At 72.3% G+C, this 49,112-nt stretch carries 44 protein-coding genes and 1 pseudogene; 28 read left to right on the plus strand and 17 right to left on the minus strand.

Annotated elements, in window-relative coordinates; genetic code table 11:
- From DKL51_RS21970 to DKL51_RS21985, 4 genes are all read left to right on the plus strand, one after another.
- The coding region (locus DKL51_RS21970) for a phosphoribosylglycinamide synthetase C domain-containing protein (protein WP_311768074.1) at window positions 1–203 on the plus strand (203 nt) is incomplete at its 5' end.
- Between the two features lie 193 nt (window positions 204–396).
- A complete protein-coding gene (locus tag DKL51_RS21975) occupies window positions 397–1,071 on the plus strand; it encodes a hypothetical protein (RefSeq protein ID WP_260428618.1) in 675 nt (224 codons plus the stop codon).
- 162 nt (window positions 1,072–1,233) lie between these two features.
- A complete protein-coding gene (locus tag DKL51_RS21980) occupies window positions 1,234–3,255 on the plus strand; it encodes a flotillin family protein (protein WP_109946391.1) in 2,022 nt (673 codons plus the stop codon).
- Window positions 3,248–8,407, plus strand: a complete 5,160-nt coding sequence (locus DKL51_RS21985; protein WP_185734879.1) for a DNA repair ATPase — start codon at window positions 3,248–3,250, stop codon at window positions 8,405–8,407. Before DKL51_RS21980 ends, DKL51_RS21985 begins: the two co-directional genes overlap by 8 nt.
- Before the next feature lie 7 nt (window positions 8,408–8,414).
- Here DKL51_RS21985 and DKL51_RS21990 read toward each other — a convergent pair whose 3' ends face one another.
- From DKL51_RS21990 to DKL51_RS22005, 4 genes are all read right to left on the minus strand, one after another.
- A complete protein-coding gene (locus DKL51_RS21990; protein ID WP_109964983.1) occupies window positions 8,415–9,938 on the minus strand; it encodes a N,N-dimethylformamidase beta subunit family domain-containing protein in 1,524 nt (507 codons plus the stop codon).
- Between the two features lie 98 nt (window positions 9,939–10,036).
- Window positions 10,037–11,602 (minus strand): AMP-binding protein, encoded by a 1,566-nt coding sequence (locus DKL51_RS21995; RefSeq protein WP_109964982.1) that lies wholly within the window; start codon window positions 11,600–11,602, stop codon window positions 10,037–10,039.
- A 230-nt stretch (window positions 11,603–11,832) separates the two neighbouring features.
- Window positions 11,833–13,047 carry an acyl-CoA dehydrogenase family protein gene (locus DKL51_RS22000; protein ID WP_109946388.1) on the minus strand — a complete coding sequence of 405 codons (1,215 nt, stop codon included), beginning with the start codon at window positions 13,045–13,047 and terminating at the stop codon, window positions 11,833–11,835.
- A gap of 1 nt (window position 13,048) precedes the next feature.
- Window positions 13,049–13,501, minus strand: coding sequence for an SCP2 sterol-binding domain-containing protein (locus DKL51_RS22005; protein WP_109946387.1), 453 nt, complete (start codon window positions 13,499–13,501; stop codon window positions 13,049–13,051).
- A gap of 79 nt (window positions 13,502–13,580) precedes the next feature.
- Between DKL51_RS22005 and DKL51_RS22010 the strand changes: the two genes are divergently transcribed.
- A complete protein-coding gene (locus DKL51_RS22010; RefSeq protein WP_185734880.1) occupies window positions 13,581–14,219 on the plus strand; it encodes a TetR/AcrR family transcriptional regulator in 639 nt (212 codons plus the stop codon).
- A 6-nt stretch (window positions 14,220–14,225) separates the two neighbouring features.
- Here DKL51_RS22010 and DKL51_RS22015 read toward each other — a convergent pair.
- From DKL51_RS22015 to DKL51_RS22025, 3 genes and pseudogenes are all read right to left on the minus strand, one after another.
- A pseudogene (locus DKL51_RS22015) lies at window positions 14,226–14,471 on the minus strand (DedA family protein); the annotation flags it as partial.
- Window positions 14,472–14,530: 59 nt separating this feature from the next.
- Window positions 14,531–15,352: a MaoC/PaaZ C-terminal domain-containing protein gene (locus DKL51_RS22020; RefSeq protein WP_243422563.1), complete on the minus strand. Its 822-nt coding sequence runs from the start codon at window positions 15,350–15,352 to the stop codon at window positions 14,531–14,533.
- A gap of 164 nt (window positions 15,353–15,516) precedes the next feature.
- Complete coding sequence (locus DKL51_RS22025) at window positions 15,517–16,875, minus strand: 3-oxoacyl-ACP reductase (protein WP_109946384.1); 1,359 nt, start codon at window positions 16,873–16,875, stop codon at window positions 15,517–15,519.
- A gap of 54 nt (window positions 16,876–16,929) precedes the next feature.
- Between DKL51_RS22025 and DKL51_RS22030 the strand changes: the two genes are divergently transcribed.
- Window positions 16,930–18,222, plus strand: a complete 1,293-nt coding sequence (locus tag DKL51_RS22030) for an acetyl-CoA C-acetyltransferase (protein WP_109946383.1) — start codon at window positions 16,930–16,932, stop codon at window positions 18,220–18,222.
- A 128-nt stretch (window positions 18,223–18,350) separates the two neighbouring features.
- On the opposite strand, the gene DKL51_RS22035 is transcribed toward DKL51_RS22030, so the two are convergent.
- A complete protein-coding gene (locus tag DKL51_RS22035; RefSeq protein WP_165823202.1) occupies window positions 18,351–20,660 on the minus strand; it encodes a PKD domain-containing protein in 2,310 nt (769 codons plus the stop codon).
- Window positions 20,661–20,986: 326 nt separating this feature from the next.
- On the opposite strand from DKL51_RS22035, the gene DKL51_RS22040 reads away from it, so the two are divergent.
- From DKL51_RS22040 to purB, 4 genes are all read left to right on the plus strand, one after another.
- On the plus strand, window positions 20,987–21,382 hold the full coding sequence (locus tag DKL51_RS22040; RefSeq protein ID WP_311768075.1) for a sigma factor: 396 nt from the start codon (window positions 20,987–20,989) through the stop codon (window positions 21,380–21,382).
- A complete protein-coding gene (locus DKL51_RS36960) occupies window positions 21,351–21,503 on the plus strand; it encodes a sigma factor-like helix-turn-helix DNA-binding protein (RefSeq protein ID WP_311768076.1) in 153 nt (50 codons plus the stop codon). Before DKL51_RS22040 ends, DKL51_RS36960 begins: the two co-directional genes overlap by 32 nt.
- A complete protein-coding gene (locus DKL51_RS22045; protein ID WP_124812437.1) occupies window positions 21,500–23,410 on the plus strand; it encodes a hypothetical protein in 1,911 nt (636 codons plus the stop codon). Before DKL51_RS36960 ends, DKL51_RS22045 begins: the two co-directional genes overlap by 4 nt.
- Window positions 23,411–23,505: 95 nt before the next feature.
- Window positions 23,506–24,930, plus strand: coding sequence for an adenylosuccinate lyase (gene purB, locus DKL51_RS22050; protein ID WP_124812438.1), 1,425 nt, complete (start codon window positions 23,506–23,508; stop codon window positions 24,928–24,930).
- Between the two features lie 142 nt (window positions 24,931–25,072).
- On the opposite strand, the gene DKL51_RS22055 is transcribed toward purB, so the two are convergent.
- A complete protein-coding gene (locus tag DKL51_RS22055; protein ID WP_185734881.1) occupies window positions 25,073–25,534 on the minus strand; it encodes a YbjQ family protein in 462 nt (153 codons plus the stop codon).
- A 502-nt stretch (window positions 25,535–26,036) separates the two neighbouring features.
- Between DKL51_RS22055 and purS the strand changes: the two genes are divergently transcribed.
- From purS to DKL51_RS22075, 4 genes are all read left to right on the plus strand, one after another.
- Window positions 26,037–26,300, plus strand: a complete 264-nt coding sequence (purS, locus tag DKL51_RS22060; protein ID WP_109947032.1) for a phosphoribosylformylglycinamidine synthase subunit PurS — start codon at window positions 26,037–26,039, stop codon at window positions 26,298–26,300.
- Window positions 26,297–26,980: a phosphoribosylformylglycinamidine synthase subunit PurQ gene (gene purQ / locus DKL51_RS22065; RefSeq protein WP_109947031.1), complete on the plus strand. Its 684-nt coding sequence runs from the start codon at window positions 26,297–26,299 to the stop codon at window positions 26,978–26,980. The genes purS and purQ overlap by 4 nt, the downstream gene beginning before the upstream one ends.
- Before the next feature lie 67 nt (window positions 26,981–27,047).
- Window positions 27,048–29,807: a phosphoribosylformylglycinamidine synthase subunit PurL gene (gene purL / locus DKL51_RS22070; RefSeq protein WP_109947030.1), complete on the plus strand. Its 2,760-nt coding sequence runs from the start codon at window positions 27,048–27,050 to the stop codon at window positions 29,805–29,807.
- A 4-nt stretch (window positions 29,808–29,811) separates the two neighbouring features.
- On the plus strand, window positions 29,812–30,564 hold the full coding sequence (locus tag DKL51_RS22075) for a 2-phosphosulfolactate phosphatase (protein WP_109947036.1): 753 nt from the start codon (window positions 29,812–29,814) through the stop codon (window positions 30,562–30,564).
- Window positions 30,565–30,786: 222 nt separating this feature from the next.
- On the opposite strand, the gene DKL51_RS22080 is transcribed toward DKL51_RS22075, so the two are convergent.
- Window positions 30,787–32,643, minus strand: a complete 1,857-nt coding sequence (locus DKL51_RS22080; protein ID WP_243420712.1) for a carboxypeptidase regulatory-like domain-containing protein — start codon at window positions 32,641–32,643, stop codon at window positions 30,787–30,789.
- A gap of 207 nt (window positions 32,644–32,850) precedes the next feature.
- Here DKL51_RS22080 and DKL51_RS22085 point away from each other — a divergent pair, with 207 nt between their 5' ends.
- From DKL51_RS22085 to amcA, 5 genes are all read left to right on the plus strand, one after another.
- Window positions 32,851–33,204 carry a sterol carrier family protein gene (locus DKL51_RS22085; protein ID WP_109947029.1) on the plus strand — a complete coding sequence of 118 codons (354 nt, stop codon included), beginning with the start codon at window positions 32,851–32,853 and terminating at the stop codon, window positions 33,202–33,204.
- A 165-nt stretch (window positions 33,205–33,369) separates the two neighbouring features.
- Window positions 33,370–34,911, plus strand: coding sequence for an amidophosphoribosyltransferase (gene purF / locus DKL51_RS22090; protein WP_109947028.1), 1,542 nt, complete (start codon window positions 33,370–33,372; stop codon window positions 34,909–34,911).
- A gap of 63 nt (window positions 34,912–34,974) precedes the next feature.
- The gene (gene purM, locus DKL51_RS22095) at window positions 34,975–36,129 is read left to right on the plus strand and encodes a phosphoribosylformylglycinamidine cyclo-ligase (protein WP_109947027.1); all 1,155 of its coding nucleotides are present in this window, start codon (window positions 34,975–34,977) and stop codon (window positions 36,127–36,129) included.
- A 130-nt stretch (window positions 36,130–36,259) separates the two neighbouring features.
- A complete protein-coding gene (gene amcB, locus DKL51_RS22100) occupies window positions 36,260–37,363 on the plus strand; it encodes a cyclophane-forming radical SAM peptide maturase AmcB (RefSeq protein ID WP_311768077.1) in 1,104 nt (367 codons plus the stop codon).
- Window positions 37,332–37,568 carry a multiple cyclophane-containing RiPP AmcA gene (gene amcA, locus DKL51_RS22105; protein WP_109947025.1) on the plus strand — a complete coding sequence of 79 codons (237 nt, stop codon included), beginning with the start codon at window positions 37,332–37,334 and terminating at the stop codon, window positions 37,566–37,568. Before amcB ends, amcA begins: the two co-directional genes overlap by 32 nt.
- Window positions 37,569–37,713: 145 nt before the next feature.
- Here amcA and DKL51_RS22110 read toward each other — a convergent pair whose 3' ends face one another.
- Complete coding sequence (locus tag DKL51_RS22110; protein ID WP_109947024.1) at window positions 37,714–37,929, minus strand: DUF3073 domain-containing protein; 216 nt, start codon at window positions 37,927–37,929, stop codon at window positions 37,714–37,716.
- Window positions 37,930–38,227: 298 nt separating this feature from the next.
- Window positions 38,228–39,310, minus strand: a complete 1,083-nt coding sequence (locus tag DKL51_RS22115; protein WP_109947023.1) for a Glu/Leu/Phe/Val family dehydrogenase — start codon at window positions 39,308–39,310, stop codon at window positions 38,228–38,230.
- A 175-nt stretch (window positions 39,311–39,485) separates the two neighbouring features.
- Between DKL51_RS22115 and DKL51_RS22120 the strand changes: the two genes are divergently transcribed.
- Window positions 39,486–40,325: a DUF8083 family protein gene (locus tag DKL51_RS22120; protein WP_109947022.1), complete on the plus strand. Its 840-nt coding sequence runs from the start codon at window positions 39,486–39,488 to the stop codon at window positions 40,323–40,325.
- 252 nt (window positions 40,326–40,577) lie between these two features.
- Entirely contained in the window at window positions 40,578–40,787 is a 210-nt protein-coding gene (locus DKL51_RS22125; RefSeq protein WP_007073996.1) for a BldC family transcriptional regulator, read from the plus strand.
- Between the two features lie 90 nt (window positions 40,788–40,877).
- Here the strand turns inward: DKL51_RS22125 and DKL51_RS22130 are convergent, their stop codons facing one another.
- Window positions 40,878–41,258 carry a PPOX class F420-dependent oxidoreductase gene (locus tag DKL51_RS22130; RefSeq protein ID WP_109947021.1) on the minus strand — a complete coding sequence of 127 codons (381 nt, stop codon included), beginning with the start codon at window positions 41,256–41,258 and terminating at the stop codon, window positions 40,878–40,880.
- Between the two features lie 54 nt (window positions 41,259–41,312).
- Here DKL51_RS22130 and DKL51_RS22135 point away from each other — a divergent pair, with 54 nt between their 5' ends.
- Entirely contained in the window at window positions 41,313–42,095 is a 783-nt protein-coding gene (locus DKL51_RS22135; RefSeq protein WP_109947034.1) for a class I SAM-dependent methyltransferase, read from the plus strand.
- A 41-nt stretch (window positions 42,096–42,136) separates the two neighbouring features.
- Here the strand turns inward: DKL51_RS22135 and DKL51_RS22140 are convergent, their stop codons facing one another.
- The gene (locus tag DKL51_RS22140) at window positions 42,137–42,424 is read right to left on the minus strand and encodes a hypothetical protein (protein WP_109947020.1); all 288 of its coding nucleotides are present in this window, start codon (window positions 42,422–42,424) and stop codon (window positions 42,137–42,139) included.
- 165 nt (window positions 42,425–42,589) lie between these two features.
- Between DKL51_RS22140 and DKL51_RS22145 the strand changes: the two genes are divergently transcribed.
- Together DKL51_RS22145 and DKL51_RS22150 are read left to right on the plus strand one after the other, a co-directional pair.
- Window positions 42,590–43,447, plus strand: a complete 858-nt coding sequence (locus tag DKL51_RS22145; RefSeq protein ID WP_109947018.1) for a 3-hydroxyacyl-CoA dehydrogenase family protein — start codon at window positions 42,590–42,592, stop codon at window positions 43,445–43,447.
- Window positions 43,444–44,187, plus strand: a complete 744-nt coding sequence (locus tag DKL51_RS22150) for an enoyl-CoA hydratase/isomerase family protein (RefSeq protein WP_109947017.1) — start codon at window positions 43,444–43,446, stop codon at window positions 44,185–44,187. Before DKL51_RS22145 ends, DKL51_RS22150 begins: the two co-directional genes overlap by 4 nt.
- 58 nt (window positions 44,188–44,245) lie before the next feature.
- On the opposite strand, the gene DKL51_RS22155 is transcribed toward DKL51_RS22150, so the two are convergent.
- Window positions 44,246–45,580 carry an ABC transporter substrate-binding protein gene (locus DKL51_RS22155; RefSeq protein ID WP_109947016.1) on the minus strand — a complete coding sequence of 445 codons (1,335 nt, stop codon included), beginning with the start codon at window positions 45,578–45,580 and terminating at the stop codon, window positions 44,246–44,248.
- 166 nt (window positions 45,581–45,746) lie between these two features.
- On the opposite strand from DKL51_RS22155, the gene DKL51_RS22160 reads away from it, so the two are divergent.
- Window positions 45,747–46,136, plus strand: coding sequence for a hypothetical protein (locus DKL51_RS22160; RefSeq protein WP_109947015.1), 390 nt, complete (start codon window positions 45,747–45,749; stop codon window positions 46,134–46,136).
- A 45-nt stretch (window positions 46,137–46,181) separates the two neighbouring features.
- Here DKL51_RS22160 and DKL51_RS22165 read toward each other — a convergent pair whose 3' ends face one another.
- Window positions 46,182–46,604 (minus strand): hypothetical protein, encoded by a 423-nt coding sequence (locus DKL51_RS22165; RefSeq protein ID WP_109947014.1) that lies wholly within the window; start codon window positions 46,602–46,604, stop codon window positions 46,182–46,184.
- 126 nt (window positions 46,605–46,730) lie between these two features.
- Between DKL51_RS22165 and DKL51_RS22170 the strand changes: the two genes are divergently transcribed.
- Window positions 46,731–47,432: a DUF2786 domain-containing protein gene (locus DKL51_RS22170; protein ID WP_109947013.1), complete on the plus strand. Its 702-nt coding sequence runs from the start codon at window positions 46,731–46,733 to the stop codon at window positions 47,430–47,432.
- Window positions 47,426–47,764: an MmcQ/YjbR family DNA-binding protein gene (locus tag DKL51_RS22175; RefSeq protein WP_109947012.1), complete on the plus strand. Its 339-nt coding sequence runs from the start codon at window positions 47,426–47,428 to the stop codon at window positions 47,762–47,764. The genes DKL51_RS22170 and DKL51_RS22175 overlap by 7 nt, the downstream gene beginning before the upstream one ends.
- A 25-nt stretch (window positions 47,765–47,789) precedes the next feature.
- Here DKL51_RS22175 and DKL51_RS22180 read toward each other — a convergent pair whose 3' ends face one another.
- Window positions 47,790–48,305: an SRPBCC family protein gene (locus tag DKL51_RS22180; protein ID WP_165823229.1), complete on the minus strand. Its 516-nt coding sequence runs from the start codon at window positions 48,303–48,305 to the stop codon at window positions 47,790–47,792.
- A 224-nt stretch (window positions 48,306–48,529) separates the two neighbouring features.
- Here DKL51_RS22180 and DKL51_RS22185 point away from each other — a divergent pair.
- A partial coding sequence (locus DKL51_RS22185; protein ID WP_260428620.1) for a hypothetical protein occupies window positions 48,530–49,112 on the plus strand: 583 nt, incomplete at its 3' end.

Raw genomic sequence — 49,112 nt, forward strand, 5'->3', positions numbered from 1 at the left:
GTACCGCAGAGGACGCGACCGCCGACGGCGCGCTGGTCTCCGCCGGCGGTCGCGTCCTCTGCGGTACGGCCACCGGCCCCGACCTGGCCGCCGCGCGGGACGCCGCGTACGCGCTGGTCGACGGGATCGAGCTGGCCGGCTCGCACCACCGCACCGACATCGCCGCCGCGGCGGTCGACGGCCGAATCACCCTGCCGGGCTGACCGGACCAGCACCCGCAACCGGCCCCACATCCGGTAGGCCCGTTCCCGAGGCCGCCCCACCGACCACCGCCGCGTCCGCGACGACCGCTGACGCCGGTTTCGCCGGATCGGACGGCTCGGCGGTCGGGCCGCCGCGAATCAGCCGTTCGGCGGCCACCAAGCATTGACAACCCGTGTCACGATCACCCTGCCGGTGGGTGTGAAGTCCCTGCCGGGAACGGGGGAGGGGGATGCGGTGACCGGGTTCGTCGGTACGGCGCTCAGCTTCCCCACCGTGCTGTTCAGCTTCCTGCTGCTGGTCGTCGTCGGCTACTGGCTTCTGGTGCTGACCGGGGTGCTGGATCTCGGGGACGACCTCGACGTCGACGGCGTACCGGGTCTCGCCGGCCTCGGGCTCGGCGGCGTGCCCGCCACCGTCGCCTTTTCCCTGCTCGTCGCGGTGGCGTGGTTCGTCAGCCTGGCCGGCACCGCGCTGCTCGACGGGCTCGGCCTGGGCGCGGCGGCGCTGATCGCCGTGTCGGTCGGGGTGCTGGTGGTGGCCCTGGTCTGCTCCTGGCTGGTGACCCGGCTGGTGGTCGTGCCGTTGGGCCGCTTCTTCCCGACGGGTACGGAGTCCAGTCGGCACGCCTTCGTCGGCCGCCTCTGCACCATCCGCACCGGCCGGGTGACGGCCGACTTCGGTCAGGCGGAGGTGACCGCAGCCGACGGCTCCTCCGCGGTCGTGCAGGTACGGCAGCCCGGCGCCGAGCCGTTGCGGGCCGGCAGCTCCGCGCTGATCTACGACTACGACGTCGAGGGCGAGTTCTTCTGGGTCATGCCCGCCGACATCGCCTTCGATTCCGACCCTTCGCGCCAACTACCGATGTAACCGTCGCCGGTGGCCCTGCCACGAGGGCGGGGTCACCTCTCGAACCTGACCGGACGGTCACCACCGCCACCGGTCCCTGCCACGCTGCCCCAGCTCTGAAAGGAGGATGCGCGGCACCCACCGGTCCGGCCACACCACCGGCCCGGCCCCGCGCGCCCAGCCATGGATGTCATCAGCACCGGAATCGGCGTACTGCTCGCCGTTTTCCTCCTCGTCGCCCTCGGCGTGGTGTTCCTCGTCAGCCGCCTGTTCCGCAAGGTGGAACAGGGCAAGGCGTTGATCGTGTCCAAGGTTCGCCGGGTCGACGTGACGTTCACCGGGGCGGTCGTGCTGCCGGTGCTGCACAAGGCCGAGGTCATGGACATCTCGGTCAAGACCATTGAGATCGAGCGGACCGGCAATGAGGGTCTGATCTGCCGGGACAACATCCGGGCGGACATCCGCATCACCTTCTTCGTCCGGGTCAACAAGACCACCGAGGACGTCATCAAGGTGGCCCAGGCCATCGGCACCGCCCGCGCGAGCGACCGGGAAACCCTCCAGGAACTGTTCAACGCCAAGTTCTCCGAGGCGCTGAAGACGGTCGGCAAGCAGCTCGACTTCGTCGACCTGTACACGAAGCGCGACGAGTTCCGCGACCAGATCATCCGGGTGATCGGCACCGACCTCAACGGCTACAGCCTGGAGGACGCGGCGATCGACTTCCTCGAGCAGACGCCGATGTCCCAGCTGGACGCCAAGAACATCCTCGACGCCCAGGGCATCCGGAAGATCACCGAGCTGACCGCGATCGAGCACGTGCGGACCAACGAGTTCCAGCGCACCGAGGAGAAGGAGATCACCCGCCAGAACGTCGAGGCGCGGGAGGCCATCCTGGAGCTGGAGCGGCGGCAGGCGGACGCGGAGGCCAAGCAGCGGCGCGAGGTCGAGACGGTGCGGGCCCGCGAGGAGGCCGAGATCACCCGGGTCCGGGCCGAGGAGCGGCTGCGGGCTGAGACGGCGAACATCCGTACCGACGAGCAGTTGGGCGTCCAGCACGAGAACCGAGCCCGGGAGATTGCGGTCGCGGAGAAGAACCGGGAGCGGGTGATCGCGATCGAGACCGAGCGGATCGAGAAGGACCGCATGCTGGAGGTCATCGGCCGGCAGCGGGAGACCGAACTCAGCACGATCTCCAAGGACAAGGAGGTCGAGGCGGAGAAGCGGGCCATCGCCGAGGTCGTCCGGGAGCGGATCGCGGTGGAGAAGACCGTGGCCGAGCAGGAGGAGAACATCAAGCGCCTGCGCGTGGTCGAGGAGGCCGAGCGGACCCGCCAGGCGGTGGTCATCCAGGCCGAGGCCGAGGCGCAGGAGAACCTGGTCAAGGACATCAAGGCGGCGGAGGCGGCCGAGGCGGCGGCCAAGTTCAAGGCCCGTGAGGAGCTGGTCCTCGCCGAGGCCCGGCAGCAGGCTGCCGAGCTGGACACCCGGGCGAAGATCCGGCTGGCCGAGGGCCTCCAGGCCGAGGCGGCGGCCGCCGGGCTGGCCGAGGTCCAGGTCCGCGAGCGCGGCGCTGAGGCGATCGAGAAGGTGGGTCGCGCGGAGGCCGCCGTCGAGCGCGACAAGGCCCTGGTGGCCGCGGAGGCGGTACGCGAGAAGCTGAAGGGCGAGGCCGAGGGTCTCACCGACAAGGCCGCCGCGATGGCCGCGCTGGACGACGCCACCCGCCAGCACGAGGAGTACCGGCTGCGGCTGGAGCTGGAGAAGGAGGTCCGGCTGGCCGGGCTGGACGCCCAGCGGCAGGTCGCCGAGGCGCAGGCGAAGCTGGTCTCCACCGGCCTGGAGAAGGCGAACATCGACATCGTCGGTGGGGACAGCGTCTTCTTCGACCGGCTGCTCAGCTCGATCTCGTTCGGCAAGAGCGTGGACGGCTTCGTGGCGCACTCCGACGTGGCCCGTGGCCTCACCCAGCCGTGGCTGGACGGCACCGCGAGCTTCACCGACGATCTGACCCGGATGCTCGGCTCGGTGAACAGCGGTGATGTGCAGAATCTGACTCTCTCGGCGTTCCTTCTTCAGCAGATGCGGGCCGGTGGCGCCGACAAGGGCAAGCTCCAGGAGCTGTTGCAGGCCGCGCAGCGTCTCGGCGTGGCCGAGACCCCGGTGAGCGCCCTGGCCGGCCCGCGGCAGCGTGCCGGTGAGTGAGCCGGTGACCCGGCAGGGAACGGCGTCCGGGTCGACCGGCGGGGAGCTGCCGGGTGACGGCTCCGCCGACCGTGCCGCGGAGAACGCCGCCGGTTCGACCCCGCTGGACGCGGGCAGCTACGAGGTGCTGCGGAATCGCCTCGCCGGGCAGGCCACCGAGCTGGCCCGGCGGGCGGAGCGGCTCAACGCCCGACGGCTGGAGGTGTTCGGCAGCACCGAGCTGCGGCTGCTGAGTACCGAGCGGATCCGTACCGAGCACAACTGCGTGCCCCGGGACATCGTCTCGGTCGGGGGGTTGATGCTCTTCGGCTACAACGTCTTCATCGGCCTGAAGCCGGAGACGACGGTCGACGACGTCTTCTCGCTGCACCGCTTCGCGCGGGACCGCGCCACCGATGCCTCCATCGCTGGTGACGAGTCCAGCGGCAGCGACGGCGCGGGCGCCACCGGGGGCGAGACCGACGCGTTCCGGTTCGACCGGGTCGCCCCGGACGAACTGCCCGGTCTGCTGCGCGATCCCGGGTTCCAGCGCGACTTCGGCGAGCTGTACCGCTACTACCGGCAGACCCGGCTGCTTCAGCTGCGCAAGCTCGACGGGCGGCTGCTGGCGGTGTTCCAGACCGGCCCGCGTACCGACGACATCCGGGTGCTGCGCTGGCGGATCGACACCGACGGCGGGGTCGCGTACCTCGACAACCGGGGCGAGCGGGACCACGTCTTCCCACCGTCGCACGACTTCGAGTGGATCGAGACCACCCGGGAGGACCATGTCCTCGGCCGGCACCCGCACATCTCCATCCAGAACGAGGTCTTCGTCGAGACCGTCGGCGGCACCCTGACCGTCAAGCTGGAGAACAACACCGAGACCGGTGAGGGCATCTACAGCGAACCGGTCGACGAGCCGCTGCAGAGCCTGGCCGACGCCGACGTCAGCTGGGCCCGGGTCGGTCCGCTCATCCTGTTGCGGATGCGGCCGTACAAGGAGATCGAGTGGCGGCACCTGGTCTTCAACACGCTGACCCGGGAGGTGGTGCGGCTCGACGGTATCGGGCCGGCCTGCCAGCGGCTGCCGGAGGACCACGGGATCATCTTCCCGGGCGGCTACCACCTGGCCACCGGAGAGACCCGCACCTTCGACACGGACGTGTCCGATCTGGAGTTCGAGCGGGTCGTCCGCTCCCCGAACGGGGAGGACGTCCTCTACGTCTTCCACGCCCGCGCGGACGGACGCTCCCTGCTGCTGCCGTACAACGCCATCCGCAAGGAGGTGGCCACCCCGATCCCGTGCCACGGCTTCTCCCTCTTCGACGACGGCACGCTGGTGGTGTTCCGCGCGATCTCCGAGGAGCCGACCCGGGTCCACCCGATGCAGATCTGGCAGACGCCGTACGTGTCCGACGCGTACGCCGCGGCGCAGCCGGCGGGGACCGGCCCCCTGGAACGAGTCGGCAACGCCGACCTGGTCCGGGGTATCTCCGACTGCCTGTCGGTGGCCCGGACGGTGGACGGCACGGCTCCGACCACCGGCGTCTACGAGGCGCTCATCGCCGCCTGCGCCCGCATCGCCGACCACTACCACTGGCTCGGCGACGCCGACCTGGGTGACCCGCTCGCACCGTTGACCGAGCTGCGTCGCACCGCCGTCGCCGTCCTCGACGAGTACGAGAAGGTCCGCGCCCTCACCGAGCAGGCGCGCGGCGCGCTGGACGAGACCGCCGAGCGGATCGCCTCGCTGGTCCGCCGGGCCCGCGGCGAGGCGCCGCTGACCGCCGACGACTGGGTGAAGCAGCTCGCCGGGCTGCGCCAGGCGCGCGGCCACCTGGAGACGCTGCGGGAGCTCCGGTACGTCGACCGGGACCGGATCGACGAGCTGGCGGCGCGGCTCGACGAGGAACTCACCGCGGCCGGCCGACGGGCGGTGGACTTCCTGGGCCGGGACGACGCGTTCACCGGCTATCAGCAGGACGTGGAGCGGCTCGCCGGGCAGGCGGCCGGGATCCGCACCGTGGCGGAGGCCACCGGAATCCGGGATGAGCTGGCCGGCCGCGCCGAGGGCCTGCAGACGATCACCGACGTGGTCGGCGGGCTGGACCTCGCCGACGCCACCGTACGCACGGGGATCCTCACCCGGGTCGGCGAGGTGCTCGGGACGGTGAACCGGGCCCGGGCGGTGCTGGACAACCGCCGCCGGGAGCTGCGGGAGGTGGAGGGACGGGCCGGCTTCGCGGCCGAGTTCGCGCTGCTCGGTCAGGCGGTGACCGGGGCGCTGGCGGCGGCGGACATCGCCGAGCGCTGCGACGAGCAGCTCGGCCGGCTGCTGCTGCGGGTGGAGGACCTGGAATCCCGGTTCGGGGAGTTCGAGGACTTCCTCACCGAGCTGGTGACCCGGCGGACCGAGATCTACGAGGCCTTCTCCTCCCGCAAGCAGGCACTGCTGGACGAGCGGGCGCGGCGGGCCGATCGGCTGGTCTCGTCGGCGGACCGCATCCTGGTCAGCGTGCAGCGCCGGGTCGGCACCCTGAGCTCACTGGACGAGATCAACACGTACTTCGCGGCCGACCCGATGGTCGGCAAGCTGCGAGCGGTCGTCGACGAGCTGCGTACCCTCGGTGACCCGGTACGGGCCGAGGAGCTGGACGGCCGGATCCGGGCCGCCCGCCAGGAGGCCGGCCGCGGCCTGCGCGACCGGCTCGACCTGTACGTCGACGGCGGCGAGCTGATCCGGCTGGGCCGGCACCGGTTCGCGGTGAACAGCCAGCCGATCGATGTGACGGTGGTGCCGCACGATGGCGGAATGGCGGTCGCGGTGACCGGCACCGATTACCGTGCTCCGGTCCGGGACGAGGAGTTCGCGCGGACCCGCCGGTTCTGGGACCAGCTGCTGGTCTCCGAGTCGCCGCAGGTGTACCGGGCGGAGTACCTGGCCACGTCGATCCTTGCGGCCGCCGAGGCGGGCCGGGACGGGCTGACCGTGGACGGGCTCCGTGCGGCGGCGGCCGACCCCGCCGACCTGCGGGACCTGGTCCGCCGGTTCGCCGAGGCCCGTTACGACGAGGGCTACGAACGCGGGGTGCACGACCACGACGCCACCGAGATCCTGCGGGCGTTGCTGCGCCTGCACGCCGGTGCGGGCCTGCTCCGGTACCCGCCGGCGGCCCGGGCCGCCGCGCAGCTCTTCTGGCGGTTCGGTGCCGACGAGCCGGCCCGGACCGGCTGGACCGCCCGGGCCGCCTCGCTGGCGCGGGCGCGGGAGCGGTTCGGTCGCCCCGACCGTCGCCCGGTGCCCCCGGGGGAAACCGCCGACCAGCCGAGGGCCGACTCCGGTGACGCCATCGACCGGCTGCACGCCGAGCTCGCCGCCGCGGTGGGCCGTTTCCTTCGGGACACCGGGTTGGCCGGGCCGGCCGCGGAGGCCGATCTGGCCGGGGAGTACCTGTTCGAGGAGCTGGCCGGAAAACCCGACGGGTTCGTCACCGGTGCCGGGGCCCGGGTGCTGCTCGACCGGTTCCGCCGCGCCCTCGGCGGCCCGCAGTCCCGTTCCGCGCGGGAGTTCGACGCCGACCTGCGGGCGCTCGACGGCGACCTCGCCAGCCGGTACCAGCTGGTCGAGGCGTGGCTGACGGCGTTCCTCGCCACGGACGACGGCACGCTGTCCGGGTACGACCTGCCCGAGGCGGTCGCGGTGGAGCTGTGCGGCGCCGACCTGCCCCGGCACGAGGCGGCGGCGACGATGTCGGAGACCGTTGGCGGGCTGCTCGGCGCGCACCCGCGGATCGTCGGCGCGGCCATCGAGCTGCGCCTGGACGAGACGCTGGCCCGTACCCGCCGGTTCCGCACCGACGTGGTGCCGGCGTACCGGGACTACCAGCGTCGCCGCAACGCCCTGGTGGCCGCTGAACGGGACCGGCTGCGCCTGGAGGAGTACCGGCCGAAGGTGATGAGCGCCTTCGTCCGCAACCGGTTGCTGGACGAGGTCTACCTGCCGCTGATCGGCGACAACCTGGCCCGCCAGCTCGGTGCCACCGGCGACGCCAAGCGGGTCGACCAGATGGGCCTGCTGCTGTTGATCTCCCCGCCCGGCTACGGCAAGACCACCCTGATGGAGTACGTGGCCAGTCGGCTCGGCCTGGTCTTCGTCAAGGTCAACGGGCCCGCCCTCGGCTCGGCGGTCACCTCCCTCGATCCGGCGGACGCCCCCGACGCGACCGCCCGCCAGGAGGTGGAGAAGATCTCCTTCGCGTTGGAGCTGGGCAACAACGTCCTGCTCTACCTCGACGACATCCAGCACACCTCCCCCGAGCTGCTGCAGAAGTTCATCTCGCTCTGCGACGCGCAGCGCCGGATGGAGGGCGTGTGGCAGGGCCGGACCCGGACGTACGACCTGCGCGGCAAACGGTTCGCGGTGTGCATGGCGGGCAACCCGTACACCGAGTCGGGGCAGCGGTTCCGGGTGCCGGACATGCTCGCCAACCGGGCCGACGTGTGGAACCTCGGCGATGTGCTCTCCGGCCGCGAGGAGGTGTTCGCGCTCAGCTACATCGAGAATGCCCTCACCTCCAACCCGGTGCTGGCGCCGCTCTCCGGGAGGGACCGGGGCGACCTCGAACTGCTGGTCCGGATGGCCCGGGGCGACGATTCGGTCCGGGCCGACCAGCTCTCCCACCCGTACTCGCCGGTGGAGCTGGAGCAAATCGTCTCGGTGCTGCGCAAACTGCTGCGGGTGCAGCAGGTCGTGCTGACCAACAACCAGGCGTACATCGCCTCGGCGGCGCAGTCGGATGCCAGCCGCACCGAGCCGCCCTTCCAGCTCCAGGGCTCCTACCGGAACATGAACAAGCTGGCCGAGCGGATCGTCCCGGTGCTCACCGACGAGGAGCTGGAGGCGGTCATCGACGACCACTACCTCGGTGAGGCGCAGACCCTCGCCGCGGGCGCCGAGGCGAACCTGTTGAAGCTGGCCGAGCTGCGCGGTCGGCTCACCCCCGAGCCGGCGCGCCGGTGGGCCGAGGTCAAGGCCGGGTACCTGCGGGCCCGGGCGCTCGGCGGCGCCTCCGACGACCCGGTGGACCGGGCGGTGGGCGCGCTGGGCCTGCTGGCCGACCGGATCGGCGGGGTGGAGGCGGCGATCGGACGCGCTGCCGACCGGGAATGACCTGCTATCACTGAGCGTCCGTCGGTCCCGGCCGGACCGGCGGCCGGCGCCGGCCGACTATCCGGTTCACCACGTTGGCGGTGGCCCGTTGGATCCGCTCGTCCCGGTGACCGGGGCGGTTGAGCGCCATCGTCCAGCAGAGGGTGCCGGTGGCGAAGACCAGGCCACCCTGCGGCGTCTCGTACAGGTGGGTGTTCTGCACCTGCTGGCCGCCCTCCCGGGTGCGGTACGGCGACACGCTGAGCGTGGTGGCCGCCCCGGCCGGCCGGGGGGCGTCCGGGTTGAGGCCGTCGGCCTCGCCGCCGACCACGCCGGGGATCCGGTCGCCGTCGGCCACCCCGGTGCCCGCCCAGAACCAGTGGTCCGCCGCCCGCACCACCAGGGGCTGCGGGCCGTCGACGATGCCGTTGTACTGCACGCCGACGAGCGCCTGCTCGGGCTGGCCGAGGCTGCGCCACTTGACCGTGGCCCCGACGGCGTCCTGCCCGGGATCCGGGATGGCCTTGGCGCAGGCGATCACCCGCTCGGGCCGGCCGTCGGCGGCCGGGCGGACCCGGATGTGCCAGTAGACGCTGTTCGCGCCGAGGAAGGCGAGGCTGCGCCCGGCGACCACGGCCCGTTCCGCGGCCCGGCGCATCTCCGCCGACCAGTACTCGTCGTGCCCGGCGAAGACGATCCCCCGGTGCCGGGTCGGGTCGAGCCGCCCCGAGTGCAGGTCGAAGCTGGTCGCGTAGCTGACGTCGTACCCGTTGCGTTCCAGCCACTGGATGGCGTCGTGGTCGCGGGTGAGTTGGATGGGGATGCCGTCGTCGGCGTACGGCCGGTCGAAGGAGACCTCCCGCGCGCGGAGCTGCGGGTCCCGGCGGCGATTCGGGGCGAAGCCGTTGTAGAGGCTCTTGCCGCTCCGCCCGTCCACCGGCCACTGGTTGTACGCCTGCCAGGTGGTGACCGGCAGGACCACGCAGAGCGCGGCGGCCCGGCGGTCGTCGCGGACCACGAACGGGGTGCAGGCGCGCCAGCCGTCGGCTGAGGTGAAGACGGCCTGGTAGAGCCCGGAGGTCCAGTCCTCCGGCACGCGGAGCGTCCAGGAGACGGGCCAGCCGCAGGCGATGGTGCCGGTGACCGGGTCGGCCGGCGGCACCGGCTGCGGTACGCCGTCGAACTCGGGGCTGGTCCGCACAGTTCGGGCCCCGGCACCGCCGTACCAACCGAGCCGGTGGATGGAGATCCGATACCGGCCGGCGGGGTTGACCGCGACGTGGAAGTCGATCGACTCGCCCGGGGCGACGCTGGTCGCCGAGGCGTACCCCTGGATCTGCCGGCGGTGGTCGTCCGCGTCGCGGCCGGGCTCCTGCGGCGGCCACCACGGCTCGCCGGCGGACCGGTTCTCCCGCTCCACGGGAGGCCGTTGTCGCCGGGTGAGGGTGCCGGTGTGCTGGGGATCGGAGGCGGATTCCGTGATGCCGAGTGCGGCGGCGGACACGCCGCCGGCGAGCAGACCGAGTGCCCAGCGCCGGCGGAGTCGGAACATGGAGCAGCTCCTGGGAGGGGAGACGGACCTGCCGGGACCGGCGGCGGATGGAAAGTACCACTGCGCGGGCGGGCCGTCCGTCCCTGCGCCTCCACCGATCACCCGTAGTAGCGGCGCAGTTCCCGGCTGAGCACCTTGCCGGTGGCGTTGCGTGGCAGGTACTTCACGAAGATCACGTCGCGGGGCACCGAGAAGCGGGCCAGGTAGTGCCGGACGTACTCGCGGACCGCCTCCGGATCGAGCGCCTCGCCGGGGTGCAGGGCGAGGAACGCGGCAAGCCGCTGGCCGTACTCCGGGTCGGGAACCCCGATCACGGCGGCCTCGCGGACCTGGGGCAACCGGGAGAGCAGGTCCTCCACCTCCGAGGGGAAGACGTTCTCCCCGCCGGAGACGATCATGTCGTCGGCCCGTCCGTCGACGAAGAGCAGGCCGTCGGGGTTGACCCGGCCCAGGTCGCCGGTGTCCAGCAGGCCGTCGTGGGTTTCCCGCCGGACACCGGAGGTGTACCCCTCGAAGAGCATCTCGTTGCCCACGAAGATCCGCCCGACCCGCCCGTCGCGGACCGGCTGACCGGCGTTGTCCAGGATCTCCAGTCGGGTGCCGTGCGGCGGCCGCCCGGCGGTGGTGGGCGCCTCGCGCAGGTCGGCCGGGCCGGCGATGGACGCCCAGGAGACCTCGGTCGACCCGTACAGGTTGTAGAGGACGTCGCCGTAGACGTCCATGAACTTCGGGGCCAGGCCGCCGGGGAGCGCGGAGCCGCTGACCGCGACCACCTTCAGCGGCGGGCGCGGGTTCGGCGGCGGCACCTCCAGCAGCCGCTGGAGCATCACCGGTACGGCGAAGAGCGCGTCACAGGGCTGGCCGGCCAGCGCGGCGAGCGTGGCGGCCGGGTCGAAGCGCCGGTGCAGCACGATGGTGGAGCGGAGCGCGAAGGCGACCTGGAGGGCGGCGTACCCCCAGGTGTGGAAGAGCGGCGCGGCGATCAGCACGGTGTCCCGGGCGTGCAGCGGGATCCGGTCGATGATGGACACCAGCGGGCCGAAGCCGTTCGGGGTGGGGCGCCGGGCGCCCTTCGGGGTGCCGGTGGTGCCGGAGGTGAGCACGATCGTCCGCCCGTCCCGTTCCGGCGGCTGGAGTTCGTCGCCGGGCAGCGCGGCGGCGATGAGCTCCTCCTGTCCGCGTTCGTCGACCCGCTGCACGTCGGCGGGGAGGCCGAGCACCCGCTCGGCGAACTCGGCGTCGTGCACCAGCACCCGTAGCGACTGCTCGTCCGCGACGGTGGCGAGCTGCGCGGCGGAGAGCCCGGTGTTGACCAGCACGGCGTCCGCGCCGAGCAGCATCGCGGCGACCACCGCTTCGATCAACCCGTGGTGGTTGCGGCAGAGGACGCCGATCCGGTCCCCGCTCTGCACTCCGAGTACGGCCCGCATCGACCTGGCCAGCCGTTCGGCGCGGTCCAGCAGCTCCCGGTAGGTCAGCTCGGCGCCGTGCTCGTCGACGACCGCGGTGCGCCCGGGGTCGCGGGCCGCGGCCTGGCGCAGCTCACCGGAGAGGCTCCAGCCCCACTTGCGCAGCGCTCCCAGCTGGGAGGCGACCCGGATCGGACGGCCGGGGGTGAGCAGCCCGCGCCGGGTCAGCGTGGCGACGATGAACGGCAGGTCCAAAGCCGCAGCCCTCCTTTCTCGGAGCACGGAAGGGCCCCTTTCGGGCCGAGCGTGTCCTCACGATCATGCCCCGGCGACGGCCGGGAGCCCAGCCGGCGTCGGCGCCGCCCACGTCGGAAACACGGTGGGCTGGCGGCGTCGGCACGGACGGTGAGAACCGGCGGCCCGACCCGCGACGGCCGCTCAGGTGTGGCGGTGTCGTCGCGGGCCAGGTCGGGGTCCGCCGGCGATCAGCGGATCTGCATTCCGGAGATGGCTCGGGAGATGACCAGCCGCTGGATCTCAGAGGTGCCTTCGAAGATGGTGTAGATCTTGGCGTCCCGGTACCAGCGTTCGACCGGGTGGTCCCGCAGGAAGCCGGCGCCGCCGAGCAGCTGCACCGCCTTCTCGGTGACCGACACGGCCACCTCGCCGGCCTTGAGCTTGGACATCGAGCCCTCGCCGGCGGTGAACGGCCGGTTGTTGCGGCCCATCCAGGAGGCCCGCCAGACCAGCAGCCGGGCCGCGTCGATCTCCATCTTCATGTCGGCGAGCGCGAACGCGACCGCCTGGTTCTCGATGATCGGCCGTCCGAACTGGACCCGCTCCTTCGCGTAGTCCAGGGCGTACTCGTAGGCGGCCCGGGCCACGCCGAGCGCCTGGGCGCCGACCGTGGGCCGGGACAGCTCGAAGGTCCGCATCGCGGCCTGGCCGGAGGCGCGCTGCCCGGAACGGGCCCGGGCCAACCGCTCGTCCAGGGCGTCCTTGCCGCCGAGCAGGCAGCGCCCCGGCACACGTACGTCGTCGAGGAAGACGTCGGCGGTGTGCGACGCGCGCAGTCCGAGCTTGCGCAGCTTGCGGGTCGCGCTGAGCCCCGGCGTGCCCGGCGGTACGACGAACGCGGCCTGCCCCCGCGAGCCCAGTTCGGGCTCGACCGAGGCGGTGACCACGTGCACCCCGGCGATGCCGCCGTTGGTGGCGTACGCCTTCTGCCCGCGCAGCACCCACTCGTCGGTGGCCTCGTCGTAGACGGCCCGGGTGCGCATCGCGCCGACGTCGGAGCCGGCCTCCGGCTCGCTGGTGCAGAACGCGGCGACGGCCGGTTGGTCGAGGGAGCCGAAGCACTGCGGCACCCACTCGACCATCTGGTCCGGGGTGCCGGCGCCGTAGATCGCGGCGACGGCGAGGGAGGTGCCGAAGATGCTCAGCCCGATGCCGGCGTCACCCCAGAAGAGTTCCTCGCTGGCGATCGGCAGCGACAGGCCGGTGGGGTCGGCCCAGCAGGTGGCGAGGAACTCGAAGCCGTACAGGCCGACCTTCGCCGCTTCCTGGATGATCGGCCAGGGAGTCTCCTCCCGGGCGTCCCACTCGGCCGCGGCCGGGCGCACGACCTCGGCGGCGAAGCCGTGCACCCAGTCGCGAAGATCCCGCTGTTCCTCGGTCAGGTCGAGCGAGAACTCGGCCATCTCAGCCCTTGGGGATGTCGAACAGGTTGGCGATGTTGGCGGCGAGGCCCAGGTCGCCCTTGGCCTTCAGCTTGCCGGTCATGAACATCATGACCGGGTTGGCGCCACCGGAGACGATCTTCAGGAACTCGACCGGACCCATGGTGAGGCTCAGCTTCGGGTCGCGGGTGGCGCCCTCGTTGACGGTGCAGGTGCCGTTCTCGATGACGACCTCGTAGGTGTCGGTGCCACCGTCCGGGCGACCGGTGATGTTCCAGTGGATGACCGCGTTGGTGGCGCCGGCGCGGTCGGCGCGGAACAGCGACGGCATCCGGTTGAAGACCTCGCTCAGGATCTTGCCGCGCAGGTCGCCCGACATCACCTCGGCGATCTTGGCGTCCGGCGTGGACTTGACCAGCTGAGCGAACTCCTTGGGGTCCGTGTTCGCGAAGGTGGCCGGGTCAAAGTCAGTCATGGGGGATGCACCTCTCGGGGCGGGGCCAACTTTGGCTACTCTCGCGTAACCTTACGCACGAGTAGGTATGCTCGCAAGAGTGTCCAGCAGCCCCACCTTCAAGCGCCTGCCTCGCGCCGTACGCGAGCAGCAGATGCTCGACGCGGCGGTCAAGGTCTTCTCCCGCCGGGGCTTCCACGCCGCGAGCATGGACGAGATCGCCGACGACGCCGGCATCTCGAAACCGATGGTCTACGCGTACCTCGGCACCAAGGAGGAGCTCTTCATCGCCTGCCTGCACCGCGAGGGCACCCGGATGATGGAGGCCATCGCCGGGGCGGTCGCCCCGGACCTTCCCGCCGACGAGCGGCTCTGGCGCGGGCTGCGCGCGTTCTTCGGCTTCGTCGGGGCACACCGGGACGGGTGGGCGGTGCTCTACCGGCAGGCGCGCGCCTCGCAGCCGTTCGCCGCCGAACTGGCCACCATGCGCGGCCGGCTGGTGGAGGTGGTCGCCGGGATGCTCGACCACGCACTGCGCGCCGAGGGCCGCGAGGTCGGGGCCACCGACCTGGAAGTGGTCGCGTACGCCCTGGTCGGCGCAACCGAGTCGCTGGCCGACTGGCTCGCCGACCACCCGGAGGCCGACCCGGAGAAGACCGCCACCCGGATGATGAACGTCGCCTGGATGGGTGCCGCCCAGCTCCTGCACGGCGTCACCTGGCACCCGCCCGCGACCTGAGGTGGCTCAGCGGTGGGCGGCGGCCCGGGCGCGGGCGCGGCGCCGGCGCCAGCGGGCCGCCTCCACCAGCCCGGTCACCGCGACCGAGAGACCGACCCCGACCAGCAGGCCCTTGACCGGGTCCCGTTCAAAGGCCAGGCCGCCGAAGTAGCCGAGCAGGCCGCAGTAGATCCCCCAGGTGCCGGTGGCCAGCGCGTCGTAGAGCGGGAAGCAGCGCAGCGGATAGCGGACCGCGCCCATGGTGAGGGTGACGCCGCGGGCCGAGTAGCCGGATCACGCCCGCCGCCCGGGAGCCCGGACGGCGGGGCGCGTCAGCGGATCGTGCCGGTCAGGTGCGGCCGACCGGCGCGGTCGTGCAGGGCGAAGTCCCAGGCCGGGGTGGCGCTGAAGGCCACCGTCGAGGGCAGCGGCACCGGCAGCTTGAACGCGACGTCGGCCGTGTAGCCCTCCGGCAGCCGGCTCTCCAGTGCCGCCAGGCAGCGGGCCTTGCTCCACATCCCGTGCGCGATGGGGCGGGGGAAGCCGAACAGCCGGGCCCCCAGCCGCGAGGTGTGGATCGGGTTGTGGTCACCGGAGACCCGGGCGTAGTCCGTACCGACCCGGGGCGTCACCCGCCAGTGGGCGGTGGCGGCCGGCGGCGCGGGCCGCTCGCCCCGGTCGCGCCGCTCGCCCCCGCCCGACCTGCGCTCCTTGCCCAGGTACGTCGAGACGCCGCGCCAGACCTCCGCCCCGTCGACCGACCCGACGAGCACCACGTCGAGCTGCCGACCCCGGTCGTGCGGGCGCAGGTTCTCCGCGTACGTCCGGAAGTCCAGCGTCTCGCCCGCCTCGATGGGCCGGTGCACGGTGATCCGGTTGGCCACGTGCACCACGCCGGTCAGCGGGATCGGGAACGCCGGCGCGGTCATCAGCCGCAGCGCCAGCGGGAACCCCATCACGTGCGGGTACGTCGCCGGCAGTCGGTCGGCCAGCCGGAAGCCGCAGACCCGGTCGTAGTCGGCCAGGTGTGCCCGGTCGACGGTGACGCCGGCGACGGTCAGCTCGACCTCGGGCACGGTGTCGCTCCGCCGGCCACCGAGGCCGGGCAGCGCACCGAGCAGCGCGCGCCGGTAGAGCGCCCCGGCGGCCGGCATCCGGGGTAGCTCGACCACCGCCCGGCCGGCCGTCGGCGCCTCGTCGGCAAGCCTCCGGTTCAGCTCGGCGGTGTACGCCGAGAGATCCTGGGTCGGGCCGTCGATCAGCTCGTGCACGGACAGGTCCTGCGTCGGAGCCTCGGCCGGGTCGTCGTTCCTGGCCATCACGCCCCCAGCAGGCTCTGGCCGCAGACCCGGACGATGTTGCCGCTGACCGCGCCGGTCGCCGGCCAGGCCAGCCAGCCGATCGTCTCGGCGACGTCCACCGGGAGACCGCCCTGGGACATGCTGTTCATCCGGCGGCCCGCCTCGCGCAGCATCAGCGGGATCCGGGCGGTCAACCGGGTCTCGATGAAGCCGGGGGCGACCGCGTTGACGCTGATGTCCCGGTCGCGCAGCACCGGGGCCATCGACTCGACCAGCCCGATCACGCCGGCCTTACTGGTGGCGTAGTTGGTCTGGCCGCGGTTGCCGGCGATGCCGGCGATCGAGGAGACCGACACGATCCGCCCGCCGGACGGGATCAGCCCGCGTTCCAGCAGCACCTCGTTGATCCGCTCCTGGCTGGAGAGGTTCACGTCGATGACCGAGTCCCACCGGTCGGCGTCCATCCGGCCGAGGGTCTTGTCCCGGGTGATGCCGGCGTTGTGCACCACCACGTCCACCCGGCCGTACCGGTCGGCGATGTGCTGGGCGAGGCGGGTCGGCGCGTCCGGCGCGGTCAGGTCGAGCTGGACGGCACTGCCGCCGACCTCGTTCGCCACCGCGGCGAGTTCGTCCCCGGCGGCCGGGATGTCCAGGGCGATCACCTGGGCGCCGTCCCGGGCCAGCACCCGGGCCAGCGCCGCGCCGATGCCGCGGGCCGCTCCGGTGACCAGTACGACCTGCCCGTCCAGTGGGCGCTCCCAGTCGGCCGGCGGCTGGGCGGTGCCGGTGCCGATCCGGATCACCTGGCCGGAGACGTACGCGGAGCGCCCGGACAGCAGGAAGCGCAGCGTCGACTCCAGGCTGGCGAGGGTGCCGGCGTCGCCGCTGCTCGTGACGTACACGAGCTGGGCGGTGACGCCGCGGCCGAACTCCTTGCCGATGCTGCGGGTCAGCCCCTCCAGGGCCCGCTGGGCGGTGGCCTCGCGCGGCGAGGCGCACTCCGCCGGCGGGCTGCCGAGCACGATCACCCGGCCGCTGGGCAGCAGCGCCCGCGCGTGCGGGTGGAAGAAGTCGTAGAGCTGGCGCAGCTCGACGGAGTCGGTGATGCCGGTGGCGTCGTACACCAGGGCGGCGTAGCGCGCCGTGGCGTCGGTGGCGGCGGCCGGGTCGGGCAGCTCGACCCCGGCGGCGGCCAGAATCTTGCCGACCGGCTCGGCGAGTCGCCCGCCGGTCGCCGAGCCGAGCAGGACGGGCCCGGGAACCAGCGGATCACCGGGCGTGTACCGGCGCAGTCGAGGCGGTTCGGGCAGCCCGAGGCGCTTGACCAGCGCGCGGCCGGCCCCCGATTGGACGAAGCTCGCGTACCTGTCGGTCATGGGCGTAGCCTACTGGCGAGTAGGGTTCGGGCAACAGTTTCGAGGAGGCCGATCGTGCAGAGTGTCCGGCGGGTCGCGGTCATCGGTGGCAACCGCATCCCCTTCGCCCGGTCCAACTCCCGGTACGCGCACGCGTCCAACGCGGACATGCTCGGCGCGGCGCTGGACGGGCTGGTGGCCCGGTTCGGCCTGGCCGGGCAGCGGGTCGGCGAGGTGGTCGCCGGGGCGGTGCTCAAGCACTCCCGGGACTTCAACCTCACCCGCGAGGTGGTGCTCGGCTCCCGTCTCGATCCGCACACCCCGGCGTACGACATCCAGCAGGCCTGCGGCACCGGGCTGGAGGCGGCCATCCTGGTCGCCAACAAGATCGCCCTCGGGCAGATCGATGTGGGCCTCGCCGGCGGTGTGGACACCACTTCGGACGCGCCGCTGGCCATCAACGAGGACCTCCGCCGCACCCTGATCCAGCTCAACTCCGCCCGGACCCTCGGCGAGCGGCTGAAGATCGCCGCCAAGCTGCGCCCGCACCAGCCGTTCAAGCCGGAGATCCCGCGCAACGCCGAACCGCGTACCGGGTTGTCGATGGGGGAGCACGCGGCCCGGACCGCGGCGCGCTGGGGAGTCGACCGGCAGGCCCAGGACGAGCTGGCGCTCCGCTCGCACCAGCGGCTCGCCGCCGCGTACGACCGGGGTTTCTTCGACGATCTGATGACGCCGTACCTGGGGCTCACCCGGGACCAGAACCTCCGAGCGGACACCACGCTGGAGAAGCTGGGATCGCTCAAGCCGGTCTTCGGCGCGAAGGGCCCGGACGCCGAGGGCGCCACCATGACCGCCGGCAACTCCTCCCCGCTCACCGACGGCGCCTCGACGGTGCTGCTGGCCAGCGAGGAGTGGGCCCGCGAGCACAGCCTCCCGGTGCTCGCCTGGTTCTCCTTCAACGAGGTGGCCGCGGTCGACTTCGTGCACGGCGACGAGGGCCTGCTGATGGCCCCCGCGTACGCGGTGCCCCGGATGCTCGCCCGGGCCGGCCTGACCCTCCAGGACTTCGACTACTACGAGATCCACGAGGCGTTCGCCTCGCAGGTGCTGGCCACCCTGGCCGCCTGGGAGTCGCCCGAGTTCTGCAAGGACCGGCTCGGCCTGGACGCGCCGCTCGGCCCGATCGACCGGGACAAGCTCAACGTCAACGGCTCCTCGCTGGCCGCCGGGCACCCGTTCGCGGCCACCGGCGGCCGGATCGTCGCCACCCTCGCCAAGCTCCTCGCCGAGAAGGGCAGCGGTCGTGGCCTGATCTCGATCTGCGCGGCCGGCGGCCAGGGCGTGACGGCGATCCTGGAGCGCTGACCTCCTCGTCCGGGCCGTGCCGCCGCGCGATGGCGGCCCGGGCGGCCAGCGGTCTTCCGCCCGGTGGCCCGGAACGCGCCGACGCCCGCCAGGACGTACCTGGCGGGCGTCGGACGGGCGGGACGGGCTCAGCCCAGGGTGAACTTCTCCCAGAGGCCGATCGAGGTGCGGTTGGCGATCAGCGGCTTCGCCCCGGCGCTCTCGGCCGTGACGTAGCGGCTGTTCGCGGCGGCCTTGAGGCTCACGGTGCCGTCGCTGTTCCGGATGATGGTGAACCGCTCCCAGGCGCCGACCACCGTCCGATTGGCGATCAGCGGCAGGGTTCCTTTGCTGTCGGCACAGACGAAGCGGTTGTTGGCGTGGGCGAAGAGGGCGACCTGACCGTTGCCGAGGTCGACGATGTCGAACCGTTCCCACGGGCCGACCGCGGTGCGGTTGGCAATCAGCGGCTTGGTGCCGGCGCTCTCGGCCGTGACGTACCTGCTGTTTACGCGGGCCTTCAGCGACCGGTCGGCGTCGGCGACATTGACCAGGTAGAACTTCTCCCGGGTGCCGATCGTGGTGGCGTTCGCGGTCAGCGGAGAAGTGGTGGAGGGCGCACTGACGTACGTGCTTGCGGTCGAGCGGAGGCTGATCGTGCCGTCCGTGTTCCGGAGCAGGCGGAACCAGCCGGTCGTGTCGACCCAGGTCCCGTTGGCGATGAACGCGTTGCTGCTGGTCACGTACCGGCCGGTGGCTCGGGAGAAGAGCGCGACGCGGCCGGTGCCGATGTCCGCCAGGTCAAACTGGGCGGTGCCCCCGGGCGCGGCCTGGTCGGCGATCAGGGCAGCGTTGGCCCCCGCCGCCACGTAGCGGAGGCCGGACTGCGCGAGCAGCGCCACCGTGCCGCTACGCCGGGCCACGGTGACACTCTGCTGGCTGGCGTGTGCGCGACCGTCACTGCCGGAGACCTTGACTGAGACGGTGTAGGTGGCCGTGGCCGCGTAGCGGTGCGTGGCGACGGGGGTGGCCTGGGTGACCACCGTGCCGTCACCGAAGTCGATCACGTACGAGGTGATCGGAACGTAGCCAGGGGTGGAGGCGCTGGCGTCGACCGTGACCGACATGGTGCCCAGGTCCAGCGCCACGGTGAACCGGGAGGCGGGAGTGCCGAGCGTCTCCACCGGGCCACGATCGGCGTAGGTGACGGGCCCGGCGCCGGAATCCGGCCGGGCCGGGTTGTCCGCTCGAGGATTGCCGATCCGGTCGGTGCTCTGGTAGCCGGGAGCGGCCGAGTTGGCGGCATCCTCCGCGTCGTAGCTCCAGGGCGTGTCCTTGTCGTGCGCGGCCTGGCCCGATGCGGTACGGAACTCGGCGAGACCCATCGCGGTGCCGTTCCAGGAGTACGCGGACGCGGAGGGCGAGGCGTGGTGGTAGACGTTGTTGTAGTCGGCCACCGTGTTCTGACCGGCGTCGCCGTAGAGGCCGATCTCCGCGCCCGGCTCACCGTTCGGGTCGCAATAGGTCTGCCCGAACATCCCGTTCGAGCTCAGCACGTTGTTCTGCACCGAGACACCGGTGGACACGCCGTCGACCCGGATGCCGTCCCGGCAGCGGCTTCGGACGCTGTTGTTGCTGATCGCCGTACCGGTGGCGCCGTGATTGTGAATGCCGTAGCCCGCGCCACCGCTGATCTGGGTGTTGGCCACCACCGTGTCGGTCGCCCCCGCTTCGACGGCGATGGCGGCGCCGGTGAAGCCGGTGACGTTCACCCCGACGACGCTGTTGCCCGACCCCTCGATGTGGATGCCGTGACTCTGATCGGCGAAGTTGTCGCTGATCGGGCTCACGATGTTGCCCAGCCGGACCGAGACGGCGCTGGTAGTGGCATCCATGGTGAGACCGGCCTTGAGCGCGCGGCCGCTGGCGGTGACCCCCTTCAGGGTCGAACGGGTCACCCCGGTGAGTCGTAGGGCGGGTGCGGTCGAGCCGTCCGCCATGGAGTAGATGCCACGCTCGATCGTGACATCCGTGGCGTTCCGCAGGTCCAGGGCAGGCGTGGCGGTGCTGCCGCGGACGTTCATGTTCTGCACCAGGATGTCGTGCTGGCCGTCGATGGTGACGCCTCCGCCGGCACCGGAGCCCGTCAGGGTGGCATACGCGCTGCCGAGGAAAACGATCGGTTGGTCCGGGGTGCCGGAGCGGGAGACGGTGAGCCGCTCCGCGTAGGTCCCCGAGCCGATGTCGACGGTCTGGCCGGCGGTGACGATCGCGGCGGCCGGAGCGATCGAGCAGAAAGGCTGCTCCAATGTGCCCGGTCCGGCGTCGGAGCACGCGGTCGACATCTGGCGGACGTAGAGGACCGTGGCGTCGGCGGCCTGAGCCGGGGACGCGAGGGAGAGGAGGGAACCGCTGGTCAGGACGAGAGTCGCCAGGCCGGCGAGGGAGGGTCTTTGCATGCGAGTCCTCGGTAGAGGAGGAAGGAGCCCGGGACTGGGCCGGGAGAGAGTCGCGGTCATGATCCTCCACCGGCTCTGGGTCGCGCTGCCCCCGCTCGCAAAAGGGGCTCTCACCCCAGTCGATGACCAGTCGAGCAGTAAGGTGCGAAGTTATAAAAAGGAAACTCCCCTGTCGCAGACAGGCGAGGGCGCTGATCGGAGGAGACGGTTTCTGGCCTCCACACGCGCTCACCGGCCGTCCCGGCTGATCCTGCGTGCCGGGCGGGCAACCTCCGCCCGGCTGCCCTCCGTCACCTGGTCATGAGGCGAACGAGAGGCCCCGCATCGTGAACCGGGCCGACGAGGACGAGTACCGGCAGTTCGTCGCCGCCCGGCTGCAGCCGTTGCGCCGGACGGCGTACCTGCTCTGCCGGGACTGGCACACCGCCGACGACCTGGTCTCCATCACCATCGGCAAGCTCTACCGCCACTGGCGGCGGGTACGCGCGGCGGAGAACGTCGACGCATACGTCCGGGGCGTGCTCACCCACGCCTGGCTGGACGAGCGGCGCCGGCCGTGGCGGCGTGAGCGCAGCACCGACGAGCTGCCCGAGCAGGCCGACCTCGTGATGCCGGAGCCTTCGCTGGCGGACCCGGGAGATGCTGCTGGATTTGCTCGGCCAGCTTCCGCCCCGGCGGCGTGCGGTGCTCGTGCTCCGCTTCTACTGCGACCTGTCCGTTGAGGAGACCGCCGGCATCCTCGGCATCAGCGCCGGGACCGTGAAGAGCCAGGCCGCCCGCGGCCTGGATGCGCTGCGCCTGCTGATGACCGGCGCCCCGTCGGCCCGGGGGGAGCTGTCATGACGTACCAGCAGCTGTTCGACGATCTGATCGGCGAGACGCCGCTCTCCACGGTGGACGTGGACCGGGTGATCGGCCGGCAGCGCCGGGCCCGGCGCCTGCGGATCGGCGCGGGGACCACTGCGGTCGCCGCGGCGGTGGCCCTGGTGGTCTTCGGTACGACCGGCCTGATCGGCAAGCCGCACGCCCAACCTGCCCGGCCGACGCCGACCGTCACCACCGTCCCCGGCAGCGACCGGGACCTGGACCGGATCGATGCGGCCGTCGTCGCCGCTCTGCTGAGGATGGAGCCGGCCCTCAGTTGGGCCGAGAAGGGCAACCCGGCCGGCACGGTGCCGAACTGGGAGTCCCGGCCCGCCGGCGCCAGCCTGGCCTCGGGTTACCGCGGCGAGGGCCAGCTCCGAATCGGCGGTGTCGACCTGTTCATCGGTGTGCAGATCACGCGCGACGGCGCGACCGCCTGGGAGCGGGAGGGAGGCCGTTCGTGCAGCAAGAACGCCGTCGAGTGCGGCGAGCGGACCGGCCCGCACCGGGAAAGGATGCGGTATCAGCGGTCGGTCTCGCAGCAGGAGGTGCCACCGAGGCTGCGGGCCGAGATCCCGGAGCGCATGGAGAGCGCGGATGTGACGATCCTGCGCGGAGACGGCTCATTGATAGTCGTGTCCGCCGGGACGACCGGGGAGGACTCTCGGCTCCCGCTGACCGTCGATCAGCTCACCACGGTGGCTCTCGACCCGGCGATCGTCCTCGGCCCCGCACCGTCCGCGTCCCCCGGCCCCAGCTCCACCGTCAGGACCGTCGCGGGCAGTCAGCAGGACGCCGTCCGGCTCGACGAGGCGCTGACGGCGGCGCTGGGCCGGCAGGCGGCCGGCTTCACCTGGACGACCAAGTGGGGCGGCAAGGACAGCCCCATGCCCGTCGGGTTTGCACCCAAGGGCCGGCTCAACGTGAATGCGCCCGTCCTGGACGCCGCCTCGTTCCGGGTGGGCGACCGTGCCGGTCAGCTCAGCATGCGCCTGCTCCGGGAGGGCCGAGCCGCCTGGGAGAACGCATCCCCCTGCCCGACCGCCGGCCTGGCCGGCCGCAACTGCACAGTCACGGAAGGGCCGGGTGGCGAGCGGGTGCGGGCCCGGCGGCTGCTCAAACCTCTCGGCGCGCCGGGAGACCGGCCCACCCTGGGCCAGGACGTCCTGGTCGAGGTGCTGCGGTCGGACGGCACCCTCGTGTACCTGTACGTGAGCCAGCCGGTGCTGTCGACGGCGCAGCTGATCGCCGTCGCGCGCGATCCGGCGCTCACCCTGGCCCCCCCGCCGCCTGGTCCCGGCACCAATCAGGTCTACGGCTTGCCGGATCAGTTCTACGGCGAGGCTGAGCGGACCGCTGCCGTCGCCGCCCTGGACGACGTCTCGCCCGCCGGGACCATTTACCTCGGCTACCCGGCGGGAGGGAGCTTCGACGGGCTCATCGGCGCCAGCGAGGTGGCGTTCCCGTTCCTGGTGCAGCGGTCCGGACTGGCTGGCGACGGGGAGATCATTGTCCAGCGGAGGATGGGATCTACATTGACGTGCAGCAATGTAAGGTCGCTCTCCTCCCGAGTGCATGAGGGGCATCCGCACGACGGCGAGTGCAGCGAGTCGACCCGTCCGGATGGCAACCGGGTCGTCTCCCTCGTGTCCCGCTCGTCCGGGACGGTCACCTACGACGTCTTCGTGCAGCGGCCCGACCGGGGCACGGTGGAGGTCGTGCTGGACAACCGGCCGAACACCGGGTCGGCCACCGACATGCCGAAGCATGGCGAATTCCCCCGGGAGTGGCCGAAGGGCAACAGGGGTGGGGCCACTCCACCGCTGACCCTCGATGAAGTGACGTCGCTGTCCGGACATCCGGATCTGATCAACCTTCTGCCCTGACCGGTGACGGTGCCCGGGGTCGGCCCACCGCCGGCCCCGGGCACCGTCGGTGACCCCGTCAGGGGGCGGCCGCCGGGTACGGGAGAATGAGGGCCGTGACGACGATCCCGAACGTGCTCGCCAACCGGTACGCCTCGCCCGAGCTGGTCGCCCTCTGGTCGCCGGAGGAGAAGGTACGGATGGAACGGCGGCTCTGGCTCGCCGTACTGAAGGCCCAGCGCGACCTCGGCGTGCCGGTGCCGGACGGGGTGGTCGAGGCGTACGAGCGGGTGGTCGACCAGGTCGACCTGGCCTCGATCGCGGCGCGCGAGCGGGTCACCCGGCACGACGTGAAGGCCCGGATCGAGGAGTTCAGCGCGCTCGCCGGGCACGAGCACGTGCACAAGGGCATGACCTCCCGGGACCTCACCGAGAACGTCGAGCAGCTCCAGATCCGCGCGTCGCTGGAGCTGATCCGGGACCGGATCGTCGCTGCGCTGGCCCGGCTGGCCTGGTTGGCGCACGAGCACTCCGGCCTGGTGATGACCGGTCGTTCGCACAACGTCGCCGCGCAGGCCACCACGCTGGGCAAGCGCTTCGCCTCGGCCGCAGAGGAGCTGCTGATTGCGTACGAGCGGCTGGAGGACCTGATCGGCCGGTACCCGCTGCGCGGGATCAAGGGCCCGGTCGGCACCGCCGCGGACCAGCTCGACCTCTTCGACGGCGACGCGGACAAGGTGGCCGGGCTGGAGCGGCGGGTCGCCGAGCACCTTGGCTTCGCCCGGGTGCTGGACAGCGTCGGCCAGGTCTACCCGCGGTCGCTGGATTTCGACGTGCTCTCCGCGCTGGCCCAGGTGGCCGCGGCGCCGTCGTCGCTGGCCACCACGATCCGGTTGATGGTCGGTCAGGAGCTGGTCACCGAGGGCTTCAAGCCGGGCCAGGTGGGCTCCAGCGCGATGCCGCACAAGATGAACACCCGGTCGTCGGAGCGGGTGAACGGCTTCGCGGTGATCATCCGGGGCTACCTGTCGATGGTCGGTGAGCTGGCCGGGGACCAGTGGAACGAGGGGGACGTCTCCTGCTCGGTGGTCCGCCGGGTGGCCCTGCCGGACGCGTTCTTCGCCGCCGACGGGCTGTTCCAGACCTTCCTCACCGTGCTGGACGAGTTCGGCGCGTACCCAGCCGTGATCAACCGGGAGCTGGAGCGGTTCCTGCCGTTCCTCGCCACCACCAAGATCCTCGTCGCCGCGGTTCGGCGGGGTGTCGGCCGGGAGGTCGCGCACGAGGTGATCAAGGAGCACGCGGTCGCCGTGGCGCTGGCGATGCGCGAGAAGGGCACCGCCGAGAACGACCTCTTCGACCGGCTCGCCGCGGACAGCCGGCTGGGCCTGTCGCGGGCCGAGATCGACGCCCTGGTCGCCGACCGCACCGGCTTCGTCGGCGCCGCCCCGGCCCAGGTCGACGCGGTCACCCGGCGCATCTCCGAGGTGGTGACCGCCCACCCCGAGGCGGCCACCTACTCCCCACCCCCCATCCTCTGACCGCGCCCTCCGCCGTTGGTCAGGACAAGATCATCTGATGATCGCGTTGGTCCCTACCGGCGTGTCACAGCGCTCAGTTGCGACGATCATGCGGTGCCGGAGCGGCAGCGCCCCACCCAGCCTGGTCTGAGCGCGGTGGCGGTCAGGGTTCGCGGGTGGGGGTTTCCCCGGCCGAGCTCAGGTTGGGCGCGCTCGCCGGCTCGGCGATACCGCCGGGCGCCTCGACGATCTCCGGCTCGTGGGCGGTCTCGGCCGCGACCATCGGCTGGTCGGAGGGCATGACGTCCGGCATCTTGGGTACGACGATCACCGCTGTCCCGTACGCGCAGATCTCCATCCACATCTCGCCGCAGTCCCGGCTGTCGAAACGCATCCCGACCACCGCGTTCGCGCCGAGGCGGCGGGCCTCCTCGCCGAGCCGCGCCACCGAGTCGGTACGCCAGCGGGTGAGGTTGTCCGGCGCCATGGGGTCGTAGGCGCCACCACGGAGGTTCTTGACCCCTTCGCGGTACGGGTTCCTGGTCCTGGCCATCGAGGAAACCACTTCGCCGAGGATCTGGCGGATCTCGTAGCCGGGCAGAGATTCCGTCGTCACGACCAGCACGCTTCCGATGCTGTCAGGTCGGCCAATGGCCTGTTCGTGAGGCTTGTTCACTTGGCCGGATGCTGCGAAACGAGGCGCTGCGGACGGGTCGGCACGGGTGGGCCCAGGCAGTGCTGGACGGCGTGCCGCGGCCGGTTCGGGCCGGAACGCGCATTCCGGACGCAACGGGCAGGGAGTGTCGGAAACCGGCCACCAGGGCCGTCGAATGCCGGAACCGACCGGCCACGGATCGGCCGTCGCGGATGGCTCACATGTTCGTGTACGCCGCCGGCTGCGACATCCGGAGGTAACAATTTGGCCACTCCAGGAGGGCCGTAAAGCCTGCTAACGGCACGTTCCGCGCAGGCCGGGACACCCGCCGCTTCCATCGGCCGTCGGCGACGTCGATCACCGCCGGGACTGCGCCCGGCCGGTGCGGCCGGGGCGGTATCTGCCAGGTAGGCTGGCTGCGCTCGCCCGTTGTGGGTCGGCACCCAACTGCGTACACAGTCAGGAGTGCCCAGTGCCTCGCGTCGTCGTCGACGTCATGCTCAAGCCCGAGATCCTCGATCCTCAGGGCCAGGCCGTCGCAAACGCGCTGCCCCGGCTCGGCGTCAACGATGTCGCCTCGGTCCGGATCGGCAGGCGGATCGAGATCGACTTCACCGGTGAACCGGATCTGGACCGGGCCCGGGAGATCGCCGACAAGCTGCTCGCCAACCCGGTCATCGAGGACTTCACCGTCCGCCTGGTCGAGACCGACGAGACCGTGGACGCGCACTCGTGACCGCCCGGGTCGGTGTGGTCACGTTCCCCGGCTCGCTCGACGACGGGGACGCGGCCCGTGCCGTCCGGATCGCCGGCGCCGAACCGGTTCGCCTCTGGCACGGCGACCCGCAGCTGTACGGGGTGGACGCCGTCGTCCTCCCCGGTGGCTTCTCCTACGGCGACTACCTGCGCTGCGGCGCCATCGCCCGGTTCGCCCCGGTGATGGAGACGATCGTGGACGCGGCCCGGGGTGGCATGCCGCTGCTCGGCATCTGCAACGGCTTCCAGATCCTCTGCGAGGCCCACCTGCTCCCCGGCGCACTCACCCGCAACCAGCATCTGCACTTCCGCAACCGGGACCAGATCCTCCGCGTCGAGTCCGTCGACACCGCCTGGACCAACGCGTTCCAGCCCGGCCAGGAGGTGCTGATCCCGGTCAAGAACGGTGAGGGCTGCTACGTCGCCGACCCCGCGACGCTGGACCAGCTCGAGGCGGAGGGCCGGGTCGTCGCCCGCTACCTCGGTGGCAACCCCAACGGTTCGCAGCGCGACATCGGCGCGATCACCAACCAGGCCGGCAACGTGGTCGGCATCATGCCGCATCCCGAGCACGCGGTGGAGGCCCTCACCGGCCCCTCCCTGGACGGTCTCGGCTTCTTCACCTCGGTGCTCAAGCACCTGGTGGGGGCGCCGGCGTGACCGTGCGCGGCGGGATCATCGGTTGGCTCACCCGCCGCTACGGCGGCGAGCGCAGCGAGGAGAGGTCATGACCACCCATCCGGACCCGGCCGTTCGGGAGACGCCGGGCGCCTTCCCGGCCGCCCCGGCCCAGCCGCGTGCGGCCACCGTGGTGCCGCAGGCCGCCCCGGTCGACGACTGGGCTCTCGGCGTGGACACCGTGTCCCGTGCCGCCGGCACCCCCGAGGAGCTCCAGCCGTACGCCGAGCTGGGCCTCCGCGACGACGAGTACGACCGGATCCGGCACATCCTCGGCCGCCGGCCCACCCAGGCCGAGCTGGCCATGTACTCGATCATGTGGAGCGAGCACTGCTCCTACAAGTCCAGCAAGGTGCACCTGCGCCAGTTCGGCGAGAAGGCCCCGCCGAGCGACCGGCTGCTCGCCGGCATCGGTGAGAACGCCGGCGTGGTGCAGGTCTCCGACGAGCTGGCGGTGACCTTCAAGGTCGAGTCGCACAACCACCCGAGCTTCGTCGAGCCGTACCAGGGCGCGGCGACCGGTGTCGGCGGCATCGTGCGGGACATCCTCGCCATGGGTGCCCGCCCGGTCGCGGTGATGGACCCGCTGCGCTTCGGCGCGGCCGACCACCCGGACACCGCCCGAGTGCTGCCCGGCGTGGTCGCCGGCGTCGGCGGCTACGGCAACTGCCTCGGCCTGCCGAACATCGGCGGCGAGGTGGTCTTCGACCCCTGCTACCAGGGCAACCCGCTGGTCAACGCGCTCTGCCTCGGTGTGCTGCCGGTCAACCGGCTGCAGAAGAAGGAGGCCGCCGGCCCCGGCAACGTCGTGGTGCTGATGGGCGCCAAGACCGGTCGGGACGGCATCGGCGGGGTGTCGGTGCTGGCCAGCGCCACCTTCGACGAGGGCAGCGAGCAGCGCCGCCCGTCGGTGCAGGTGGGCGACCCGTTCACCGAGAAGCTGCTGATCGAGGCCTGCCTGGAGCTGTACGACGCCGAGCTGGTCGTCGGCATCCAGGACCTTGGCGGCGCCGGCCTCACCTGCGCGCTCACCGAGACCGCCGCGGCGGCCGGCACCGGCATGCGGGTCTGGCTGGAGCGGGTGCCGCTGCGCGAGCCCTCGATGGAGCCGCACGAGATCCTGGCCAGCGAGTCGCAGGAGCGGATGCTGCTGGTCGTCGCCCCGGACAGGCTGGAGGCGGTGCTCAAGACCGCCGAGAAGTGGGGCGTGCTGGCCACCCCGATCGGCGAGGTCACTCCGCCGGCGCCGGACGGCCGGCCCGGGCGGCTGCTGATCACCTGGCGCGACCAGGTCGTGGTGGACGTGCCGCCGGGCTCCCTGGTCGACGACGGGCCGGTCTACGCCCGCCCGATGCGCGAGCCGGCCGACCTGATCCTGCTCCAGGCCGACCGGGCGGAGACGCTGCCCCGGCCGAACAACCCGGAGGCGCTGCGGGAGACCGTGCTGCGCATGATCGCGTCGCCGAACCTGGCCGACAAGACCTGGGTCACCGAGCAGTACGACCGGTACGTCCTGGGCAACACCGTGCTGGCGCAGCCGGAGGACTCCGGCGTGATCCGGATCGATGAGCGGACCGGCCTGGGCGTCGCCCTCTCCGTCGACGGCAACGGGCGGTACGCGCGCCTCGACCCGTACCACGGCACCAAGCTGGCCCTTGCCGAGGCGTACCGGAACGTGGCGGTGACCGGCGCGAAGCCGATCGCCGTCACCAACTGCCTCAACTTCGGCTCGCCGGAGGACCCGGGCGTGATGTGGCAGTTCGCCGAGGCCGTCCGCGGCCTCGCCGACGGCTGCGCCGAGCTGGGCATCCCGGTGACCGGCGGCAACGTCAGCTTCTACAACCAGACCGGCGCGGCGGCCATCCACCCGACCCCGGTGGTCGGTGTGCTCGGCGTGCTGGACAACGTCGCCGACCGGGTGTCCATGGGCTTCGTGCCGCGTCCGGCCGGCGACCACGACCAGCTCTTCCTGCTCGGCGAGACGCACGTGGAGCTCTCCGGCTCGGAGTGGGCCTGGGTGACCCACGAGCACCTGGGCGGGATCCCGCCGCAGGTCGACCTGGCCCGGGAGCGGCAGCTCGCCGACCTGCTGGCCGAGGCGGCCCGGGTCGGGCACCTCAGCTCGGCGCACGACCTCTCCGACGGTGGCCTCGCCCAGAGCCTGGTGGAGTCCTGCCTTCGCCGCGGGGTCGGTGCCCGGGTCGCGGTGCCGGATCAGTTCACCGGCGGCTCGATGCCGTTCGTCTTCCTGTTCAGCGAGTCCGCCGGGCGCGTCCTGGTGTCGGTGCTGCGCGGGCACGAGAAGGCGTTCACCGCCCTCTGCGCCGAGCGCGGGGTGCCGTGGGAGTTCGTCGGTGTCACCGACCCGGCCGGCGGTGCGCTGGAGGTGCACGGCCAGTTCCGGATCGGCCTCGACGAGCTCCGGGCCGCACACACGGCGACCCTGCCGCGGCTCTTCGGCGGGCCCGAGGCGGCTCAGGTGGAGGTCGAGGCGGCCCGGACCGGGACCACCACGGTCTTCCCGGCGACCGCCGAGCAGCCGGTGGACGTCGAGCCGGCCCCGGCCGAGGCGGAGACCGCCGAGCCGGAAACCGACGCGCCGGCCGCCGAGACGCGGCTCGCTGAGGCGGACACCGCACCGGTGAGCGTGGGGGAGACCGCGGCCGTGGAGCCGGCCGAGGACGCCCCGGCGGAGGCCGCCACGACCACGGACGACGCCTCCGACGCCCCGGCGACCGCCGAGGCCGGCTCGGCGGAGCCCGTGACGGCTACCGGTGAACCGGACCAGTCCGCGCCCGACCAACGCTGAGGCGTTGGCCGCCGTATACGCCCAACCCGGATCCGGCGCCCGGTTCGACTGGGGGCTGACCGGGGCGGCCGAGCTCGGCCGGGTCTGTGCGGCGCTGGTGGTGGTGGACGTCCTGTCGTTCACCACCGCCGTCGAGGTCGCGGTCGGCCGTGGCATGCGGGTGCACCCGTTCCCCTGGGGGGAGCAGGCCGCCGAGTACGCCCTGCGGGTCGGCGCGGTGGCCGCGGTCGGCCGCCGGCAGATGACCCGGGAGCATCCGTGGTCGCTCTCGCCGGCGGCGTTGCACACCGCGCCGGTCGTCACCGACCTGGTGCTCCCGTCGCCGAACGGCTCGGCGATCAGTGCCGCCGCCAGCGCCACCGGCCTGCCGGTGGTCGCGGGCTGCCTGCGCAACGCCCGTGCCGTCGGGCGGTGGCTGCGCCGACAGGGGTACGGGTCGACAAACGCCCCGATCGGCGTGGTCGCCGCCGGCGAGCGGTGGCCCGATGGAACGCTCCGCCCCTCCGTGGAGGACCAGCTCGGGGCGGCGAGCGTGCTGGACGCGCTGTCCGGCGTACCGGGTGGGCTGTCGGTGGAGGCGGCGATGGCGCTGGCCGCGCTGGCCAGTACGCCCGATGTGCCGGCCGCGGTCCGGGGCTGCGTCTCCGGGCGGGAGCTCATCGAGGACGGCTTCGCCGACGACGTGGAGGTGGCGGTCCAGGTCGACGTCTCGGACGTGGTGCCGGTGCTCCGGCAGGGCGTCTTCTCCGCCGCCTGATCCCTCCGGTGTGCCCGGTCCCGGCGATTGCTGTGGCGTCGCTGATCCGCGGTGGGGTTGCGGCGATGGCGAGTGGCGCTCCACCGCCCGATGAGCGTGATTCGTTCACGAATTCAGGTCCGTAGGGCCGGACAGGTCATCTCCACGTCAGGGACAGAAGTGGCCGCCCGGAGCACCGGGCGGCCACTGTCTCGTCACAAGTGGGGCGGGATGCCCCCCGGGTCAGTCGTCCAGCCAGTCCAGCCGGCGGCCGCCCCGCTCCTGACCCGGTCCGTCCGAGCGGCCCCGGCCGGTCTGCGCCGGGTCGCCGTGGTAGCCACCCTGGTCGTAGCCACCGCCGCGCTGCTGCGGCGGCTCCTGACCGTACCCGCCCGGCTGCCCGTAGCCGCCCTGCTGGCCGTAGCCCTCGCCGTAGCCGCCCTGCTGGCCGTAGCCGTCGTACCCCTGCTGCTGGCCGCCGCCGTACCCGCCACTCGCGGGACCGTTGTCGTAGCCGCCACCGGCCGGGGCGCCGTACCCGCCGCCCGCGCCGTAGCCGTTGGTCGGCTCCGGGGCCCGGCCGTACTGCCCGGCGTCCTGGCCGTAGCCGCGCCCCTGGTCCGTCGGCGGCTGGTAGGTGCTGGTCGGGTACGGGTCGGCCGGCGGGGCGTACGACTGGGTGCCGTCACCGGGGTAGCGGCCGGTCGGCTCGTCGTACCGCTCGCCGTAGCCGCCCTGGGCCGGCGGGTAGCCGCCCGCGCCGGCACCGTGGTCCCGGCTGCCGTAGCCGCCGTCCGAGGAGGGCGCGTTGCCGTAGCCGCCACCCGAGGAGGGCGCGTTGCCGTAGCCGCCACCCGAGGAGGGCGCGTTGCCGTACCCGTTGCCGCCGTAGCCGCCCTGGCCGGGCGCCTCGTCGCCGTATCCGCTGCCGGCCCAACCCGGCTGCCCACCGGCGCCGTACGCGGGCGGTGGGGCACCGTAGGGGTCCGGCGGCACGTCGTCGACGACCGGCCGGTGCATCATGGTCGGCGCGTCGCTGAGCGAGGCGCCACCGACCATCGTCGGGGCGGCTCCGGCGCCCATCCCGTTCACCACCCGGGTCTGGTCGTCGGCACCGCGGTAGGCGCCCCGGGCACCCGGCACCGGACCGACGCCGGCGGCGGGGCCGACCGGCCCGTCTCCGTCCTCGGTGTCGTCGCCGTCGTTCTTGCGCCGCATGTAGAGCAGCACGATGGTGCCGACGCCGACGGCCACGAAGAGACCGCCGAGCAGGATCAGCAGCCAGGAGCTGCCCGAGTCCTCGTTCGCCGTGGCCTGCTGGCCGGCGGCGCCCTCGGCGGCGGTCTCCTCGGTGGTGGCCTCGTCGGTCGCCTCGTCGGTCGGCAGCGCCGCGTCGCTCGCCGAAGGAGTGGCGCTCGGGCTGGCCGCGACCTTGATGTCCAGGCTGATCCGCTGACCGGTCAGGCTCTGCCCGGCGCTCGCGTTGACGCTCTTGGTGGCGTTGATGTTGCCCTTCATGGCGCCCAGTTCGATCCGCCCCGGGGTGATCGGGTTGGTGGAGGAGCCGGAGAACCGGTAGTTGCCGCTGCTGTCGCTGCTCGTGCTGTACTTGTGCTGCTGCGAGTCGAGCAGCATCACCGTGGCGCCCGGCACCGGATCGCCGTTCGTCGCGTTCACGACCTTGCCGGAGATCAGCTTGACGGTCTCCGCCTGGGTCGGCGCGGGCGCCGGCTTGGCCTTGACCGTCAGCGAGAAGGTCGGCGTGGCGGGGTCAGAGGCGTCGGGAACGACGCGGACGGTGACGGTCGTGTTGGCGTCCGGCGCGTTGTCGTTGGCCTTGAGGGTCAGCAACTGCGTCTTCGGCGAGCCGGGCGGCCCGTTGAACTGGAAGTTGCCGCAGCCGTTCGCGCAGCTGACCCCGGACGGCAGGCCGGTCAGGCTGATGTCGCCGCCCTTGTCGTTGGGGCCCGGCGAGATGACCACGGTCACGGTGGCGTCGCTGCCGGCGTTGACCGTGATCGACGAGGGCTGCACCACGGCCTGCGCGGCGAGTGCTGGTGTGGCGGGAACGGCGAGCAGGGCGCCGACAACCAGCGCCACGACCACACCGGCCCGATGATTCCAGGCACGTCGGTGTGTTGACACGTCCACCGCCTTCCGGGTCTGATCTCCCCGCCGGCGGGCGCCGGGCCGGGGATAATCACTCACGGTACGAATACGCCGTCGGCAACTATGCCTTGTCTGACCGGATCATCTCTACCCAGGGCCAGCGTCGATGGCGGTGCAGTCGCGTCGTATCGTCCCGTCGTGTCCTCTCCGCACATTAAGTCCGCCGCGGTAGCGGCGGTATTGACGGCGCTGGACGAGGGGCGTACGCCCGAACGGCCGGTGTTCCGGGAAGCGGTCCGTACTCTCTTGGCCGTCCTCGCGGAGCGCGCCCCCGGCCGATCGGTGGAGGTGCGTGTCCCACCATACGGCGCGGTGCAGTGCGTTCCCGGTCCGCGACACACCCGGGGTACCCCCCCGAACGTGGTGGAAATGGATCCGGTCACCTGGTTGGAACTGGCCGTCGGCCGCCTGGGGTGGGCGGAGGCGGTCACCGAGGGTCGCGTCCGGGTCAGCGGAATCCGGGCCGACCTCTCCGAGCACCTTCCCCTCTAGCTGGACCGACGTCCGTCGGAGTCACGGAGCGCTGCCGAATCGTGACTATCAGTGTCGACCGCTGTTCGCGTACACTGTCAGGCGACGACGGTCCCCGGCCCACCGTGCGGAGCTCTCTCCCGACTCCGCCCCAGGCCAGTCCAGACCAGCATGAGGGAGCGGCAGGTGCCCCGAGGCGATGGCCGGCTGAGCCACGACCTTGACCCCCAGCGACCCGGCCCCCAGGACGCCTGCGGCGTCTTCGGCGTCTGGGCGCCCGGGGAGGAGGTCGCCAACCTCACCTACTTCGGGCTCTACGCCCTGCAGCACCGCGGCCAGGAGGCCGCCGGCATCGCGGTGAGCGACGGTTCCGGCGTGGTGGTCTACAAGGACCTCGGCCTGGTCGCCCAGGTCTTCGACGAGCCGACGCTGGCCAGCCTGCGCGGCCACCTCGCGATCGGCCACGCCCGCTACTCCACCACCGGCGGGTCGACCTGGGAGAACGCCCAGCCGACCATCCGGGCGACCACCGCCGGCACCACCATCGCGCTGGCCCACAACGGCAACCTGGTCAACACCGCCGAGCTCCAGCGCGAGGTGGCCGAGCGCGGGATGCACTCCGACGGCTCGACCAACGACACCTCCCTGGTCACCATGCTGCTGGCCAGCCGGCCGGATCTCTCCGTCGAGGCGGCCGCCCTGGAGGTGCTGCCCCAGCTGCGCGGCGCGTTCAGCTTCGTCTTCATGGACGAGTCGACGCTCTACGCGGCCCGCGACCTGCACGGCGTACGCCCGCTGGTGCTCGGCCGGCTGGAGCGCGGCTGGGTGGTCGCCAGCGAGACCGCCGCGCTGGACATCGTCGGCGCCAGCGTGGTCCGCGAGGTCGAGCCGGGCGAGCTGATCGCGATCGACGAGGACGGCCTGCGGTCCACCCGGTTCGCCGCGCCGGAGCCCAAGGGCTGCCTGTTCGAGTACGTCTACATCGCCCGCCCGGACGCCACCATCGCCGGGCGCAACGTGCACGCCGCCCGGGTGCAGATCGGCCGCCAGCTCGCCAAGGAGCACCCGGTCGAGGCCGATCTGGTCATCCCCGTGCCGGAGTCGGGCACCCCGGCCGCCATCGGGTACGCCGAACAGTCCGGCATCACCTACGGCGCCGGCCTGATGAAGAACCCGTACGTCGGGCGGACCTTCATCCAGCCGTCGCAGACGCTCCGCCAGCTCGGCATCCGGCTGAAGCTCAACCCGCTGCGGGAGAACGTCCGCGGCAAGCGGCTGGTGGTCGTCGACGACTCGATCGTGCGCGGCAACACGCAACGGGCCATCGTCCGGATGCTGCGCGAGGCCGGGGCGCTGGAGGTGCACGTGCGCATCTCCTCGCCGCCGGTCAGCTGGCCCTGCTTCTACGGCATCGACTTCGCCACCCGGGCGGAGCTGCTGGCCAACGGGCTGGACAACGAGGGAATCCGGCGCTCCATCGGCGCAGACACACTGGGTTACGTCTCGCTCCCGGGTCTCATCGCCGCGACGGAGCAGCCGAAGACCCGCCTCTGCCGGGCCTGCTTCGACGGGGAGTACCCGATCGAGCTGCCGGCCGGGAACCTGATCGGCAAGCACGTGCTCGAAGGAGTGGGTCGTCGGGTCGCCGCCGAGGCGTCCGGGGCCACCGGGCACACCGCCCTCCCGCTCGTCGCCACTCCGGGCGGCGTTGCCACACACCGCCCATAGCACCACCCGACGCGGGTACCGGCACCGCCGGTGCACTCCGCGAGAACCACTAAGGGGAGAACCGTGACCCACGTGTCCGAGCGCAGCGGCGCAGGAACCAGCCCGACGGGCGCCGGCGGCGACCGCCAGCCCTGGACGGCCGGCACCAGTCGCACGGGGCGCAAACGCTCGGTCTCGTACGCCGACGCCGGGGTGTCGATCGAGGCGGGTGACCGCGCGGTCGAGCTGCTGAAGTCGAAGGTCAGGCAGACCCGGCGACCGGAGGTCATGGGCGACCTGGGCGGCTTCGCCGGCCTGTTCCGGCTGGACACGAAGAAGTACAAGAACCCGATCCTGGCCTCCTCGACGGACGGCGTCGGTACCAAGCTGGTGATCGCCCAGCAGCTCGACATCCACGACACGGTCGGCATCGACCTGGTCGCGATGGTCGTGGACGACCTGGTGGCCTGCGGCGCCGAGCCGCTCTTCCTGCTGGACTACATCGCCACCGGCGAGGTCGTGCCGGACAAGGTCGCCGAGATCGGCGCCGGCATCGCCGACGGCTGCCGGTACGCGGGCTGCGCCCTGCTCGGCGGGGAGACCGCCGAGCACCCGGGCGTGCTCCGCCCGGACGAGTACGACATCTCCGCCACCGGCGTCGGCGTGGTCGAGGAGAGCGACATCCTCAGCCCGGAGCGGGTCGAGGTGGGCGACGTGGTCATCGCCATGCGCTCCTCCGGCCTGCACTCCAACGGGTACTCCCTGGTCCGGCACGTGCTGCTCGGCGCCGGGCGGATGCGGCTGGACGTGGTGATCGATGATTTCGGCCGGCAGCGCACCCTCGGCGAGGAGCTGCTCACCCCGACCAAGATCTACGCGCAGGACTGCCTCAAGCTGATCGCCGAGGCCGAGGTGCGGGCGCTGGCCCACGTCACCGGCGGCGGCATCCCGGGCAACCTGGTCCGGATCCTGCCCGAGCACGTCGACGCGGTGGTCAACCGCTCCACCTGGAAGCCGCAGCCCATCTTCGACCTGATCCAGTCCAAGGGCCGGATCGAGGACCCGGAGATGGAGGCCACGTTCAACATGGGCGTCGGCATGTTCGCGATCGTCTCGGCCGAGGACGCCGACCGGGCGCTGGCGACCCTCACCGGCCGCGGCGTGGACGCCTGGCAGGCCGGCGAGATCATCGAGGGCTCCGGCAACGTGCAGATGATCGGCCAGCATACCCGGGGTTGATCACTCTCCGGTGATCAGCCGGGCACCTGATCAGGGGTTCACCCGAGTGGCCATCGCCGCCTAGCCTGAAGGGCACTTCGGGCACGGGGGAGGAGGGCCGATGGCTGCTCGGGCGCACGCCTTCACGGGGATGCGCGGCATCGCCGCCGTCCCCTCGTACGTGGTGATGCAGCCGACGACTCTCTGCAACCTGGACTGCGCCTACTGCTACCTGCCGATGCGCGCGGTCGACCGGCGGATGCCGGTGCCGGTGGCCGAGGCGGTGGCGGCGTCGGTGAACCCGTGGGCGGCGGCCGGCCGCTTCTCGGTGGTCTGGCACGGCGGGGAGCCGCTGGCGGCCGGCCGGGAGCATTTCGCGGCCCTGCTGGCGCCGTTCGGCCCGGAGGTGGAGCACCACGTCCAGACCAATGCCACGCTGATCGACGACGCCTGGTGCGAGTTCTTCGCCGAGCACCGGATCCGGGTGAGCGTCAGCGTGGACGGGCCGCGGGAGCGCAACGGGGAGCGGGTCACCCGGGGCGGCCGGCCGGCGTACGACCGGATCCTGGCCGGGGTGCGGGCGCTGCGTCGGCACGGGCTGCCCTTCTCGGCGCTGGCGGTGGTCTCCCGGCCCGGCCCGGGCCTCGCCACCGAGCTGTACGACTACTTCCTGGACCTCGGCTGCGACGTCCTTGGGATCAACATCGAGGAGACCGAGGGGGTCAACACCCGCGGCAACGCCCACGACGCCCCGGCGGTGCGGGCGTTCTGGGCGGAACTGGTGGCCGCCTGGCGGCGGGAGCCCCGGATCCACCTGCGGGAGGTGGAGTGGTCGCTGCGGTACGCCGCGGCGGTCCTCGACGGCACGGCGGACGAGCTGCTGCCCCGCCGGCTCGACCCGATCCCCACCGTCGGTCACGACGGCTCGGTGATCGTGCTCTCGCCGGAGCTGGCCGGCTTCACCGACCCGCGGTACGGCGACTTCAGCAGCGGCAACGTGCTGGCGACCCCGCTGGACGAGATCCTGGCCGACGCGGCCCGGACGCCCTGGGTCAGCGAGTTCCTCGATGGGGTGGAGGCGTGCCGGTCGTCCTGCCCGTACTTCGGCTTCTGCGGGGGCGGCCACGCCGCCAACCGCTACTTCGAGCAGGGGCGGTTCTCCGGTACGGAGACGGAGCACTGCCGCAACAGCAAGATCCACCTACTGGAGGGAGTGTTGGAGCATGCCCGAGACCACCAGTCACCGGCAGCCTGAGCGCGTCGGGGGAGCCGACCCGGACCGGGTCGCCGACCGGGTGCGGGAAGCCGCCGTGGGGTTGACCGCACTGCTCCACGAGGCCGAGGTGGCGCGCCGGCTGCGGGCGGAGGTGTCGGGCGGCGACGGTGCCAGCGCGGTCTGCGCCTGGAACCACTTCGAGAACATCCCGACGTTCTACAACTGGAACAACCGGCCCCGCTGAGGGTACGCGTCCGCGATCAGGGACCCGCCGATCCAGCCGGAGGGCATCCGGCATGGCGAGGTCCCTGATCGTCGGTTACGCCGCTCAAGGTGGGCACATGCGTGAGCACGCGGGGAGTTACCGCGTGCTCAGCTGCGACCGGAGGTCAGCGGGTCGGACGGGCCCAGGTGTCCGGGTCTTCGTCCGCGTGATCCTCATCATCGTCGTCGACATACTCTTTGTAGTCGTCGTCGAAGTTGTGCTCAGACTTACCAGCACCCGCCAACTCGCGCTGCAAGGCGGTGAGGTCGGTGTTCGGGGAGTGATACTTCAACTCCCGGGCCACCTTAGTCTGCTTGGCCTTAGCACGGCCGCGCCCCATGGCTCGACCCCCTCGCACAGAATGCGGGGCAGCCCGAAGGCGGGCCCCGATGACGTCAGGCATCTCTCGTGGCTCTTACGGTACATGGGGATGCCACCGTTCGGCACCTCGGGTTACCGTCAGCCGGACCTGCGAGTCGCAGTTATCCGACCGTCACCCAGTGTACCCGGTAAGGAGCGGATGCTGGACCGCCCGTGACAGCGGGCAAACCGGCACGAAGCCTCCCAATGTCCAGCTTACCGCCGCCCTCCGCGTCAGGTGCCCGGGGGCGGAGCGGCGCCCCGCCCCCGGGTGACGGTCAGCGCAGGTGGATCATCCGCAGCCGGCCGACCTCGGCCATCCGCCGCTCGGCGAGCCGGTCCGCGGCCACCGCCGGCGGGACGCCCTCGTCGTCGGCGAGCCGGAGGATCTCCCGGGTGGTGTCGTAGATCCGGGTGGCCCGCAGCTTGGCCCGCTCGAAGTTGAAGCCCTCGATCTCGTCGGCGACCTGGATCACGCCACCGGCGTTCACCACGTAGTCGGGGGCGTAGAGGATGCCCCGGTCGGCCAGGACCTTCTCAATGCCCGCGTGGGCGAGCTGGTTGTTCGCCGCACCGGCGACCACCTTGGCGCGCAGCGCCGGCACGGTGTCGTCGTTGAGGGCGCCGCCCAGCGCGCACGGGGCGTACACGTCGATGTCGGCGGCGACCAGCGCGGCGGCGTCGTCGAACAGCTCGACCTGCGGGTGGGTGGTGCGCGCCCACTCCAGGGCCTTCGAGTTGACGTCGGTGGCCACCACCTCGGCACCGTCGTCCAGCAGGTGGCCGGTCAGGTACTTGCCGACCTTGCCCAGGCCGGCCACGCCGACCCGCTTGCCCTTCAGGCTCGGCGTGCCCCAGACCTGCTCCGCGGCGGCCCGCATGCCCTGGAAGACACCCCAGGCGGTGAGGATCGAGGAGTCGCCGGCGCCGCCGTGCTCCACGCTGCGGCCGGTGACGTACTTCGTCTCCCGGGCGATCACGTCCATGTCGGCGACGTAGGTGCCGACGTCGCAGGCGGTGTAGTACCGCCCGGCGAGGGACTCCACGAAGCGGCCGTACGCGCGCAGCAGCGCCTCGCTCTTGATCTGCTCCGGGTCGCCCCAGATGACCGCCTTGCCGCCGCCCAGGTCGAGGCCGGCCAGGGCGTTCTTGTACGCCATCCCGCGGGACAGATCGAGCACGTCGGCGAGGGCGTCCGCCTCACTGGCGTACGGGTAGAACCGGGTGCCGCCGAGCGCGGGGCCCAGCGCGGTGGAGTAGATCCCGATGATCGCCTTGAGGCCGGACTGCTTGTCCTGGCAGAACACGACCTGTTCGTGACCGGTCGATCCCGGGTCTTCGGTGCTGGCGAAAACGCCCATGGCTGAACTCCTGTGTCGGTGTGCGTCCTTGTGGGGCGCGGACCTGCTGGCACGCCGGCGGGATGCTGCCGGTGATGCTGAGCCTAATATCGGCCGGAGCCGTACTGTCGCCCGCGTCACGTGTCCGCGCCGCGCCGGACGACGTGCGGGTGCCGACTCGTGGGAGGATCGCGCCGTGCCGTCGCTCTTCGCTTCTTATCTGCGCGTGTACGAGCCGCTGACCGCCTTCGACCGGGACCGTCAGTCGTACTGGCGCCGGTACGTCAACGAGGGCCGCGCGATCGCCCCGCTGGAGGGGCCGGTCCGGCAGCGGACGGCGGTGATCGAGGCGCTCGGCGCGGGCTGGACCCGGCTGCCCGACCTGCCCGACGAGGCGTACGTGCTGGAGACGGACGACACCCTGCTGGTCTGCCCATGGAACCTGCGGATCCGGGTGGCCGAGGCGGCGCTGAGCGCCCGGGACGGGGTGCCCTCGGTGCTCGCGGACGCCTTCGTGCCGCCGATCCTGGCCGGGCAGGCCAAGGCGGTGGTGGAGGACTGGCGCAGTGGTGCCCGGGTGCTGGAGCACGGCGTACCCCGGGTGCACGAGCAGATCGCGACCTGGGGCGTGCCGCTGCGCTGGTTCGTGCTCTTCGAGTCGGCGGAGCGCCATTTCGTCACCGATCCGGCCCGGCGGGCCCTGCGCTACCGGACGGAGATCTCCAAGGCCCGCCGCCGGTCGTCCCGGGCCCTGTCGGTGCTGCGCAAGTCCGTGGGCGAGGCGCCGATCACCGAGGCGGTCGAGGAGGCCGCCCGGTGGCTGGAGGAGTTCCACCCGCGCTCGGTGGTCGAGCTGGACTACGGCGGCCTGGTGCAGTTGCTGCCGGACGAGACCCTCGCGGCCGACGACTCGACCGACCTGGTGGCGACCGGGCTGGCCGGATTGTCCCGCGGCGAGGCGGAGGAGGCCTCGGCGGCGTACGACAAGCTGGTCGCCCGGTGGCGTGCCGTGCAGCTGCTGGAGCGGTGCAACTAGTCGCAAATGTCCTACCGAGCGCCCTCGATCCGAGAAACGCTCGTAGTTGACGCATCACGAACAGCGATCATGAGTCCAAATAAGGTAGCTTCTGCGGCATAAAAGTCGTAAAAATCGGGCATGGTTCATCCGTCCGTCTAGGGACCTTCAGCCGTTCGGCCCATGTCGGACATCGGGGACTAGCCGGACCATGGGAGACGCGTCGGCCGGCGGGACCCCGGCCGATGTCTATACATGTGGAGGAGTGACCCGATGGCATCGCGAACGCACGAACCAGAGCCGCTACTCACGCCGGCCGAGGTGGCGTCGATGTTCCGTGTCGACCCGAAGACGGTGACCCGGTGGGCCAAGGCTGGCAAGCTCAGCGCCATCCGGACCTTGGGCGGCCACCGCCGTTACCGCGAGTCGGAGGTCCGGGCCCTGCTGCAGGGGCAGATCCCGCAGCAGCGTCAGGGAGACTGAAGACCCGGACGATTTCACCAGACGTTCCGATCAGGGGCGGCCGGACGTACGCGACAGCGTCGATCCGCCGCCCCTGACTCGTGTCGGGGGTCATTCCTCCAGGACGATCCGGAGCCCGACCGTGCCGCGCTCGCCCCGGCGCAGCCGGCTGCCGAGCAGGCTCAACCGGCCGATCAGCCGGTACTTCTGCTTCAACAGATCACGTATCCGACGGGTGCCGGCCGGGTCGGAAATCGTCGCGTGCCCCGGCACCGCCCCGCCGCGCGGCCGACCTCGCACGTCGCACGGGGCCACCGTGACCCGGCCGTCCCGCCGGATCCGCTTCACCTTGCCGGAATCCGACACCGTCCATACCGCCAGCGCGTCACCCTCCCGGACCGCCCAGACCGGGGTCGGCACCGCCCGGCCGTCCTTGCGGAAGGTGGTGAGCAGGACGTACTTCTCGGCCGCCAAGCGGTCCAGTTCGGTCACGCCGCTCAGGATACGGCCGCGACAGCCGCGCGCAGCCCGGATAGCGTGATCGCCGTGACCGGGGAACCCAGGATCGGCGACGTGTTTGGCGAGATGATCCGCGACGCGTACGCCGTGGCCACCGGGATCGGGCCCCGCCCGCTGGTCGGTGGGCGGTACCCCCGCCCGGTCATCGAGATCATCGAGCGGGACGACGGACTGATCAACGGGGCGCCCTCCGCCCACTACCTCGACCCGCCGTCCGAGTGGCTGCCGTACGACCACCGGGCGGTGGACCGGGTGCGCGGCCGAACGCTGGACATCGGGGTCGGCGGCGGCCGGATCGCGCTGCACCTGCAGGACCGGGGTGTGGACGTGACCGGGCTGGACACCTCGGCGGGGGCGCTGCGGGTCTGCCGGCACCGGGGCGTACGCGACCTGGTGCACGGCACGGTCGACGAGCACGTCGCCGACGGCCGGCGGTACGACACCTTCCTGCTGCTCGGCAACAACCTCGGACTGATCGAGGGACGGGACCGGGCACCCGGGTTCCTGGCCGCGCTCGCCGCGCTCGCCCGACCGGGAGCGCAGGTCATCGCGCACGGCACCGACCCGTACGGCACCCGGGACCCGTTGCACACCGGCTACCACGAGCTCAACCGGCAGCGTGGGCGGCTGGGCGGGCAGTTGCGGCTGCGGCTGCGCTACCGGGAACTCGGCACCGAGTGGTTCGACTATCTGGTGTGCTCGGTCGACGAGCTGGCCGAGCTGGTGCAGGGCTCGCCGTGGCGGCTGGTCGACGTGGACGACCGCGACGCCCCGTACTATCTGGCGACCCTCAAGCTGGCCGGGGCGTGACGACGGCCCCCGGGGCGAGCCCCGGGGGCCGTCGTCGCCGCTCAGACCTGGACGGTCGGGGTGTGCTGCTCCGGCGGGAGACCGCCGTCGCCGTCGACCACCTCGTCCGGGGTGCCGTCCTCGTCGATGTCCACCATGGTGATGTCCACCTTGCCGTCACCGTCGGTGTCGAACTGGAACAGGTCGGCCTTGCCGTCGCCGTCGGTGTCGACCACCCACACGTCGGTTTTGCCGTCGTTGTTGGTGTCCGCGCGCAGCAGGTCGACGCGGTCGTCGCCGCGGGTCTCCACCGTCTCCATGCTCTCCGCGCTCTCCGGTGCCTGGCTCATGTCAGTCCTTCCCTTGGCGTTGACGGCCGTCTGTACCCGATCCGGTCGGCCCCCACGCATACCGCCCGGGCCGGCCCCGCCTAGGGTCGCACCCATGAACGAGCGGAGCGGGCGGCCGGGCGCGGCGGAGACCCCGCGCGCCACCGCGCGCGGCGAGGGGACGTCATGAGTGGTCGTTTTGTGGTCGTCGGAGCCGGCACGATGGGGCTCGGCATCGCCTACGTGGCGGCCGGCGCCGGTTACGCCGTCGAACTCGTCGAGGTGGACCCGGCGCGCGGCGCCGCCGCTGTCGAGCGCCTCGGCGAGCTGTGGGAACGCGGGGTGCAGCGCGGCAAGCTGACCGCCGACGAAGCGGCGGCGAACCGGAAGCGGCTGACCCTGCGGGCCGGGCTCGCCGAGGTCGCCGAGGGGCCGGACGTGATCGTGGAGGCGGTCCCCGAGCGGCTCGACCTCAAGCGGGCGGTGCTCCGCGAGGCCGCCGCCCTGCGCCCCGCCCTGCTCGGCAGCAACACCTCCAGCATCTCGATCGGCGAGCTCGCCGCCGGACTGGACCGGCCGGAGGACTTCCTCGGGCTGCACTTCTTCAACCCGGTGTGGGCGATGGCACTGCTGGAGATCGTGGTCGGCCCGGCCACCGCCGAGGAGACCACCGCCGCGGCCGTCGCGCTCGCCACGCGGCTGGGCAAGGACCCCGTCGTCGTACGGGACATGCCGGGCTTCGCCACCTCGCGACTCGGGGTCACCCTCGGACTGGAGGCGATCCGGATGGTCGCCGACGGGGTGGCCAGCCCCGCCGACATCGACAAGGCGATGGTGCTCGGCTACCGCCACCCGGTGGGCCCGCTGGAGCTGACCGACCTGGTCGGGCTGGACGTACGGCTCGACATCGCCCGCACCCTCCAGGCGGCGTACGGGGACCGGTTCGCGCCGCCGCCGCTGCTCGAGCAGATGGTGGCCGACGGCAGGCTGGGCAAGAAGTCCGGCCAGGGCTTCTACCGCTGGGAAGGGGGCGTCAAGCAGTGAGCGGGCTGAGGATCAAGGAGCTGCCGGACCGGCTGGTGGTGACGCTGGACCGGCCGGAGAAGCGCAACGCCATCGACGCCGACCTGATCGCCGAACTGCACAAGGTCTGCGCCGAGCTGGAGGCGCGGCCGCGGCTGCTGCTGCTCACCGGCGGGACCGAGGGCATCTTCGCCGGCGGCGCGGACATCGGCCAGCTCCGTGAGCGCGGCCGGCTCGACGCCCTCGCCGCGATCAACTCCGCGGCGTTCGCCCGGATCCGGGCGCTGCCGATGCCGACCGTGGCGGCCGTGGACGGGCCGGCGCTGGGCGGCGGCGCCGAGCTGGCGTACGCGTGCGACCTGCGGGTGTGCACGGCGCGTGCGGTCTTCGGCCAGCCGGAGGTGCGGTTGGGCATCCTGGCCGGTGCCGGCGCCACCCACCGCCTGCCGGCGCTGATCGGCGAGGCCCGGGCCAAGGAACTGCTCTTCACCGGCCGGCGGGTGGACGCCGACGAGGCGCTGCGGATCGGCCTGGTCAACCGCGTGGTGGCCGAGCCGGCGGAGCTCCTGCCCGCCGCCCACCAGCTCCTCGACGAGATGGCGAAGGGCTCGGCGCTGGCGCTGCGGCTGACCAAGCTGGCCGTGGACGCCCCGCCCGCCGCGCACCCGCAGCTCGACCTGCTCAGCCAGGCGGTGCTCTTCGAGGACGAGGAGAAGCACCGGCGGATGACCGAGTTCCTGGAGCGGCGTCGCTCCCGCTGAACAGAGCTCGACACGACGAAGGCCGCACCGGTTCGCCCGGTGCGGCCTTCGTCGTCGCTCAGTGCTGGATCTGCACCCCGGCGTCGGCCAGCGCGGTGATCACGTGGGCCGACTCGCCGAAGCCGATGATCAGTACGGCGTCCGGGCCGAAGTCCTTGATCTCCTTGGCGCCGGCGGTGAAGTCCACCGGCGCTGCGTCCGCGTCGGCCGGCGGCTCGTAGGTCAGCAGCTTGACCTTGTCGGCGCCGATGCCCGCGCGCTCCAGGTCGGCGCGCACATTCTCCTGGAGGCCCTCACCGTAGGAGTCCTTGCGGGCCACGATGGCGATCTTGTGCGGTCCGTCGCGCAGGATCACGTCGGCCAGGGCCCGGCCCTGGAGGATGTCGGACGGGGCGGTACGGAAGTAGAGACCCTTGTCGTCCACCGTGGTCAGCCCGGCGTCGGTGTTCGACGGGGAGAAGAGCACCCGCCCGGCGGCCACCACGTCCGGCAGGACCGCGCGGGAGATTCCGGAGGCGCCGGCGCCGATGAAGACCTGCACGCCCTTGGCGATGTGCGAGGCCACGGTGGCCTTCGCGACGTCGGGGTTCGTGCCGTCGTCACCGTCGATCCAGACCACCGGCTTGCCGAGCACCCCGCCGGCCGCGTTGACCTCCTTGACGGCGAGTGCGGCACCGGCCGCCATCGGCGGGTTCGCGATCGCCAGGTCACCGGTCTGCGGCAGCAGCCCGCCGAGGATCAGCGGCGTGGCGGACTTGCGCTGCTTCTTCCCCCGCGGCGGGGTCTTGCTGCTCGCCGCCGACTCGTCGCCGGCGCCGACGAACTCGGTCTTGCCGTCGTCGACCTTCTGGTCGTCGAAGTGCAGCGTGGCGTAGCTGGCGGTGGCCGGCTCACCGGCGTCGGTGAACCCCGCCCGGGTCAGCGACACGCCCCGGTACTCGATGTCCCGCCCCTGCGCGGCGAGTTGCAGGCAGGCGGCCGGGTCGTCGCAGCGCTCGCCGCCGGTGGTCACCCCGACGATCTGCTTGGCGATCGCGGCGGCGTCGGTGCTGCCGGCGAGCTGGGCGGCCAGCGCGCTGACCACCACCGCGTCGTACGTCTCCGCGGCGTAGAGGTAGTCCGTCAGCTTCGGGTCTACGGTGCGTAGCCGTTCTTTGAAGCTTTCCGGCAGCGGGGTCAGCGGCGTCGTGCCCTTCATGCCGTTCACGAGGTCGGCGCGGTCCTTCAACTCTGTGGCGAAGGAATTGAGCATGTTGCCGTCGGAGCCGTAGAGGCGCACCTGGGTGGTGGTGGCCGCCCCCTCGGGCTTGTCACTCCCACATGCGCTGGTGGCGAGCAGGAGTGCCGCAGCGGCCAGTGCTGTGGCCGTGCGGGAACCGCGTGATACGAGCATCGTCGTCCTTCCTCGGGCGAAGGTCCGCTGCGCACATTAGCGTGCCGTGGCGGCCGGCGGGACCGTGGAGGTCGCTCCGTCGGCAGCCCGACTCCGAGTGTCACGCAGCGTGACGACCGGGCCGTACGCTGGTCACCACTTGACCGGTCGTCCTACTGTTCCGCGGGTGACCGACCACGCACAGCAGACGCTGGATGACGCGACCGCCGTGCTCCGCTCGGCACTGGCCGGGGACGGCGACGCGGTGGTCGGCACCTTCGACGCGGTGGTCGACCGCGCCGGGCTGGCCGGGGCGTACGGGGTGGCCTGGTGCCTGGCCGCCACCATGGTCGGGGACGCCACGCCGGCCGGCGGTTGTGCCCTGGACTTTCCCGGCATCGACCAGGCCGCCTACGACACCCGCTGGGTGGCCCGGTTCGTCAGCGCGTACGCCAACGACGACGCGGACACCGGTGAGGCGCTCTTCGGCGCGGCGGCGGCCGACGGGCTGCTGCCGGACTGCCTGCTGACCCTGGCCGGCTCGACGGTGGCCACCCTGCGCAGCCGGGGCGACTGACCGCGCGACGCCCGCCGGGGGACGGGCGCCGCGCGACCGGCGGCGTCAGAAGGCGTGGTACGCGACCAGCGGCTCGTGCTCGTAGCGCGGGTTGGCGAAGCGGACCCGGAAGTCGACCCCGTCGCGGACGTTGGTCGCCACGGTGCGGAAGCCGGACCTCGCCGGCAGGTAGGTCCAGTAGTTGCAGCTGTTGGTCCGGTCGACGAAGACCACGCACGCCTTGGTGTCGAAGTCGCTGGCGTTGCGGACGTTGATGTCCCGGCAGCGGGTGGTGGTGCGGTAGGAGCCGGCCTCCCCGCCCCAGCTGCCGGTCTCGAAGTACGAGCGCACCGCGCCGCCGTAGCAGGTGGCGGCGGAGCCGGCCAGGCTGGTCTCGGGGTCGTCGGGGGCGGCCTGGGCGGGGGAACCGAACGGGAGCAGCGACAGCGCCGCCGTCGTGGCGAGCAGACGGGCGACCGGGGATGCCATACGTGCCTCCAGAGGGGATTGATGAACCCTGAGTTGCGGTCAGGGAGCTGAGCGTGAAGATGGTAGCGGTCGATGTCCGCCGCGTCTGCCCCGGAACCGTCCCAGCGATGTGGTAGCTGTGGTGGCATGTCCGAGGCGATGCTCAGCAAGGTGCGCAAGCTGCTGGCCCAGGCCGAGGACCCGGCCTGCACGCCGGCCGAGTCGGCGGCCTTCACCGCCAAGGCGACCGAGCTGGTCGCCCGCTACGGCGTGGACCGGGCGCTGCTCGCCGCCCGCGATCCGGCCACCGACCCGGTCGGCGACCGGGTGGTCGACGTCGTCGCCCCGTACGCCCGGGACAAGGTCGGCCTGCTGGCCGCGGTGGCCGACCCGATGCGCTGCCGCTGCGTACGCCGCCGGCAGGGCGCCGGCTTCGCCATGCACCTGTTCGGCTTCGCCAGCGACCTGGAACGGGTCGAGCTGCTCTTCACCTCGCTGCTGGTGCAGGCGGCGCACGGGCTGGCCGGCAAGCCGGTACCGCCGGGTGAGCATCCGGCCGCCTTCCGCCGTACCTGGCTGGCCGGCTTCGCCCACGCGGTGGCGGACCGGTTGCGGGCAGCCGAGGCCGATGCGGTGGTCGAGTCGGGCGCACCCTCGGTGGCGCTGGTGCTGGCCGACCGCTCCGACCGGGTGCAGCGCCGGCTCGCCGAGGTCTACCCGCGGCTGCGGACGGCGGCACCGCGCCGGCTGGCCGGCAGCGGCTTCGGCTCCGGCGCCGAGGCGGGCCGCCGCGCCGACCTCGGTGGCACCGGGGTCACCACCGGCCCGACGAGGGGGATCGCATGGTGACCGTCGACGACGTACGCCGGATCGCCCGGCCCCTTCCGCGTACCGAGGAGGCCCTGGTCCGGGACCGGGTCAAGTTCCGGGTCGGCCGGATCGTCTACCTGGCGCTGTCCCGGGACGAGACGCTGCTCGGCTTCGCCTTCCCGCGGGCCGAGCGGGCCGGGCTGGTGGCCGCCGAGCCGGAGAAGTTCCTGATGCCCGAGCCAGCCGACGAACGCTACAACTGGGTGCGGGTCCGGCTGGCCGCGATCGACGAATCCGAGCTGCGGGAGATCGTCGTGGAGGCGTGGCGGATGGTGGTGCCGAAGCGGGTGGCCGCCGCCCATCTCGGATGACGGCCGCGCGATCCGGCACCCGGGCTCAGGTGGTGCGCCGGGCCACCGTGGCGAGGTAGCGGCACAGCAGGTCGTGCCAGCCGGCCGTCAACGCCTTCCGGTAACCCTCGGCGGCCTCCCCGTGCCGGTCGAAGTCGCGGTGCTCGACCTCCACCCGGGTGCGGTCGGGCCCCTCGGGCACGAAGAGCACCTCCACCTCGCTGGCCCGTGCCGGGTCCGGCACCGGCACCCGGTCCGGGCCGATCTGCCAGGTGAAGACCAGGCGTCGGGGCGGATCCCAGGTGAGGACCCGACCCCAGTCGCTCCGGAAGCCGTACGGGCCGATCTCGTAGAGCATGCCGCCGGCCCGCGGCTCGATCCCCAGCTCGGCCAGCGCCTCCGGCCCGGACCAGGTGTATTCGCGTACCCACCAGTCGGTCAGTGACTCGGTGAAGACCGCGAACGCCTGCTCGGCGGAGGCTGGGGCGAAGAGGCTGCTGCGGAGGGAGAACCGGTCGAACTCCTGACGGACCTCATCCGGATCGGCCATCTCCTGTCCCATAGGCCCGGACCATACCGGCTGATGCCTCGGTGCGCAGCTTCGTGTGTGCCCCCTCTCGGGGCTCGGGAGAACGTTCTCTGAGCGCGGCCGCCGGGCGTACGACGTGCCGGGGTGGGCACTCGGACGGGCGGCGGGCACCCGGACCCGGCACGGATGCCGTACCCGAAACCGGGTAACCGCGGCTGATCCGGCCCGGCGAGACGGGCCAGCGGGGAGCGGGGAGCATGAGCGAGAGCGGAGCGACGGAACAGGAACCGGACCCGACCAGGGAGCGGCTCACCCAACGGGGTGGGGCGGGCGAGCCGGACGTCCTGCTCGACATCCCGGAGGTGACGGTCGACCAGATCCGGCTGGCGGTCGACGGGCTCGACGCGGACCTGTCACTGCGCGCCCGGCTGGCCAACCTGCTCCAGATCGACGCGGGGGTCCGGGTGCACCTGCAGGGTGCGGAGCTGGACGTCGCCGGGGTGAGCGCCGAGGCGCTGCTCAAGGTGCGGCTGGAGAAGCTGGTGGCGATCCTGGACCGGGCGTTGAGCACCATCGACCGGAACCCGCAGGTGATCGACGCGTTGGCCCGGACGGCCGCGCTCAGCATCGACGACGTCAACCGGGCGGCGCAGCAGCTCGCCGGCGGCGCGGCGGCACCCATGGTGAATCAGACGGGCCAGCAGCTCGGGACGGTGGGCGCGGTCGCCGACCGGACGCTGCGGGAGCAGGTCGCCGAACCCGGCCCGACGCCCCCGGCGCCGTCCGCCGGACCCCAGCCGCCCGAACCACCGACCGGCCCGGGTGCGCAGGCGCAGCAGC

This window comes from Micromonospora globispora (assembly GCF_003857015.1).
Lineage (GTDB): Bacteria > Actinomycetota > Actinomycetes > Mycobacteriales > Micromonosporaceae > Micromonospora > Micromonospora globispora.

Bases quoted from the DNA above. Each gene is read 5' to 3' on its own strand.
- DKL51_RS21980 (WP_109946391.1), top strand. From the start codon at position 1,234: ATGGATGTCATCAGCACCGGAATCGGCGTACTGCTCGCCGTTTTCCTC.
- DKL51_RS21990 (WP_109964983.1), bottom strand. From the start codon at position 9,938: ATGTTCCGACTCCGCCGGCGCTGGGCACTCGGTCTGCTCGCCGGCGGC.
- DKL51_RS22000 (WP_109946388.1), bottom strand. From the start codon at position 13,047: ATGGCCGAGTTCTCGCTCGACCTGACCGAGGAACAGCGGGATCTTCGC.
- DKL51_RS22005 (WP_109946387.1), bottom strand. From the start codon at position 13,501: ATGACTGACTTTGACCCGGCCACCTTCGCGAACACGGACCCCAAGGAG.
- DKL51_RS22020 (WP_243422563.1), bottom strand. From the start codon at position 15,352: ATGCCGGCCGCCGGGGCGCTCTACCGGCGCGCGCTGCTCGGTGCGCTG.
- DKL51_RS22025 (WP_109946384.1), bottom strand. From the start codon at position 16,875: ATGACCGACAGGTACGCGAGCTTCGTCCAATCGGGGGCCGGCCGCGCG.
- DKL51_RS22035 (WP_165823202.1), bottom strand. From the start codon at position 20,660: ATGCAAAGACCCTCCCTCGCCGGCCTGGCGACTCTCGTCCTGACCAGC.
- DKL51_RS22045 (WP_124812437.1), top strand. From the start codon at position 21,500: ATGACGTACCAGCAGCTGTTCGACGATCTGATCGGCGAGACGCCGCTC.
- purL (WP_109947030.1), top strand. From the start codon at position 27,048: ATGACCACCCATCCGGACCCGGCCGTTCGGGAGACGCCGGGCGCCTTC.
- amcB (WP_311768077.1), top strand. From the start codon at position 36,260: ATGCGCGGCATCGCCGCCGTCCCCTCGTACGTGGTGATGCAGCCGACG.
- amcA (WP_109947025.1), top strand. From the start codon at position 37,332: ATGCCCGAGACCACCAGTCACCGGCAGCCTGAGCGCGTCGGGGGAGCC.
- DKL51_RS22110 (WP_109947024.1), bottom strand. From the start codon at position 37,929: ATGGGGCGCGGCCGTGCTAAGGCCAAGCAGACTAAGGTGGCCCGGGAG.
- DKL51_RS22115 (WP_109947023.1), bottom strand. From the start codon at position 39,310: ATGGGCGTTTTCGCCAGCACCGAAGACCCGGGATCGACCGGTCACGAA.
- DKL51_RS22125 (WP_007073996.1), top strand. From the start codon at position 40,578: ATGGCATCGCGAACGCACGAACCAGAGCCGCTACTCACGCCGGCCGAG.
- DKL51_RS22140 (WP_109947020.1), bottom strand. From the start codon at position 42,424: ATGAGCCAGGCACCGGAGAGCGCGGAGAGCATGGAGACGGTGGAGACC.
- DKL51_RS22145 (WP_109947018.1), top strand. From the start codon at position 42,590: ATGAGTGGTCGTTTTGTGGTCGTCGGAGCCGGCACGATGGGGCTCGGC.
- DKL51_RS22155 (WP_109947016.1), bottom strand. From the start codon at position 45,580: ATGCTCGTATCACGCGGTTCCCGCACGGCCACAGCACTGGCCGCTGCG.
- DKL51_RS22165 (WP_109947014.1), bottom strand. From the start codon at position 46,604: ATGGCATCCCCGGTCGCCCGTCTGCTCGCCACGACGGCGGCGCTGTCG.
- DKL51_RS22170 (WP_109947013.1), top strand. From the start codon at position 46,731: ATGTCCGAGGCGATGCTCAGCAAGGTGCGCAAGCTGCTGGCCCAGGCC.
- DKL51_RS22175 (WP_109947012.1), top strand. From the start codon at position 47,426: ATGGTGACCGTCGACGACGTACGCCGGATCGCCCGGCCCCTTCCGCGT.
- DKL51_RS22180 (WP_165823229.1), bottom strand. From the start codon at position 48,305: ATGGGACAGGAGATGGCCGATCCGGATGAGGTCCGTCAGGAGTTCGAC.